We start from the raw sequence: 57,118 nt of genomic DNA, 5'->3' as shown, positions 1-57,118 counted from the left end.
CGCGGAGTCGCGCCGACGCGCGGCTGACCCGTTGTTCACGAAGGGGACCGGCCACCGGCCGGTCCCCTTCGGCAGGTCCCCGGCCCCTTCTCGGCTGGTCGCCGACGCCCGCGCCGGGTTGGCCGGAACTGACCGATGTCACCCTTCGGCGGCCCGGCTTCCCATCACCGTGGCGAACGCGTCGGGGTCGCCGTCGAAGCCGCGCACGGCCGACCGGAAGCCCCAGAGCCCCGAGCCGTCCCGGGTGAACTCCCCGACGACCGCGGCGGTCGCCCACGCCACCTCGGAGAAGTCGCTCGCGGTCAGGCTCGTGTAGCCCTCGCGGATCTCCATCGCCGTGCTCCCTATGTCGCCGAAGGTCTTGTGACCGTCGCGCTGCTGGATGGCGACACCGACCACCACCCGCCCGTACACGTCCGCCAGCCGGTTCAGCTCGATGGTCATGACCTCGTCGAAGCCGAAACCCTGACCGGTCCGGCTGTCCCGGTTCAGCGTGATGGTGCCGTCCGGTGAGCGGCTGTCGAAGTGGACCAGATAGGCGGGGGCACCGTACGGCTCGCCGGCCGGGTAGGTGGCCGCGATGATGTCGAGGTCGTTGGCCGCCGCCCCGTGCGGACTGGGGTCCCATTTGACCCGCACCTCGACCTTTTCGATGTCCTTGTTCGGAGTGCTCAAGGGACTTCCCTCCCGGCCGACGGCCCACGGACCGTTCCCATGACCTGATACACGATTCACCCGATCATGTACGCAAGCGGCCGCGGAACCAACTGCTCCGGCCGCGGGCGGCGGATTCGGGCCACCTTCCTGCCCCGACAAGGGTGTTGCGGCCACCTCGGGCACCCGCGACCCGGTGCGCGAGCGGAACGAACGGCTGGGACGCACTCCCCGGGACCGTGACGCGCGCCACGTTCCGCGCCGTACGATGGCGCGGTGCTGGTGAAGTGGATTCGCTGTTCCGTGGTGGACCGTCATGGTTTCGAGCGGGGACAGCGGAAGTGGGCGGGGCTGCTCGGCGAGCCGGGGTTCAGAGGACAGAGCGGCGGGTGGAGCCGAACGCGCCCCGACGTCGCCCATGTCTTCGCGTTCTGGGAGAACCGCGTCTTCTACGACTCCTTCATGGCCCGCGGGCACGACCGCCTGGCGGCCGGGCAGTCGGGCATGTTCCGCGATATGCGGGTCACGCTCTTCGAACGCCGCTTCGACGTGAAGACGGGGTTCGAGCCCCACTTCGCGGAGGCGGACGTCGTCAGGGTCGCGCACAGCCGGGTGCACGAGGAGCGGGCCGAGCACTTCGTGCTCATGCAGCAGCAGGTGTGGAACCCCGCCATGGCCGGATCGCCCGGCATGCTGCGCGGCGTGTTCGGCGAGGCTCCCGGCAACGAGTTCCTGGCGCTGTCCCTGTGGAAGTCGAGCGCCGAGCGCGGCAAGTACCGGGCGGCGGGGGCCGAGCGGCTGGCGGCCCGCGCGGGGACCGAGACGGACGTGATCGCGCTGACGGGAGACGTCGTGGAGCTGGAACCGTCCTGGACGGTGTGACCCGGGCCGCGCGTCCCTGCTGGGGGCCGCCTAGGCTCGGGGCATGGCACGACCGCAGCGCATTGTCCTCGTCCGGCACGGTGAGTCCGAGGGCAACGCCGACGACACGGTGTACGAGCGGGAGCCCGACCACGCGCTCCGGCTCACCCCCACGGGTCTGCGGCAGGCCCAGGAGACCGGGGAGGGGCTGCGCGAGCAGTTCGGCGAGGAACGGGTGAGCGTCTACATCTCGCCGTACCGCCGCACCCACGAGACGTTCCGGGCCTTTGACCTCGACCCGGCACGCGTCCGCGTACGGGAGGAGCCCCGCCTGCGTGAGCAGGACTGGGGCAACTGGCAGGACCGCGACGACGTGCGGCTGCAGAAGGCATACCGGGACGCCTACGGGCACTTCTTCTACCGTTTCGCCCAGGGCGAGTCCGGCGCCGACGTCTACGACCGGGTCGGAGCGTTCCTGGAGAGCCTGCACCGGAGCTTCGAGGAGCCGGACCACCCGGAGAACGTCCTGCTGGTCACCCACGGACTGACGATGCGGCTGTTCTGCACGCGCTGGTTCCACTGGTCGGTCGCGGAGTTCGAGTCGCTGTCCAACCCCGGCAACGGCGAGACGCGGACCCTGCTGCTGGGCGAGAGCGGCCGCTACACCCTCGACCGGCCCTTTCGGAGCTGGCGGACCCCTGAGCCGTACGGCCGCACCGGATAGAGTGGCAGGGCGATGACCGCTGATTCTGCTTCCGCGCGGCGCCTAGAACGCGCCCTGGCCAGCCTGCGTGGGCTGTCCGTGGGAGACGCCCTGGGCTCCCAGTTCTTCGTACCGGCCAACTATCCCCTGCTGAAACAGCGGGCCCTGCCGCCCGGGCCCTGGCAGTGGACCGATGACACCGAGATGGCCTGCTCGGTCCTGGCCGTGCTCACCGCGCACGGCCGTATCGACCAGGACGCGCTCGCCCGCTCCTTCGCCGACCACCACGACTTCGACCGGGGCTACGGCCCCGCCGTCAACCGGCTCCTCAGGCTCGTACGCGAGGGCGGCGACTGGCGGGAGCTGTCCTCGGCGCTGTTCCAGGGCCAGGGCTCCTGGGGCAACGGCTCGGCGATGCGCATCGCCCCGCTCGGCGCCTGGTACGCGGACGATCCGGAGCAGGCCACGCACCAGGCGGAGATCTCCTCGTACACCACACATCAGCACCGCGAGGCCGTCGTCGGCGCCATGGCCGTGGCCGCCGCCGCATCGCTCGCGGCCGCCCCCGGCGGGCCACCGAGCCCGGAGGGCCTCCTCGACGGCGTCATCGCGCTCGTGCCCCGCAGCGCCGTCGGGGCGGGGCTGCGCCGGGCCCGCGACATGCTGGACTACCGGGACGCCGGGACGGTCGCCGCGGTCCTCGGCAACGGCCGCCGGACCAGTGCCCACGACACCGTGCCGTTCGCCCTCTGGTCGGCCGCCAGGAGCCTCGGTGACTACGAGCAGGCGTTCTGGGTCACGGCCCAGGCGGGCGGTGACGTCGACACGACGTGCGCCATCGTCGGCGGTGTCGTCGCGTCGGGCACGGCCGGAGCGCCGCCGGCCGACTGGCTGGCACGGACGGAGGACCCCCCGGCCTGGCTGACGCCGCTCCCGCGCTGACCGCTCCGCTACCGTCCCGTCTCCCCGCAGGCCGCCCCTGAACCGGTGCCGCGGCCCTCTGTCACGGTCCTGCCACAGGATCACTCTGCGTGGTTGCGAACGCGAGTTCGGGATTACTCTTTCGGCCACGCCGTCCCTCGTTGATCTTGAGGGCGTGCGCCGAATGAGACGCCGGGACAGGCGTACGGCCCAGGGCCGCGCGTGGACCCGGTGGGGGAGGGGTCCCATGTCCGATCAGCCGTCCGAGGCGTCCAGACCGCCGGAGAAGCCGGAGGACGCCGACGTGCCCCGGCCACCGGAACCACCTGCGGCCTCCGCGGTCGCCGGCACACCGGCAGCGAACCAACCGGATCCGCCCGCGGCGCAGTCCGCCGATGCGCCGCCCGCCGATGCCGCGCGGTCCTCCGCTGTGTGGGATCCGGCCCCGGCGCAGGCGGCCTCCCGTGACCCGCGCCAACGGGCCCAGGCGGCTCGACAGGCCGGGCCTCCGGGCAGCCCCTGGCAGTACGGCACCGGGGTGCACTCCGCCGAGGACAATGATGTGACGGCCCGGATCCGGCCACCCGCACCGCCCCTGATCCGGCCCGCCGTGCTCGGCTCGGTCCTGGCCACCGCGCTCCTGAGCGCGCTCTTCCTGGGCGACGGACTCGGGGCGAACCTGCTGATCGTGGCCGTACCCGCCACGCTGGCCGCGTACTTCGCCGCGCGGTCGGCGGGCCGTCGGCTGCGGCCGTGGACAGCGACCTGGGCGGTGGGAGGCCTCGCGTTGCTCGCGGTGCCCGCGCTCCGGGACGCGGGCTGGCCCACCTTCCTCGCCGTGGTGTCCGCCTTCGCGCTCGGCTCGCTCGCGCTGCACGGCAGCCGCAGCTGGCTGGGCGTGCTGATCGGCTCGCTGGGGCTGTTCGACTCGGTCGTCCCCGGCATCATCTGGGGCGTACGGGGGATACGCGCACGGGCCGACGGTTCCCGGGCGCGCTGGGGCGCCGCCCTGCGCACCACGGTGGTGGCCCTCGTGCTGCTCGTGGTGTTCGGGGCCCTCTTCGCCAGCGCGGACGCCGCGTTCGCCGAACTGCTGGGCAGCCTCATGCCCGACGTCTCGGTCGGCGAAGGACCGTGGCGGATCTTCCTCTTCGCCCTCGGGTTGGCCGGCGCGCTCGCCGCCGCGCACGCCGCGGCCGCTCCGGTGCGCTGGGACGGGCTCACCGTACGGCCCGGCAAACCCCGGGGACGGGCCGAATGGGCCCTCCCGCTGATCGTCCTCAACCTGCTCTTCGCCGCGTTCATCACCCTCCAGCTCGTCGTGCTCTTCGGCGGCTACGACAAGGTCCGGGACGTGACCGGGCTCAACCACGCCGAATACGCCCGCCAGGGCTTCTGGCAGCTGCTGTGGGCCACGCTGCTCACCCTCCTCGTGATCGCCCTGGCCCTGCGCTGGGCGCCGCGCGGCGGCACCGGGGACCGCACCCTGGTGCGGGCGGTCCTCGGCCCCCTCTGCGTGCTCACCCTCGTCGTGGTCGCCTCCGCGCTGCGCCGCATGGACCTGTACGTCGACGAGTACGGGCTGACCAGGCTCCGGATATCCGTGGCCGCGATGGAGCTCTGGCTCGGGGTGGTGCTGATCCTGATCCTGGCGGCAGGCGTCTTCGGGGCCCGGTTCCTGCCCCGGGCCATCGCGGTGAGCGCGGCGGCCGGCGTCCTGGCCTTCGGGTTGCTCTCACCGGATGGGTTGATCGCCGAGCAGAACGTCCAGCGTTTCGAGGACAGCGAGTCGACCGCCATCGACATCGACTACGTCAAGGACCTGTCCGCCGACGCCGTACCGGCCCTGGACCGACTGCCCGAACCGGAACGCTCCTGTGCGCTGCGGATCATCCAGAACGACGTCCTCAACGCCGACACCCCCTGGTACGCGACCAGCTGGGGAGAGGCGCGGGCGAAGGAGATCCTGGAGAAGCGCCCGGTGAAGGGCGACGCGCGTGACTGCTACAGCGCGGGCAGGGAGGCGACCCGGGACGGATACGGGCCGGACGACGACGGCTACGACCCGTACTGAGCCGGCGGGCCCTCCGAGCCCACGGGTTCAGAGGGCCCGAGCCCCCGCGTTCAGAGGGCCCGCAGGGGCTCGAACCCGCCTTCGTCGGCTGATTCGCAGCTCGCACGGCGCCCCGGGGTGTTGCTGCCGTGGCTCTCGGCGTACGCTGGCTGGCGCCATGCCGTACGAACCACCCACGCACACCGTCGAGCGCTCACTTCGCGCTACCACCGGTGCCAGGACCGTCGCCGGTGTCGATGAGGTCGGACGCGGTGCGTGGGCCGGACCCGTCACCGTGTGCGCGGCGGTCACCGGTCTGCGCCGAGCGCCCGAAGGACTCACCGATTCCAAACTGCTGACCCCCCGGCGGCGCGCCGAGCTCGAACCCGTGCTGCGGAGCTGGGTCACCGCCTACGCGCTGGGCGACGCCTCGCCCGAGGAGATCGACGACCTCGGAATGACCGCCGCGCTCCGGCTCGCCGCCGTGCGCGCCCTGGAGGGGCTGCCGGTACGGCCCGACGCGGTGATCCTCGACGGCAAGCACGACTACCTGGGCGTTCCCTGGAAGGTCCGCACCGTGATCAAGGGCGATCAGTCCTGCATCGCGGTCGCCGCGGCCTCGGTGATCGCCAAGGTGCACCGTGACCGGATGATGGCCGAACTGGGCGCCGCGTCCGAGGACTGCGCCGACTTCGCCTTCGACGCCAACGCGGGGTATCCCTCGCCCGTGCACCGGGCCGCGCTGGAGGAGCGGGGGCCCACGGCCCATCACCGCCTCTCCTGGGCGTATCTGGACGCGCTGCCCCGGTGGCAGCACCTGAAGAAGGTCCGCTTTTCCGCCGAGGCGGCCGCACTCGAAAGCGGGGGCCAGCTCGGCTTCGAATTCTGATCGCGCACACGCGCCCCTCTTACCGACGCCGACGACCTCGGCGTCCGCCACAGACCACCTTCATGCCTCTGATCTCCGAGGAGCCTCAGATTCCCGAGAGCGCCCAGGGTCCCCGCGTCACTCCGGCCGCCGGCCGCACCGCGCCGACCCCTCGTCCCGTACCCGGCCCGCGTTCCGCGGCCACTCCGCGTCCCGGCCGTCCGGGTCCCGGCCCCGCGCGCCCCGCGCCCCCGGCGCAGCGCGCCCACCCCGCCCCCGCGGCACCCGCCACTCCGGCACCGGCACCGGCCGCCCCTGCGGCCTCCACCCGCCCGGAGCCGACGGAGAATCGTTCCGCGCCGCAGATCCAGCTGATCCCGGCCCCGGCGGCCGGCGCGCTCGACGCGGCCGAGGAAGCCGTCGACCTGCTGCTGGAGTCCGGTCGCGCACCGGGCGACATCCTGGTGCTCACCACCGGCGAACAGCACCCGTGGGCCGCCCACGAGCTGTCCTTCGGCGAAGCCGCCTACTGGGCCCAGCACGACGCGGGCGACGACGTCTTCTTCGCCGACGTCTCCGTGGCGGACCGGGCCGCGTCCCGGCCCGTGGTCGTCGTCGCCGTCAACGACGACGCGGACCCGGCCGTGGCGCGTACCCTGCCCGTCGCACGTGACCGCGCCGCCGTGCTGCTGATCGTCTGCGGGGACCCGCAGACGGTCAACTCCGCACTCGGCGCCGGGGTCTGAACACACCCCACCGGTGTTCCCGGCCGCCCGCACGGGCGGCCGGGAACACCACGGCCGGTCCCTCGGCCACCGCCGGGACGGACCTCCGACGGCCGATCGGCGCCCGCCCGGCAGTCGCGCAGTGCCCGCTCAGCGGGCCGCTGTGCGGCGCAGCGCCTCCGCCGCTCCGCCGCCCGACCGCGTAGGGGCGGTCCGGTGCTCGACGACGGCGTCGGCCAGGGGTTCCGGCTCGGAAAGCGAACTGGGCCGCCGCCCGCCCCTCCCCTCGCCCAGCACCTGCCAGCCTCCGCGGGTGAGCGTGATGTAGGCGCCGCAGCGGAGGCCGTGCAGGGTGCAGGCGTCCCGGAGGCCCCACATCCACGCGCCGTCCTCCTCGGTCCAGCGTTCGTCGCCGTCACGGCAGTACAGAAGCACGGCCGTACGGACCGGAGTGCGGCGTCGCAGATCGTGCGGGAGGACGCGCCGCAACTGCGCCAGCAGGGCGTTGCGGAACTCCCAGCCGTCCGCGGCGACCGCTGCCCGGCGGGCGAACGACGCGCTCGCCGTCAGCCGTTCCTCATGATCGAGGACCGCGACCACGGCGGTGGCCGGAGTCGGCCGGTGCCGGGAGTGCAGTCCGCTCACGACCTCCCGGGGGCTCCGGAGCAGGGGTATGCCCGCCGAGGCCCACTCCGCTGGTTCGAGCATTCGGGCGAGGCGGTTGACGGAGTCTGCGGAAACCGAGGACGCCGCTGTCGAAGTGGCTGTGGACGGGGCGAATCCGAAGGTCACGGTCCTCCCTTCGCTACACGCCCACGGTGCGGGCAGGGTCGAGTGAGGGCGCGCCGCGGCACAGCCCTTCCGGGCCCGATGAGGAACTGTGCGGGGGCAGTTCCAATTCTCCCTGGCCTACCGGCAGGCGGCAACGAGCAATTGCTGTGGCTGACGGGAATCAGCCGGAATGACACTGATATCCCTGCCCAAACCCGCCCGGGATGACTCCCTCCGCCACCCCTGAATCGCGAGGACCAGCAGAAACACCGCCGTCGCGGAGGGTGGATTCGCCGATTGTCAGTCCCATCGGGTTGCATGGAGGCATGGACACCCTGGAGCTCCGCACCGAAGCCGACGCCATCCTCGCTGAGCTGGTCGGTGCGCCCGGAGGGTCGGCGCGGCTGCGGGAGGACCAGTGGCAGGCGGTGGCGGCCCTGGTGGAGGAGCGTCGTCGTGCGCTGGTGGTCCAGCGCACGGGGTGGGGCAAGTCGGCGGTGTACTTCGTGGCCACCGCGCTGCTGCGGCGGCGCGGAGCCGGCCCGACGGTGATCATCTCGCCGCTGCTGGCGTTGATGCGCAACCAGGTCGAGTCGGCGGCGCGCGCGGGCATCCAGGCGCGCACCATCAACTCGGCCAACCCCGAGGAATGGGAAACGATCTACGGGGAGGTGGAGCGCGGCGAGACCGACGTTCTCCTGGTGAGCCCGGAGCGGCTCAATTCCGTGGACTTCCGTGATCAGGTGCTGCCGAAGCTCGCGGCGACGACCGGCCTGCTGGTGGTCGACGAGGCGCACTGCATTTCCGACTGGGGCCATGATTTCCGGCCCGACTACCGTCGGCTGCGCACGATGCTCGCGGAGTTGCCGGCGGGAGTGCCGGTGCTCGCCACCACCGCCACGGCCAACGCGCGGGTGACCGCGGACGTGGCCGAGCAATTGGGCACCGGGGGCGGGGACGCGTTGGTTCTGCGGGGGCCGCTGGACCGCGAGAGCCTGCGGCTGGGCGTGCTGGAGTTGCCGAACGCGGCGCACCGGCTCGCTTGGCTGGGGGAGCGGCTGGGAGATCTGCAGGGTTCGGGGATCATCTACACGCTGACGGTGGCGGCGGCGGAGGAGGTCGCCGCGTTCCTGCGGCAGCGCGGATATCCGGTGGCCTCTTACACGGGGAAGACGGAGAACGCCGACCGTTTGCAGGCGGAGGAGGATCTGCTGGCGAATCGGGTGAAGGCCCTGGTGGCGACCTCCGCGCTGGGAATGGGTTTCGACAAGCCGGACCTCGGTTTCGTGGTGCATCTGGGATCGCCCTCGTCGCCGATCGCCTATTACCAGCAGGTGGGGCGTGCGGGGCGCGGGGTGGACCACGCCGATGTCCTGTTGCTTCCGGGCAAGGAGGACGAGGCGATCTGGGCGTATTTCGCTTCGGTGGGATTCCCTCCCGAGGAGCAGGTGCGGCGCACCCTGGACGTGCTGGGGCAGGCGGGACGTCCGTTGTCGCTGCCGGCGTTGGAGCCGTTGGTGGACCTTCGGCGCTCGCGTCTGGAGACGATGCTGAAGGTCCTGGACGTGGACGGTGCGGTCAAGCGCGTGAAGGGCGGCTGGACCGCGACGGGGCAGCCGTGGGCGTACGACGCGGAGCGGTACGCGTGGGTCGCGAAGCAGCGGGCGGCGGAGCAGCAGGCGATGCGTGACTACGTGGCGACCACGGGGTGCCGCATGGAGTTCCTGCAGCGGCAGCTCGACGACGAGAAGGCGGTGCCGTGCGGCCGCTGCGACACCTGCGCCGGCCCCTGGCTCGACCCGGCCGTCTCCCCCGCGGCCCTCTCGGCGGCGACGGGCGAGCTGGACCGGCCGGGTGTCGAGGTCGAGCCCCGCAAGATGTGGCCGACCGGCCTGGCCTCGGTCGGCATGGACCTCAAGGGCCGGATCCCCGCGGGGCAGCAGGCGATGACGGGGCGTGCGCTGGGGAGGCTGTCGGACATCGGCTGGGGCAACCGCCTCCGCCCGCTCCTGTCGGCTCAGGCCGCGGACGGGCCGGTCCCGGACGACGTGCTGAACGCCGTGGTGACGGTGCTGGCGGACTGGGCCCGCTCGCCGGGCGGCTGGGCCGGCGGTGCCGCCGATGCGATGGCGCGGCCCGTGGGCATCGTCGTCGTGCCGTCACGCACCCGCCCCCGGCTGGTCACGTCCCTGGCCGAGGGAGTGGCCCGGGTCGGGAGGCTCCCGCTCCTGGGCAGCCTGGCCTACACCCCGCATGCCGACGAGCACGCCGCGCACCGCAGCAACTCCGCCCAGCGGCTGCGCGCCCTGGCCGACTCGTTCACCGTGCCCGACGAACTCGCCACCGCGCTGTCCGACGCCCGCGGGCCGGTTCTGCTCGTCGACGACTACACCGACTCCGGCTGGACCCTCGCCGTGGGCGCACGCCTGCTCCGGCAGGCCGGTGCCGATCAGGTGCTCCCGCTCGTCCTGGCCGTGGCCGGGTAGACCGGGCGGGCCGCGACGCGCTGTCCGGCCGGTGAGGTGCCGCTCGGAGGCTGTGGAACACGCGCCCCGACGCGACCCGGTGGGACCGTCCGATCCCCGACTGCGTCGGGGCATCCGCCGGAGCAGAACCGCTCACGGGCCGACATGCTGATCAACCAGGTCGTCGACCTGTTCGGCCCGGGAGCCCTCGCGACCGGGAGCGATCGCCGCGAAGCGAACCGAACTCGGCGCGGTACGAGCGGTACAACACGATATCGAGCCCCGAACGACAGGGACGACCCCTGTGGATAACGTTATCCACAGGGGTCGCGCGATGTGGCGGGCTGCGGGACCGTCAAGGCATGAACAAGCACCAGGAATCCACCGGCCGGGCCGGGGAGCAGCAGATCACCCTGCGCGGCCCCGCCGAGCTCGCCGACGCCCTCCCGTATCTCATGGGCTTCTATCCCAACGACAGCGTCGTGATGGTCGCCCTGCACGGCGGCCGGGGCCGTTTCGGCGGTCGGCTCCGCCTCGGAATTCCGCAGGCGCCCGGTGAATGGGGGCCGGTCGCCGACCAGTTGGCGGAGTGTCTGGTATCCGGGAGCGAGCGCCGCGAAGGACGGCCCGACGCGATCGTGATCTTCCTCTGCCAGGACTCCCCGGACGGGTCGGGCGGCCGACTGACCATGGAGCGGCTCAGGCCGTTCGCGCAACGCCTGCGCACGGCGTGCGGAGCACTCGACGTTCCCGTCCTCGAAGCGCTCTGTCTCTCCGACGGCCGCTACTGGTCCTACTGCTGCCCCGACACCCGATGCTGCCCCGACCAGGGAAATCCGCTGGCCATGCCCGGCACCACGGTGATGGCCGCGGCCGCCGCCTACGCGGGCGTTCACGTGCGGGGCACGTTGCGCGACATGGAGGCGCGGCTCCAGCCGTGGCGGGCCCCGGCAGCCGTGACCGCGCAGGAGGAGGCCCTGGACAGGGCGGCACCGGTGCTGATCCCGAGGCTCCTCGACGAGCGGGCCAGGGGCGAGGTCGCGACGGAGACCCTCCGGATGGCGCGCACGCTCATGGACCGCATCGAGGTGACGCAGCCCGCGCCGCCCGCGCTCTCGGACGCCGGGGACGACCAGTTGATCGGCTCCGACGAGGCCGCGGCCGTCATCCTCGGGCTCCAGGACCGGGAGACCCGGGACAAGGCCGCCGCCTGGATGGAGGGCGCGGAAGCACAAGCGGCCCTGCGGCTGTGGCGGACGCTGGCACGGCGTTGCGTGGGACCGTACGGGGAGCACGCCGCCGCTCCGCTCACCCTGGCGGGCTGGGTCTCCTGGTCCACGGGCGACGAACCCGGCGCGCGGGTCGCTCTGGCCCTGGCGCTGCGCGCCGATCCCGACTACACGTTCGCCCAGCTGTTGCATCGGGCCTGCAACGAAGGACTCGACCCGGAGGCCCTGCGCCGCTGCTTGCGCGAGGCCGCGGACGAGGGGAAGGGGAAGAGCCCGGACGCCCGGGCCGTGGAGACGGTGATGGACACCGCCGCCGACCGGGACGCCACGTTGCCGCACGTTCGCAGGGTCCGACCACGGCCCGACGGCGGCCGGGGGCAGGGGCGCGCTCACCGGCGCCCGGGCGGAGAGCGGGTGAAGGCGTCATCCGGTTCGCCCCGTCCCTGGACCTCGGCGGCCGGACGGCGGTCACGTGAGGCCCGGCGCTACGGCCGCCGAGGCAGCAGGACGCGACGATGACCCGGAAGCGAGCCGAAGAACCGGACGGGAGCCGCCGTCCGGCCCTCCGACCGGCAGGGATGCGGACTGCTGCCCCGCCTGGCTCAACTGACGGAGCGTGAGCCCCAACTGCGACCGACTGTCCTTCGCCTCGCCTCGCCTCGCCTCGCCTCGCCTCGCCCTCGCCCCTCGCTCTCGGCCGGCCTCTTCGGCCGTGGCGTGGTGCCGCACCCCGCGCCGCGAATCCGCAATCGTGGAACCCCGACCAGTCCTGCCCTTCAACCTCTGCCCGTGGTCGGCCTCACGGCTGACCGCGGGCCGTCCTCACAGGACAGCTGGACGACGTCCGCGCGAGCTTCCACGGCTGCCTCACCGACGCCGCCGCGGTGACCGCCGACCGGCTCCGCGGCGACATCGACCGTCGTTGCACCGGCAGGCCGACCCACGCCGGGAGGCTGCCGACCGCAAGGGAAGGGCCGTAGTCAGTGGCCCATGCGGCGCTTCTTGTCGAACCGGAGCAGCACCCGTACCAGACGCCACACTCCCGCTACCGCACCGAGCAGTGCACCGCCTGCCAACAGGCCTCTCCCTGCCGATCCGGAGAGGTCAAGAACCAGGACCAGAGCCCAGGCGGAGGCAGCGATCACTCCAGCCAGCACGGCGGCGGTCACCAGGGCGAAAGCGATCTCCACCGTCATTGCGTCCTTTTCCCACCGCGACTCACGCCCCATGTCCATGCTGCAAGTCTCACATCACGGTCAAGATTCTGGATGAGGTAGCTCCGCTGGGGGAGGGGGGCAGAAGCCGACCGCCGCGGCGGTGACGTGCCGCTGAGGCAGACGGACGGCGGTGCGATGATCCGTTCATGGTCACAGGCGTCGAGTGGGCTCGGATGCGGAGGGACCTGCGCTTCGGACAGGTCTTCGAGGGCACCGTGGTGAAGGCCCCCGGCCCGGTGCGATCGGGATCTTCTTGGACATCGGCCTGAGCGTCGGAGGTTTCGTCGACGTTCTGATGCTGCCGAGCGAGGGCGCGGACTGGTCGGCGGAGGGCACGGTTGCCGATTTCGAGATCTGGTGGGCAGACAGCCGCCGGCAGATCCGGCTGAAGCCGTCCGACTCTCGGTATCTGCGGTCCGATTTCACGGACTTCGCCGAACGCTTCCGTCCCCACTGGCCCGCAGACGTCGGCCAGCCCCTTCGTGACCCGGGGCCCGCCACCCCCGATGAGTTGCCGGGCCCTTGATTCGCTCCGACACGGCTCATGCACGGGCTGGGGCAGGGCAACACCGGGAAGATCGCCAGGGGGTACGCCGGGCGGCCACGGGCGATCAGCCGCGCCTCGCGGCTTCGGCCCTCAGCCGCTTCTTGTCGGGCTTGCCCGCGTCGGTCAGCGGCAGGGTGCCGGTGAAGTCGATGCGGTCGGGCTCGTACATGGCGCCACGCCCCTCCCGTACCCAGGTCCGCAGGTCGTCGCTGGTCACAGGGACATCAGAGGTGGTGACGACCGACGCATGGATGTGCTCGTATCCGCCGGTTCCCTTCACCCCGTAGACCGCGGACTGCCGTACGGCGGGGTGGGTGTTGAGGAAGTCCTCAAGTTCGGTGGTGTACACGTGGCCGCCCACGACCGCGATCATGTCCTTGATCCGGTCGACGACGGTCAGGTACCCCCGGTCGTCCAGGGAGCCGAGGTCGCCGGTGTGCACCCACCCGTCGCGCAGAACCTGGGCAGTGAGGTCGGGGTTCTTCCCATAGCCCTCGAACACCGTCTCCGAGCGTACGCAGATCTCCCCGACCCGACCGGTGGGCAGCGAGCGGCCGGTCTCGTCGCGGATCTCGACCTCGACCCCCGGCACGAGTCGCCCGGCGGTGCGCAGGACGTCGGGGTGGTCGGGATCGTGCTCGGCGGCGGGCAGCACGCTCACGGCACCGGCCTCGAACTGCCCGTACCCCTGCTGGAGAACAGGCCCGAAGAGGCGCACGGCCTCGGCGACACGCGCCGGGGAGGACGGGGTGCCGCCGTAGGTGATCTGTTGGAGGCTGGAGGTGTCGGTGCGCGCGGCGTCGGGGTGGTCCAGGACCTGGTAGAGCAGTGGGGGCAGCAGCATCATGTTCGTGATCCGCTCACGCTCGATCGTGGCGAGGACCTCGGCCGGGTCGAACGCGTAGTGCAGTACGACCGTGCCCCCGGCGGAGAGAGTGCCGTCCGCTATGAAACCGGCTGCGTGCGACAACGGGGTGCACACCAAGTCCCGCCGCCCCGTCCCGCTGAAGAGCTCCCTCGTGCGCGCGACTCCGCCCTGCATCCGTGCGAACGTACTGCGAACACCCTTGGGATGTCCGGTGGTTCCGCCCGAGTGCCGGATGAAGCACAGATCGTCGGGGCGCGCGGCGCTCTCCACGGGGGCGTCCGGCTGCTTCCCGGCGAGCGCGAGGAGGTCCTCGCCCGGGCTTCCCGCCGCGTGCTCGTCACCAGGGCCGCCCTGCTCGGGGGCCTTGCCCAGGAGCAGGACGTGCTCGACAGGGGCGACGGCGCGGATCAGTTCGGCGGCCCGGCCGGTCAGGCGCGGGTCGACGATCAGGGCGTACGTCTCCACGTCGGCCATCATCAGGGCCTGCACGTCGGACGCGAGCCGGTTGTAGAGGTGGTTGGAGTGCGCGCCCAGCAGGTTGACCGCGTACCGCACCGCGATCGTCTCGGGCAGGTTTCCGCACAGGAGGGTGACCGTCCGGCCCGGTCCCACCCCGCGCTCGCGCAGTGCTCGTGCCAATTGGTAGACCAGAGAACGGAATTCACCAGCTCGCATGCGCCGGTCCCCGCTCACCAGGACATCACGGCCGGACTCGTCGGCCAGGCCCTCCAGGATGATCTCCACATAGTTGCGGAACTGCGGCTCGGGCATCGACGTCACGCTTCCTCTTCCTCCACACCAGAAGGCGTTCGACGTGAACGCGCATCACCGAAGCAGCCTGACCCCGGTCAGGCAGTCCTGCCACGACGCGCTCCGGACACATGGCAGTCGGCCCGTGGGCGGGCAGTGCCGAGGATACGGCGCAGCCACCCGGGCTTAGCCTCGATCCACCAGTGCGATACCTGGGAGATGTGTGGCGGGAACGTAAGAGATGCCTCGTGACCTGTGATGATGGGCTTGTCAAAGGCTTCTTCGCGCACGATCGGCAAGGCATCTCTCGGGTGAAGGCATCCCATGCCGTTCCGGCGGTCTCTCCCTGGTTCGACGGAGCGAATCTGATCGTGGACGCGGGTCTGATGGCGGTGGTCCGGCTGGCGGATTGGACCCGACCACTGTGGTGCGCCGGGCCGGTACGGTGAAGACATGACGCTACCTGACAGTGGATCAGCCGGACGTGAGGCAGTGGAGGCAATCACCTATCGCGTGGCTGAGAGCGAGGGGGACAGGTCCGCCGTTATCAAGGGCGAGTTCAGCTCGGACACCGTCTTCGAAGTGGTCGGCTCCGGCAGCGGGTTCACCATTCGACCCACTCGGCTGGACCCGCCGGTTCACAAGGTCTTCCCCGACGACGAGCCCGAGGGCGATAGGGCGTCGGAGGGCAAGCGCCGGTTCATCGCGCTGGATAGCGATCGCGTGTGCGGGTATGTCGACACGGAGTATGAGCCCTGGAACCGGCGGCTGCTCATTGCCGATATCGAGGTGGCCGGGCCGTACCAGGGCCGAGGAATCGGGCGCACGCTGATGAGCCACGCCATCGACTGGGCCCGGGCATGCGATGCCGGGCACGTCTGGCTGGAGGTGACGAACATCAACGCTCCGGCCATCCGGGTCTATCAGCGGATGGGGTTCACCTTCTGTGGCCTGGACACTTCCCTCTACAGCGGAACCGAGTCCGAAGGGGAGACGGCACTGTACATGAGCCGCTTCCTCGACCAATCTGCCGGTCAATAGCCATTCCAGTGCTTGAACATGGAGACGCGGATGCCCTCTGAACTGGGATGATGGGACTTCCTAGGGTTCCATGTCCACAGAATCGGAGTGCATCCGCGAGATGCGATCTTCCCATGCCGCTGCGGCGGTGTGCGCCTCGTTCGATGACATGAATCTGGTCGCGTACGCGGGGCTGGTCCCGGTGATGCGACTGGCCGAACGGTGCGGGCTGTCCCGTCTGGCTGCGGCCGAGGTGAAGCTGAGCAGGGCGAAGAACAGCGCGGGCGCCGCAGCGGATACCAAGATCACCGGCCTTGTGGCCGGGATGGTCGCGGGTGCGGACAGCATCGACGACCTGGACGTCCTGCGCCACGGTGCGATGCCGACGCTGTTCGGCGGTATCCGCGCCCCGTCCACACTGGGCACTTCCCTTCGCGCGTTCACCCACGGTCATGCCCGCCAACTCCACGCCGTGCAGCGGAAGTTCCTCGCCGAACTGACCGCGCACGCCCCGCTGCTGCCCGGCTCGGGCGCGAAGGCGTTCATCGATGTCGACTCCACCCACAAACGCGTCTACGGCCGGACCAAGCAGGGCGCCGAGTACGGCCGGTTCAAGGGCATCCGCACCCTGCACCCCCTGATCGGCACCCTCTGCACCCCCACATCGAGGCCGGTGATCGCCGGGGTGCGGATGCGCCGCGGCAAAGCAGCCGACTCCCGGGGCGCCCCGAACTTCGTGAGCGAGGCCCTGGCCACCGCCGTCGAGAGGCCGGCTGCACCGGCATACGCATCCTGCGGGCCGACTCACAGTTCTACAACGTCGGCGTCATCGCCGCCTGCCACCGGGCCCGAGCCCACTTCTCGATCACCACCGGCATGAACCCCTCCATCAAGCGGGCTGTCCACAGCATTCCCGACGACGCCTGGCAGCAGATCAGTTACCCGACCTCGGTCCCCGACCCCGCAACCGGTGAACCCATCTCGGACGCCGAAGTCGCCGAGATACCCCAATACACCGCGTTCGCCAGCCGGAAGAAGGCGGAGCAGGTCACCGCGCGGCTGATCGTGCGCCAGGTCCGTGACCTGGCAAACCCGCCACCATCGGCGAGCAGGGCGAGCTGTTCCCCGTCTGGCGCTACCCCCCCTTCTCAAGAATCACATCAAAAACCGACCGGTGGATTCAGGCTAAGGCAACCGCCGGCGAGGTGACCGCGAGCGGCGGCGGCACGGCCGGCGAACCGGTCGGCGCCATCGCGAACAACGGCACGGACCGATCGCGATACCGACCGGTCGGGTCGGCATCTGGCCGATCGCCTCACCCGTAGACTGCGCCTTCGCTGCTCACCCGACCTCGTCGACACCGCCGCACCCGGCCAGGACTCCTGGCGCCACCTCCGTATCCCGGCAGGGCGGTCCCGAAGGCCGGCACGAGCCCTTGGCACAGGGGGTTCTTCAGGGAGGGACGCCGGTCGCCAGGAGATGTCGCACAGGCTCAGGGGACGTGCTCGTACGCCCGGGTGACAGCCGGCGGCTCAAGCAGGTGGTCCGCCCGTTCCGGCCGGTGGCGCCACGTTGATTCGTCTCCCCGCTCGCGTTTCCTCCTCGCGTGGTCGTGAGCCCTGCTGCCGCAGCTTCACCGGGACCGTGTCCCTGGGCGGCAACGGCCAGTTCGTCACGCTCGACGCGCTGCGGACGCTCGACGACGATCCCGACCGGGGCGGGCCCTGGCGCAACTCGCTGCTCGACGACTACGAACTCGCCCTGCACCTGGCCCTCGCGGGGCGCCGGGTGGCCTTCACCCGCGACACCTGGGTCGAGCAGGAGGCGCTGTGGGACGCGGGCCGCCTGCTCGACCAGCGCACCCGGTGGAGCCAGGGCACGATGCAGTGCGCCCGCCATCTCCCCACGGCGTGGCGGTCGCGCCGGCTGTCCACCCCGGCGGTCGCGGAGATCACCTACTCGCTCCTCCAGCCATGGCTCCAGCTCTTCGTCAGCGCGGTCTGTCCCGTGCTGCTGATCCTCGCCGTGGGGCAGCTGATCGACCGGGCGGGCGGTGCGGGCATCACCGGACAGGGGTGCGGTGGTGGCCGATCGCCGGTTACGTCCTGCTGGCCTTCGTCCAGTTCGGGATGTGGGGTCCGCTCTACCGGGCGAAGTGCGAACCCTCGCAGGGCCTCTGGCGCAGTGTCGGCTGGGGCTTCGCGTACACGGCGTACGTCTGGTGCTACTCGCTCGCGACCTGGCGGGCGCTGGCCCGCCACCCGCGGGGGCGTGGGGCGTGGGCCAAGACCCGCCGCAACGCGGAGGCAGCCCTGTCCTCGCCGGCCCCCGCCGCGCCGCTGGAGGACGCGAAGTCCCGCTGACCCGCCCCGCTCTCCCGACGGGGTTCGCCCGGCCGTCCGGTCCCCGCCGTCGTGGCCGCGGCCAGAACGAGGGTGAGCCCGCCGGCCAGGACGGCGAACACCAGATGCTTGGTGTTCTCGATCGCCTCCCCGTAGACCGCCGTCAGGAACTGCGCCCACGTCAGCGCCGCCGCACACAGCACCGTTGCCACGAACGCCCGGCGGCGAGGGTCGGACCTACGCCGCCCCCACGGGACCGCCGCGCACCCCAACAGAGTGACGAGCGTCAGCATCAGCCCGCCGCCGGTATCGCGTACGAGCATGCTGAACAGGGGGAGCCGATTCTCCTGCGCGCCCGGGGGCAGCGCGGCGTCCATCGGGTACGAGCCGAGGTAGTCCGGGCGGGCCGCCCCGAAGTCGTCCAGCGCGTGAAGGGCGATGCGGGCGGTCACCCCCGGGTGGGTCACGAGGAAGGACGCGATGTTCCCGTACGCCATCCGGTCCTCGTAGCGGTCCCAGCGGGGATCGCTCTGCGGAGGCTGCTCCACCCACCAGCTCCTGCCCTCGTACCGGGCGAAGTCCGCCGGAAGCCCGAGGTCGACGGCGGCGGCCCGGGGATCGTCACTGTGGGCGAGGAGGCCGACGAAGGCCATCTCGGTGGGATTGATCCTGCGGAACTGGCCGGGCTGCGCGGCGACCTCGGACACGGCCGCGCCGATGATCAGCACGGCCGCCAGCACCGCGCGGCCCGGCCACGCCACCCGGCCGCCCACCGCCCCACCGGCACCCGCGTGAGGCAGAGCACGATGACGAAGGGCACCGCCATGGTCGCCGACCGGGTCTTGGACGCGACCGCCACGACGGCGCCCGCCGTGAAGGCCGCGAGCCCCAGCAGCCGCGCGGTGGGCGTCCCGCCGAGGTGGACCGCGCCCGCGAGCGCCCACACCATGCCGGTCAGGCCCGCCGCCTCACCGTAGGGAGATGCCGCGTACCCGGCGAACGTACTGTCCCCGACCACCACGAACAGCGCCGCGCACACCAGCACCCTGCGTACGACGCCTCCCCCCAGCGCCGCCGCGAACACCGCGAACGCGCCCGCGACCAGCAGACAGAACAGCACCGCGAGCGCCCGCAGATCCAGCACACCGGGGAAACCCAGCAGGCCGCTGAGCGGCTCCGCGGCACGGAGCGGCCAGGTTCCGCTGCTGGGGTAGACCTGCGCCGGGTCGCAGCCGTCCTGGGGCGCGCGGACGTACGTGAAGTGGGCGTACGCGAGCCACTGCTCCACACCCGGCGGAACCCGCGTGACGATGTCGAGCGAGCACATCCGGCGGAACCCGTCGCCGTTGTCGGCCATCCCCACCGAGGACGGCACGAACAACCGCACCGCCATCAGAACGCCGGCGGCCGCACCGGTGCAGAGCGCGAACAGGCGGGTGAATCCAGGACTTTCAGGCACCTTCACACCGCTCATGCGGACACCCAACGGCCATAGGGGCAGCCCGTGAGTACGACACCCCGAACCGGAAAGCGGCGTGGACCCGAAAGGGTGACGCCGCGCGGGTGGCTCCTGCCCCTGCCGGTGCCCGGCTCCGATACTGACCCGATGGTCACAGGACTGCGCGCGTGGGTGCTTCCGGAGCGTCAACGGCGGTCGCAGGCCGAGCTGGCCGAGGACCTGGACCTCACGTGCGGGGACGCGCGAGCGAAGCAGTCGGCGTTCTGGACCATGCTGTTCTTCTCCGCGGTGATCGCGGCCGGCGGGGTCCTGACCGACTCCACGGCCACGGTGATCGGCGCGATGATCATCGCACCGCTGTCCACCCCGATCATGGGCATCGCCATCGGCGCCGTACAGGGCCGGCGGGGCTCGGCGGGCCGGTTCGTGCTCGCCGGGGTGCTTCTGGTGGTGGCGGTCGGCGCCGTGGGTTCACTGGCCGTACCGTCCGACTACGATCTGCTGTCGGACAGTCAGATCGCAGGCCGGACCTCGCCCGGCCTGCTGGATCTGGTGGCAGCCCTGGCGACCGGTTTCGCCGGGGCGCTCGCGCTGTCCCGCAAGGACGTCGCGGCGGTGCTGCCCGGCGTGGCCATCGCCATCTCCCTGGTGCCGCCGCTGGTCGTGGCCGGCGTCTGCGCCGGGCAGGGCGCCTGGTGGCTCGCGCTCGGCGCGCTGGTGCTCTTCGTCTCCAACCTGCTCGCGCTGGTCTTCGCCGGCATGGTGGTCTTCGCCGCGCTCGACCACGCCGAGGAACGCCCGGCCCGCGCATCGCGCCGTGCCTACGCGGCCCTCGGGCTGCTGTTCGCCGCGGTGGGCCTGGTCCTCGCGGCCAGCACCACCGCGACCGTGCTGCTCCACGTGTGGACCACCCGCGCCTCCGCCGCGGCGACCGTCTGGCTCTCCGGCACGCCCGGTGCGCAGGTCATCGACGTACAGACACGCTCCCGGACGCTGTACATCGCCGTGCGCACACCGGCCGACCTGCCACCGCTGGACCGGCTCCTGGCCGATCTCGGCGGCGAAGTGCCCGACGGGGTACCGGTCGCCGTGGTGACGACCCAGGGCCGACAACTCCAGGTCGGCAGGGTCGGGGACTGAGGTCTGGCCCGGGGGCGACGGAGCTGCTGGTGGTGCGGGTGGCGGCGGCGGGCGGGGACCCCCGCGAGCGCTCGCCGAGGCTGGCGGTGACCGTGTCGTTCACAGCGGCACCGGAAGCAACGCCGGACTGCTGGACGTCACCGCCGCCCATGATCACGCGGAAGTGTGCGAACGCTGCTCATGATCACGCGGAAGTGTGCGAACGCTGCTCATGATCACGCGGAACTGTCCGAACGGTGCCCATGATCACGCGGCAGTGCTCGCGAAACCACGGAACCCCGGCTGATCACGAGCATGCCGAAGGGAGTGTTTATCGTCAGGCAGACGACTATGATCGCGACATGCCGCCCTACGACCCGTCGACCTTCCCGCCCTTCGCCGTCACCGTCGACCTGGTCGTGCTCACAGTGCGCCGTCACGCGCTCTGCGCGCTGGTCGTCCGCCGCGGAGAGACCCCTTTCCAGGGCAGATGGGCGCTGCCTGGCGGCTTCGTCAGGATGGACGAGGACCTGGGGTCCGCGGCGGCGCGTGAACTCGTCGAGGAAACCGGCCTCTGCGCGCACGACCCGGCGAAACCCGCCGTGGGCAACGGCGCACATCTGGAGCAGTTGGCCACCTACGGAGATCCGGCGCGCGACCCCCGGATGCGGGTGGTCAGCGTCGCTCACCTCGCCCTCGCGCCCGACCTGCCCGCACCCCGGGCGGGCGGCGACGCAAACAGTGCGCGCTGGGCGCCGGTCGAGGATCTGCTGCACCCCGGCGCCGACCGGGAGGGGGAGCAGGCGGCGCCGTTGGCCTTCGACCACGCGCGGATCCTGGCAGACGGTGTGGAACGCGCCCGCTCCAAGATCGAGTACTCCTCGCTGGCCACCGCGTTCTGCCCGCCGGAGTTCACGGTCGGCGAGCTGCGCCGGGTGTACGAAGCGGTGTGGGGCGTGGTCCTCGATCCCCGTAACTTCCACCGCAAGGTCACCGGAACGCCCGGATTCCTGGTGCCTTCGGGCGGGACGACCACGCGGCAGGGCGGCCGGCCCGCGCAGCTGTTCCGGGCCGGGGCGGCGACGGTGCTCAATCCACCGATGCTGCGACCCGAGGTCTGAGCCACCGGGCGTTCCACTGCGATGGCCCCGCTGAACGCCTGTCGGCCCACCCCTGCGCCAAAAGTCTGAAATGTCGCGTTATGTTGCTGCGGTACCCCCTGCCGCCGAGCGGTCCCACCTTCCGCGAGAGACGCGAGAGAAGCGATGCTCCAGGCCATCGGACTCACCAGCACCCCCCGTCGCGACGCTCCGCCCGCCGTGAACGATCTGACCTTCGAGGCTCCCTCCGGTCGTGTCACGGCCCTGCTGGGCGCCCCCCGCTCGGGCAAGACCACGGCCCTGCGGCTGATGCTCGAACTGGACGCCGGGCGGGGCGTCGTCTACTTCCGGGGGCGGCCGCTGCACCGCATCGCCCACCCGGCGCGGGAAGTGGGCGTACTGCTCGGCGACGTACCGGGCCACCCTTCGCGGACCGCCCGGGGGCAGCTCCGTATGCTCTGCGCGGCCGCGGGCGTGCCTGCGGCCCGAGCCGACGAGGTGCTCGAGGTCGTCGGTCTCGCCGGGCTGGGGGACCAGCGCCTGGGCACGCTCTCGGTGGGGATGGACCGCCGGCTCGGCCTCGCCTCCGCGCTGCTCGGAGACCCTCACACCCTGATCCTGGACGAGCCGGCGGAGGGCCTGTCCCCGCGGGAGAACAGCTGGCTGTACGGGCTGTTGCGCGCGTACGCGGCCCAGGGCGGCACGGTCCTCTACGCCACCGGCGACCCCAAGGAGGCGGCTCGTACGGCCGACCGTGTCGTCACCATCGGCGGCGGGCGCCTCGTCGCCGACCAGGACGTCTCCGACTTCGCCCGCACCCGGCTCCGGGCCCGGGTCGCCGTCCGCACCCCGCACGCGGCCCGGCTGGCGGCCGTGGTCAGCCGGGAGGCCCGAGCCGCTCGGCGCTCCGTCGAGGTCGTCGAGGGGAGTGGCCGGTTGACGGTGTACGGCAGCAACTGCGCGGAGATCGGGGACACCGCGTACCGGCACGGCGTCCCCGTGCACCGGCTCGCCGACGAGATCGGCGACACCGGACCCGCCGACCCGGCGGAGGCGGGAAGCGGGGAACGGGACGACCCGGCCGCCGCGCTGTCCGAGTTGCCGCCCCCGATCCGGGTGCGCCCGGCCCGCGGCCCCCTGAGCCCGCTCCGGTACGAACTGCGGCGCTCCCTCGGCGTCAGGACGACGACCATGATCATGGCGGCCGTTCTGGTGGCGTCGGCCGCGGTCTCCGTCCTGCTCGCCCGCACCGACGGCACCGCGCTGCCCCGCGTGCTCGCCGCGTGGCCCGCCCTGCTGCCGCTGCCGCCCGCCGCGCTCGGCGCGGGCCTGCTCGGGGCGCTGTCCTTCGGGGACGAGTTCCGCTATCCGGCACTCGCCGCCGCTCGCGGCACCGTGCCCCGGCGGCTCGGGCTGCTGCTGGCCAAGCTCACCGTGACCGCGAGCTTCGCGCTGCTGCTCGCGGGCCTCGCCGTGGTGTGCGGAGCACAGAGCCTCCGGCTGGTGTACGGACCGGACTTGATCGAGATCCCCTCGAACGCAGTCGCGCTCGGTGCGAGTTGGGCGGGCCTGACGGTGGGCTGTGCCTGGGCGGGGCTGCTGGCCGCCGGAGTCTTCCGGGTGGCCGGGGCGGGGATCGCCGCGGTGCTGGCCGTTCCGGTACTCGTCGTTCCGCTGGTGCAGAAGCTCTTCGCGGCGCCGTCGGCCCGTTCGGTCGCCGGGCTTCCGGGCCGACTGCGCGAGCTGGCCGGGTGGCAGTTGCCGCAGCAGGCGGACCACTGGGTCCTGGCCGTCGCGCGGGTGGTGGCGCAGCCCGTCGGCACCGCACTCGCCCTGTCGTTGTCAGCCCTGATCTGCGCGTATCTGTTCACCAGCCTTCGAGGAAAGGCGCGTTGGTGATCGTCGGGGCACCGCATCGAGGCCAGGGGCTCACAACTCCCTGAGAAATAGCCGTTTTATGCTGATATGGCGTCAATTGCGGAGCGAGCGCCGATCACCCTTTCGTGTGCTTTTCACCAAAGACCTCAAGGGGTGGGCGAGCCGCGCCGACAAAGGATGCGTGAGTACCCTTGCGCACACCATGATGACCGCCGCCCGCACCGTCGATTCCGGCCTGACCGGCTCGGGCGAACTCGACCGCTATCCCTATACGGAGGCGCCGGCCGGCGAGCGTGCCGCTTCCCGGGCCTGGGGCGGTTCCGATTCCGAGCTGGGACGGGCGAGCCGACGGGGGTCGGCCAGCCGGGGTCGCGGTCTCCACGGCCAACTCGTCCAGCAGCTTGGCCAGATGATCGTTTCCGGTGACCTCGGCGCGGACCGCCCCCTCGTTCCCGAGGAGATCGGCCAGCGTTTCGAGGTGTCCCGCACCGTCGTACGCGAATCCCTGCGCGTCCTCGAAGCCAAGGGGCTGGTCAGCGCACGCCCCAATGTGGGTACGAGGGTCCGGCCGGTCAGCGACTGGAACCTGCTGGATCCCGACATCATCGAATGGCGGGCCTTCGGCCCGCAGCGTGACGACCAGCGCCGGGAGCTGGCCGAGCTCCGCTGGACCATCGAGCCGCTCGCGGCCCGCCTCGCGGCCGGGCACGGCCGGGACGACATCCAGCAGCGGCTCGGCGACATGGTGGAGATCATGGGGCACGCGACGGGGCAGGGGGACGCGATCACCTTCTCCCGCGCCGACGCGGAGTTCCACGCCCTCCTCGTCCAGGCGGCGGGCAACCGGATGCTCGAACACCTTTCCGGCATCGTCTCGGCCGCCCTCCATGTCTCCGGGGGACCGGTCACCGGCTGTGACCGCCCGGGGGAGGCCTCGGTCGCCCATCACGCGCGCATCGCCGACGCCCTGGCATCCGGCGACGCCGGAGCGGCCGAGACGGCCATGCGCCAACTGCTCGTCGTCCACCCCGACGTCGAGCGTGTGGTTCCCGCGCCGCGCGAGCACTGACCGGGGCGCGGCCGGGGTGCGTGGGCCCGGTGCCGCCGGACCGCACGGGTCCGGCGGCATAATTGTGGGGGGATGGCACCCTTGGCCCATTTCGTCGCGTATGAGGTGTGACTCGGGCCACGCGGATTGGCCGTAACACTCCTCGAAGCAGCGCGATGACTTAAGAGGTGAGCGTCGCGGAAGGAATACAGCAACCCTTGGGTTCGCTGTGCAGTTCTGAGGCCAAACCCGCGCCGTCGGCGACATCCCCAGTCGACGGTCGTCGGTTCCAGCCCTCTCCAGGGCGGGGCCGGAAGCCGTTTCCATCGTTCCGAGAGGTTGTTCGTGTCGGCCAGCACATCCCGTACGCTCCCGCCGGAGATCGCCGAGTCCGAGTCTGTGATGGCGCTCATCGAGCGGGGAAAGGCTGATGGGCAGATCGCCGGCGATGACGTGCGTCGGGCCTTCGAGGCTGACCAGATTCCGCCAACCCAGTGGAAGAACGTTCTGCGCAGCCTCAACCAGATCCTCGAGGAAGAGGGTGTGACGCTGATGGTCAGTGCCGCGGAGTCGCCGAAGCGCGCCCGCAAGAGCGTCGCAGCGAAGAGCCCGGTCAAGCGCACCGCCACCAAGACCGTCGCGGCGAAGACCACCGTGACCAGGACCGTCGCGGCCACCGCCGCCCCGGCGGCCGAGAGCGCGGACGCGGTGGCCGACCACGCCGTCGCGGCCGCTCCCGCCAAGAAGACGGCAGCCAAGAAGACGGCGGCCAAGAAGACCGCCGTGAAGAAGACGGCGGCCAAGAAGACGGCGGCCAAGAAGTCCGGCAAGCAGGACGACGAACTGCTCGACGGCGACGAGGCGGCCGAGGAAGTCAAGGCCGGCAAGGGCGAGGAAGAGGAGGGCGAGGGCGAGAACAAGGGCTTCGTCCTCTCGGATGACGACGAGGACGACGCACCTGCGCAGCAGGTCGCCGTCGCCGGCGCCACCGCCGACCCGGTCAAGGACTACCTGAAGCAGATCGGCAAGGTTCCCCTCCTCAACGCCGAGCAGGAGGTCGAGCTCGCCAAGCGCATCGAGGCCGGACTCTTCGCCGAGGACAAGCTGGCGAACGCCGACAAGCTCGCGCCGAAGCTCAAGCGCGAGCTGGAGATCATCGCCGAGGACGGCCGACGGGCCAAGAACCACCTCCTGGAGGCCAACCTCCGTCTGGTGGTCTCCCTGGCCAAGCGCTACACCGGTCGCGGCATGCTCTTCCTGGACCTGATCCAGGAGGGCAACCTCGGTCTGATCCGCGCGGTCGAGAAGTTCGACTACACCAAGGGCTACAAGTTCTCCACGTACGCCACCTGGTGGATCCGTCAGGCGATCACCCGCGCGATGGCCGACCAGGCCCGCACCATCCGTATCCCGGTGCACATGGTCGAGGTCATCAACAAGCTCGCGCGCGTGCAGCGCCAGATGCTCCAGGACCTGGGCCGCGAGCCCACCCCGGAGGAGCTGGCCAAGGAACTCGACATGACCCCCGAGAAGGTCATCGAGGTCCAGAAGTACGGTCGCGAGCCGATCTCCCTCCACACCCCGCTCGGTGAGGACGGCGACAGCGAGTTCGGTGACCTGATCGAGGACTCCGAGGCCGTCGTCCCGGCGGACGCGGTCAGCTTCACACTCCTCCAGGAGCAGCTCCACTCCGTGCTCGACACGCTCTCCGAGCGTGAGGCCGGCGTGGTCTCGATGCGCTTCGGCCTCACCGACGGTCAGCCGAAGACGCTCGACGAGATCGGCAAGGTCTACGGCGTGACGCGAGAGCGCATCCGTCAGATCGAGTCGAAGACGATGTCGAAGCTGCGTCACCCGTCGCGCTCGCAGGTGCTGCGCGACTACCTCGACTAGATCGCGGAAGATTCACCGGCCGAGGGCCCGGAACCCCCAGGGGATCCGGGCCCTCCGGCGTGTCCTCGGGTGCGGAGGGTGACCGGCTGGATCACGCTGGGTGGACCGTTACCGCCTCAGCGTCAGGAGCCTCCATGCCCCGTTCCGTCGTCCGTGCCCTGACCGGGGTGCTCGCCCTGACCGCCACCGCGGCCGTGATGCCCCTCGCCTCGCCCCCCGCGGCGGTCGCGGACAGCATCATCGTCGGCGGACAGCCCGCCCCGGTGGCGGACAGCCCCTGGGTCGTGGCGCTGTCGAGCCGGGACCGGTTCGGAGGAGCGCGCTCGGGACAGTTCTGCGGCGGCGTCGCCGTGGCGCCCACGAAGATCCTGACGGCCGCCCACTGCCTGAGTGACGAGGCACTCGGCGGACCGGCGGAGCGGGTGAGGGATCTGCTGGTCATCGCCGGCCGGGAGCGGTTGAGCGACTCCGGAGGCCGGGAGATCCCGGTCCGGTCCATCTGGGTGAACCCGGCGTACGACCCCGACTCCAACGCCGGCGACCTCGCGGTGCTGACCCTGTCCCACGCGATGCCGAAGGGCGGCGTCATCCCGACGGCCAGGGGTGAGGACACCGCCTACCGGGCCGGGACCGCGGCGGCCGTCTACGGGTGGGGCGACACGACGGGGAGCGGCGCCTACGCCTCCGTGCTGCGCTCCGCGCGGGTCCAGGTCCTGCCGGACAGCGACTGCGCGCGGGCCTACCCGGGCGGCCGGGAGGGTACGTACAAGGCCTCGGCGATGCTCTGTGCGGGCGATCCGGCGGGTGGCAGGGACGCGTGCCAGGGCGACAGCGGCGGGCCGCTGGTGGCCCGTGGGCGGCTCATCGGCCTGGTGTCCTGGGGCAGCGGCTGCGGGCGCGCGGGCAGCCCCGGGGTGTACACCCGGGTCTCCGCCGCCCTGGAATGGGCCGAGGGCCGCATCTGACCGCGCCCCGCCCTGCGACCGGGCCACGCGGCGGGCGCTGGTGCCGACACGCTTGTCCGTGCGTGATCCTCGCGGGCCGACGCGCTGTCCGTGCGCGATCCCCGCGGACGAGAACGGGCGGCTCCCCCAGTGGGGGAGCCGCCCGTCGGCCGGTCCTGGACCGGCCCCTGGCTCGTCGTGGATGCGAGGTATCAGTGTTGTTCCTCGTCGGCAGCAGCCGTCTGCACGGCGGTGAGCCGATCCGTCTCATCCTGTATTTCCGCGGCGATCTTCTTGAGTTCCGGCTCGAACTTGCGCCCGTGGTGGGCGCAGAAGAGCAGTTCACCGCCACTGATCAGGACGACGCGCAGATATGCCTGGGCGCCGCAACGGTCACAGCGGTCTGCTGCGGTCAGCGGGCTCGCGGGGGTCAGAACAGTAGTCACGTCGCCTCTTCTCTAGCTCGACGAGCTGTCGTACCAGGGTCAACATCCAACCAGGCCGAAAACGTTCCCGCTCGTGGCTTTTCTTCGAAACTTCTTCTCGGTGTGGCTGTCTGTTGCCGGTTGGCGGCGAATGTGCCGTATGCGGAGCGCTACGGTTTCGCATTGCTTGTCTAGGGGTCGGTCCCGCCGGCCGGCTTGCCGGTTTGTTCATGAGGACGTGCCCGGAGCCTAAATGGTTCATGCGTCGAAGGGAACGTGATGTGCACGTCACTCCAACGAATGATCGAACACCCATGCGAGCCCGGATGAAGCTCGACTAGCATGAGGATTCCCCGAGGGTGGCGTTACAACCGCTCTACCAGGCCTCTGTAGGCTCTCAGCGGCAACCGAAGCCCAGCCCGATACCCACGGGGGCCCCAGATGAAATTCAGCGAGGAGCGAACCGCGTGACCGCCGAAACGTCCGTGCCGTCCACCGCGATGCTGACCGGAGCAGGCGGCGACCGGGACAGCTCCAACTACACCGCGCGGCACCTTCTCGTCCTCGAAGGGCTGGAGGCGGTCCGCAAGCGCCCCGGCATGTACATCGGGTCCACCGACAGCCGTGGCCTGATGCACTGCCTCTGGGAGATCATCGACAACTCCGTCGACGAAGCCCTCGGCGGCTACTGCGATCAGATCGAGGTCATCCTCCACGACGACGCCTCCGTCGAGGTCCGGGACAACGGCCGCGGCATTCCGGTCGACGTCGAGCCCAAGACGGGCCTCTCCGGCATCGAGGTCGTCATGACCAAGCTGCACGCCGGAGGCAAGTTCGGCGGCGGCTCCTACTCGGCCTCCGGCGGTCTCCACGGCGTCGGCGCCTCGGTGGTCAACGCGCTCTCCGCCCGTCTGGACATCGAGGTCGACCGCAACAGCGCGACCCACTCCATCAGCTTCCGGCGAGGCGTCCCGGGCATCTTCACGGAGCAGGGCCCCGACAGCCCCTTCGACCCGGCCAACGGCCTCCGCAAGGGAAAGAGGGTCCCCAAGACCCGTACGGGTACCCGTACCAGGTACTGGGCCGACCGTCAGATCTTCCTCAAGGACGCCAAGCTCAATCTGGAGACGCTCTACCAGCGCGCCCGACAGACGGCCTTCCTCGTCCCCGGTCTCACGATCGTCGTCCGCGACGAGCGGGGGCTGGACGGCGAGGGCAAGACCGAGGAGACGTTCCGCTTCGACGGCGGCATCAGCGAGTTCTGCGAGTACCTGGCCCAGGACAAGGCCGTCTGCGACGTCCAGCGGTTGACCGGCACGGGCACCTTCAAGGAGACCGTCCCCGTCCTCGACGACCGCGGCCACATGACCGCCACCGAGGTCACCCGCGAGCTCGGCGTCGACATCGCCCTGCGCTGGGGCACCGGCTACGACACGACCGTACGGTCGTTCGTGAACATCATCGCCACCCCCAAGGGCGGCACCCACGTCAGCGGGTTCGAGCGCTCCCTGACCAAGACCGTGAACGAGGCGCTGCGCTCCGCCAAGATGCTGCGGGTCGCCGAGGACGACGTCGTCAAGGACGACGCCCTCGAAGGGCTCACCGCCGTCGTCACCGTACGACTCGCCGAGCCGCAGTTCGAGGGGCAGACCAAGGAGGTTCTCGGCACGTCCGCGGCCAACCGGATCGTGGCCGGCGTGGTCGCCAAGGAGCTCAAGGCCTTCCTGACCTCGACGAAGCGGGACGCCAAGGCCCAGGCCAGGGCGGTGCTGGAGAAGGCCGTCGCCGCCGCCCGCACCCGGATCGCCGCCCGTCAGCACAAGGACGCCCAGCGCCGCAAGACTGCCCTGGAGTCCTCCTCGCTGCCCGCCAAGCTCGCCGACTGCCGCAGCGACGACGTCGAGCGCAGCGAGCTGTTCATCGTCGAGGGGGACTCGGCGCTCGGCACCGCCAAGCTGGCCCGGAACAGCGAGTTCCAGGCGCTGCTGCCGATCCGCGGAAAGATCCTCAACGTACAGAAGTCGTCCGTCTCGGACATGCTGAAGAACGCCGAGTGCGGCGCGATCATCCAGGTCATAGGAGCCGGGTCCGGGCGCACCTTCGATATCGACGCCGCGCGCTACGGGAAGATCGTCCTGCTGGTGGACGCCGACGTCGACGGCGCCCACATCCGCTGCCTGCTGCTGACCCTCTTCCAGCGCTACATGCGCCCCATGGTCGAGGCGGGGCGGGTCTTCGCCGCGGTCCCGCCGCTGCACCGGATCGAGCTGGTCCAGCCCAAGAAGGGCCAGGACAAGTACGTCTACACCTACTCCGACGGCGAGCTGCGCCAGACCCTCCTGGAGTTCCAGCGCAAGAACGTCCGGATCAAGGAGTCGATCCAGCGCTACAAGGGTCTGGGCGAGATGGACGCCGATCAGCTGGCGGAGACGACGATGGACCCGCGCCACCGCACGCTGCGGCGCATCAACATCGGCGACCTGGAATCCTCCGAGCAGGTCTTCGACCTGTTGATGGGCAACGAGGTCGCGCCCCGCAAGGAATTCATCACCAGCTCCGCGGCCACCCTGGACCGCTCACGCATCGACGCCTGAACCCCGCGCCCGCGTCGGCCCCCGCTCCGGTACCACCGGAGCGGGGGCCGCGTGCTTTTCGAGGGTCCCCGGCCTCGCGGTTCGCGCAGCCGTACGGGACTTCTGTCACCTGAAGGGGTGAAGCCGGGCGAATGGCGCGCCCGGGATCCTCCCGACTTGCCCATGGTTGGCCATGCGGCCGAAAAAGGTCGGTGGATCAGGGGAGTTGTGCGGTGGAGAAAGAAGCAGGGCCGGAGGCCGCGGGAGTGCGGCTCGACGACCCGTGGGACGACGTACCGGCCCCCGACCGGAGCGGCCGGGGCGGGACGGGAGGCGTCGCGGATCTCGACGCCTCCGCCGCGGTCGGGCCGGATCCCGAGCCCGGCGCGGCCGACATCTACCTGGAGGTGCACCGCAGCGCGGCCTTCCGCGAGGTGCGCCGCCGCTACCGCTGCTTCGTGGCTCCCGCCGCCGTCGCCTTCCTCCTCTGGTATCTCGCCTATGTCGTCGCCGCGACCACCGCACCCGATTTGATGGCCCGCCCGGTCGCCGGAGCGGTCAACGTCGCGATGGTGGCGGGTCTCGGCCAGTTCCTCACCACGTTCCTGCTCACCTGGGCGTACGCACGGCACGCGCGGCTGCGCAGGGACCGGGCCGCGCTCGATCTGCGCTGGGACACCCAGGAGATGACGCGGGGCCTCGGCAGGGAGAGGGCGAGAGGCCTCGGCCAGGAGACGGCGGGAGGGCTCGGACGTTGAGAGGCGACCACCAGGCACTCGCCCTGCTGCTGTTCAGCGCGTTCATCGCCGTGACGCTCTTCATCACCACCTGGGTCGGGCGCCACCGACAGGGCTCCGCCGAGGAGTTCTACGCCGGCGGACGCCTGTTCTCGCCCATGGAGAACGGATTCGCCCTCGCCGGCGACTACATGTCGGCGGCCTCCTTCCTCGGGATCTCCGGGCTGATCGCCCTCTTCGGCTACGACGGCATGCTCTACTCGGTCGGCTTCCTCGTCGCCTGGCTGGTCGTCCTGCTCTTCGTCGCCGAACTCGTCCGCAACTGCGGCAGGTTCACCCTGGCCGACGTGGTCGCGGCGCGGATGGCGGAGCGCCCGGTGCGTACCGCCGTCGGCACCTCGTCCGTCACCGTCTCCGTGCTCTACCTGGTCGCCCAGATGGTCGGCGCGGGCAGCCTCGTGGCCCTGCTGCTCGGCGGCACGAGCGACGCGGCCCGGTCCTGGACGGTGGTCGGGGTCGGCGCGCTCATGGTGATCTACGTGTCGTTCGGCGGCATGCGCGCCACCACCTGGATCCAGATCGTCAAGGCCGTCCTGCTGATGGCCGGGGCCGTCGCGCTCACGGCGCTCGTCCTGGTCCACTTCCACGGGAACGTCAACAGCCTGCTCACCACCGCGGCCGAACGCAGCGGCCACGGCAGGGACTTCCTCGCGCCGGGCCTCCGCTACGGCGGGGACCTGACCTCGCGCCTCGACTTCATCAGCCTGGGCGTCGCCCTCGTCCTCGGCACGGCGGGGCTGCCGCACATCCTCTCGCGCTTCTACACCGTGCCCACCGCCCGCGCCGCGCGCCGCTCCGTCGTCTGGTCCATCGGCCTGATCGGCGGCTTCTACCTGATGACGATCGTGCTCGGATTCGGCGCCGCCGCCCTCGTCGGCTCCGCCGAGGTCCGCGCCTCGAACGCGGCGGGCAACACCGCGGTCCCGCTGCTGGCACTCCACCTCGGCGGCGGTGAGGGGTCCACCGGCGGAACGATTCTCTTCGCCGTGGTCGCCGCCATCGCCTTCGCCACCATCCTGGCCGTCGTCGCGGGCATCACACTCGCCTCGTCCGCGTCCGTCGCCCACGACCTCTACGCCTCGCTCCGCCGCCCCGGGCGCGGGAAGCACGGCGAGGTCGCCGTGGCGCGTGTCGCCGCCGCGGGCATCGGCGCCGTCGCCATCGGCCTCGGACTCCTCGCCCAGGACCTCAACGTCGCCTTCCTGGTGGGCCTGGCCTTCGCCGTGGCCGCCTCGGCAAACCTCCCGGCCCTGCTCTACTCGCTGTTCTGGCGCGGCTTCACCACGCGGGGCGCGGTCTGGGCGGTGTACGGCGGCCTGGTCCCGGCGGTCGTGCTTGTGCTGGTCTCACCCGTCGTCTCGGGCAGCCCCTCGGCCCTGTTCCCCGGTGTCGACTTCCAGCTCTTCCCCCTGGAGAATCCGGGACTGGTCTCCATCCCGCTCGGCTTCCTGGCCGGCTGGATCGGTACGGTCACCTCGCCGGAGCCGCCCGACGAGGCCAAGCACGCCGAGGTCGAGGTCCGGGCGCTGACGGGGGCCGGGGCGGCGTAGGGCCTGTCGTAGGGCGTGCGGGGGTACCGCGGGCGGCGGTTCAGCCCGCGGCCCAGGCGTACCGGTGTTCCGGGCGGCCCGTCTCCCCGTAGCGCAGCGTCAGCCGGACCTTGCCGGTGCGCTCCAGCAGCTTCAGATAGCGCTGGGCTGTCTGGCGGCTCATCCCCGCGCTGTCCGCGATCTCCTGCGCGGAGAGCGGGCCGTCGGCGCCGCGCAGGGCACCGCGGACGAGCTCGGCCGTGGTGGGGGAGTGGCCCTTGGGGAGGGCCGGCTCGCCCGCCGCCCACAGCGCGCCGAAGAGCCGGTCCACCTGCGCCTGCTCGGCCTCCCCGCCCCCGTCGAGCGCCTGCCGCAGGGTCGCGTACGCCGCCAGCTTCGAGCGCAGGCCCGCGTAGGTGAACGGTTTCACCAGGTACTGGAGCGCGCCGTGCCGCATCGCGTCCTGCACGGTCGCCACGTCCCGGGCGGCCGTCACCATGATCACGTCGACCTGACGGCCGAGGCGGCGCAGTTCCCGTACGACGGCGAGGCCGTTGCCGTCGGGCAGGTAGTGGTCCAGCAGGATCAGGTCCACCGGGACCTCCTCGACCGCCTCCAGCGCGGCGGCCGCCGAGTGGGCCTGCGCGGCCACACGGAAGCCGGGGACCTTGGCGACGTACGCCGCGTTGATCTGCGCCACCCGGACGTCGTCGTCCACGATCAGGACCTGGATCACGGCTGTCCTCCCGTCGTGGCCGGATGCGCGGGGGGCGGCGGACCGTCGGGGGAGTCCGGGGCGCGCTCGGCCAGGGCCTGCGGTCCGGGCTCCGCCAGCGCCTCCGGCAGGACGACCGTGAACACCGCACCGCCTCCGTCCGCCCCGGACACCGTCACGCTGCCTCCCTGACGCTCCGCGAGCCTCCTCACGAGGGCGAGCCCGAGGCCGCGCCTGCCGTGCGCCGGGACCTCCTTGGTGGACCAACCCTCCGTGAAGATCGACGCGTACTGCTCGCGGGGGACGCCGGGGCCGCTGTCGCGCACCTCCAGGATCACCGTACGGCCCTCCGCGCACATCCCGACCTCGATCCGCGCCCCGTCCGATCCGACCGCCGCGTCCGTGGCGTTGTCGACCAGGTTGCCCATGACGGTGACCAGGCCCCGGGGATCGACCACCCGGTCCGGCAACAGGGTGTCGGGGGCCAGCCGCAGGGATACGCCGCGCTCGGCGGCGACCGTCGCCTTGCCCACGAGGAGGGCGGCCAGCAGCGGGTCCTGGATCTTCTCGGTGACCTGCTCGGCCGTCGCCCGGTGTACGCCCACCACCTCCGTGACGAACTCCATCGCATCCTCGTGCATCTCCAGCTCCAGCAGTCCGAGCAGGGTGTGCAGCCGGTTGGCGTGCTCGTGGTCCTGGGCGCGCAGGGCGTCGATCAGCCCGGTGGTGGAGTCGAGCTCGCGGCCCAGGTGCTCCAGCTCGGTCCGGTCGCGCAGGGTCACCACGGCCCCGCCGTCGTCCGTGGGCATCCGGTTGGCCAGCAGCACCCGGCTGCCCCGTACCGCCAGCAGGTCGTCGCCGACCACCCGCCCGGCCAGCACGTCCGCGGTCCTGCCGTCGCCCAGCACCTCCTCCAGCGTCCGGCCCGCCGCCTCCGGGCCCACGCCCAGCAGCCGTTGCGCCTCGTCGTTCAGCAGCCGGACGCGGCCGTTCCCGTCCAGGGCGACGACTCCTTCGCGGATGCCGTGCAGCATGGCCTCGCGCTCCGTCAGCAGCGCGGAGATGTCGGAGAATGCCAGGTCGTGGGTCTGCCGTTGCAGTCGGCGGGAGATGAGATACGCGGCGAGCGCCCCGACGGCCAGGGCTCCGCCCGCGTACGCGAGCAGCCCCGGGATCGCCCCGAGGAGCCGGGCGCGGACGCTGTCGTAGGCGATGCCCACCGACACCGCGCCGACCACATCGCCGGACGGGCCGAGCAACGGCACCTTGCCCCGCGCCGAGCGGCCGAGGGTGCCGCTGTCGATCTCCATCACCTCGCGGCCGCGCAGCGCCTCGCCGGGGTCGGTGGAGACGATCGCGCCGATCCGGTGGGTGTCGGGGTGCGACCAGCGCACCCCGCGCTGGTTCATGACGACGACGTACTCGGCTCCGGTCGCCCGTCTGACCCGCTCGGCGGCCGACTGGACGGGGCCCTTGACCGACGGGTCGGTGCTGGTCAGGTCCCGCACGATCCCCGGCTGGGCGGCGGTGCTCTGGGCGATGGCGAGGGCGCGGCGCATCGCCTGGTCGTCCAGCTGGTCGCTGAGGGGCGCCAGGAACAGGCCGGTGACCAGGATCGTCACGCCGGTGATGATGGTCAGCTGCATCAGCAGGACCTGGGAGAAGACCCGCTGGGGCCAGCCGAACCGGCGCTGTCCCCTGCCGGGGGTCGGTGGGGCGTTCATCGTAGAGACGGTAAGGGCCGGGCGGCCGGGGCGGAAATTCGGCACCGTTCCGGTCCGGCCGGCCGGGCCCGCGCGGTACGCGCCCCTTGCTTCGCGGCGCTGTGTCTGTGACCGTTCCTGGAGCGTTTCCGAGGAGTTCGCCATCAACGCAATCTGCTTGCACTTCTTGCGCTAATCTTGCGCGCATGACGCGACGACTTGCTCAAGTGGCCCAGAAAGTGGGAGTCAGCGAGGCGACGGTCAGCAGGGTGCTGAACGGCAAGCCGGGCGTTTCCGACGCCACCAGGCAGGCCGTTCTCTCCGCGCTGGACGTCCTCGGCTACGAGCGGCCGACCCAGCTGCGCGGCGAACGGGCCCGGCTGGTCGGCCTGGTCCTGCCCGAGCTGCAGAACCCGATCTTCCCGGCCTTCGCCGAGGTGGTCGGCGGCGCGCTCGCCCAGCAGGGGCTGACCCCGGTGCTCTGCACCCAGACCAAGGGCGGCGTCTCCGAGGCCGACTACGTCGAGCTGCTCCTCCAGCAGCAGGTCTCCGGCGTGGTCTTCGCGGGCGGCCTCTACCACCAGGCCGACGCCCCGCACGACCACTACAAGGTGCTCGCCGACCGCAAGATCCCGGTCGTGCTGATCAACGCGGCCATCGCCCACCTCGGCTTCCCGGGTGTCTCCTGCGACGACTCCGTCGCCGTCGAGCAGGCCTGGCGGCATCTCGTCTCGCTCGGCCACGAGCGCATCGGCCTCGTCCTCGGCCCGTCCGACCACGTGCCCTCGCAGCGCAAGCTCGCCGCCGCCCGGGTGCTCGCCGAGGAGACGGGCACGACCGTGCCCGACGAGTGGGTGGCCCGCGCGATGTTCTCGCTGGAGGGCGGGCAGGCCGCCGCGATGCGGCTGCTGGACCGGGGCGTCACCGGCATCATCTGCGCGAGCGACCCGCTCGCGCTGGGCGCCGTGCGCGCCGCCCGCCGCCGCGGTCTCTCGGTGCCCGCCGACGTGTCGGTCGTCGGCTATGACGACTCGGCCTTCATGAACTGCACCGAGCCGCCCCTGACCACCGTCCGCCAGCCCATCGAGGCCATGGGGCGCGCGGCCGTGGAGCTGCTCTCGGTGCAGATCGGCGGGCGGACCGTACCCTCGGACGAGCTGCTCTTCGAGCCGGAGCTGGTGGTGCGCGGGTCCACCGCGCAGCCACCGCGCGAGAATTCCCTGTGATCCGTAGCTAATTTGCGCTGCCCGGCCCTTGGTCCGGACCTAGCGGGCCTTCTGGGGGCCGGGCAGCGGCTGTGGCGGCCTGGGGCCCGTGTACTGCCCGCTGGGGCGGATGCGGAGCGGGCGCTCTCCGTACTCCTCCAGCGCGTGGGCGATCCAGCCCGCGGTGCGGGACACCGCGAACACCGTCTCGCCCGCGTCCGCCGGCATCCCCCGGGAGACGGACAGGACGGCCAGGGCCAGGTCGATGTTGGCGTGCAGCGGAGCGTGCCGCGCCGTCGTCTCCACCACCTCGCGGGCCGCCGCCAGCGCTCCGGCGGCCTGCGGCACGTCCTCGAGCAGCGCGAACAGGGCCGTCGCCCGCGGGTCCTCGCCCCGGTACAGCCGGTGGCCCAGGCCCGGCACCCGCCGCCCGGTCCGCAGATGATCGGCGACCACGGGGACCGCGCTGCCCCGGTCCACCGCCTCCCGGAGCATCCGGTGCGCCAGCCCGCTCGCCGCGCCGTGCAGCGGCCCCTCCAGCACGCCGAGGCCCGCCGAGACCACGGCGTACGGGTGGGCCCGCGCGGAGGCGGCGACCCGGGCGGCCAGCGTTGAGGCGGCCAGGTCGTGGTCGATCAGGAGGGCCAGGGCCGCGTCCAGCACGGCGAGGGACGGGGTGTCGGCCGGCTCCGCGGTGAGCCGTGACCACAGGTCCCGCGCCAGGGAACCCTCTTCGTCCGCCGGGTCGCCGAGCGGCGGCAGAGCGCCCACCAGGGTCGGGATCAGACTGCGGGCACTGCTCAGCACCGCCTCGGGCGACAGGACGAACCGCAGTGGATCCGTGGCCGCCGCGGCGGTCACCGCCACCCGCAGCCGGTCCGTCGACCCGCTGTGCGCGGGCAGCGCGCCGACCGTCCGGCGGGCCGCCGCGAGGGTCGCGGCGGCCGCGGTGAACCGGGCTCCGGGACGCAGCTCGCCCGTCCACAGCCACTCGGCGACCTCCTCGTAGCCGTGATGACGGGCCAGCTCCGTCGCGTCGACCCCGCGGAAGTAGCAGCGGTCGCCCTCGATGAGCGTGATGCCGGTGCGGAAGGCCAGGTCGCCCCCGGCCGGGGAGGTGTCCCGGCGTCCCGAGCGCCGGGCCAGCGCCCGGACCTCGTCGGCGTCGAACGTGCTGCCCCGCCCGCCGGCGGCCCGCGCGCTGCTCAGCTGGCCCCGGCTGACGTAGGCGTACACCGTCTCCGGCTTCACGCCCAGCAGTTCGGCGGCCTCGCGGGTGGTGAGCCGGGGCGGCCCCTGCTCGTCGGGCGCTGATCGATCCGTCATGCCGACCACCGTATCCATCCTGAATCCATGAGCGAGCCCAAGAGCTCCCTCATGCATTGATTCAATCAACATTGACAGAATTCAAGTCAAGCATAGACAGTCGAATCAATGTTGTGTGCGTCGGAAGAGAAGAGAGAGCAGCCATGACCACCACTCCTGCCGTCCCCCGCGGTCTCGCCGGTGTCGTCGTCACCGCCACCGCCCTCGGCGACGTGCGCGGCCGTGAGGGCTTCTACCACTACCGGCAGTACTCGGCGATCGAGCTCGCGCGGACCCGCGGCTTCGAGGACGTCTGGTACCTCATGGTCCACGGCGAACTGCCGGACCGGACGGCCGCCGCCGACTTCGCCGCCCGCACGGCCGCCCTGCGCGCCCTCCCCGCCGAGGTGAGTGAGGCGCTGCCCGCCATCGCGCGCGCCGGCGCCGTCTCCGGCCCCCTCGCCGGACTCCGCACCGCGCTGTCCCTGCTCGGGGCCTCGGCCGGATTCCGCCCTGTGTACGACATCGGGACCGAGCGGCGGCGCCAGGACGCGCTCACCGCCTGCGCGGCCGTCCCCACGATTCTCACCGCCCTGCACCGCCTGGGCCAGGGGCTCCAGCCGGTCGAGCCCCGCGAGGACCTGCCGCACGCCGCGAACTACCTGTACATGCTGACCGGGTCGGAGCCGGAGCCCGAGCACGCCGAAGCCGTCGAGCAGTACCTCATCTCCACCGTCGACCACGGCTTCAACGCCTCCACCTTCACCGCCCGGGTCGTCGCCTCCACCGGAGCCGACCTGGCCGCCTGCCTGGTCGCGGCGGTCGGCGCGCTCTCCGGACCGCTGCACGGCGGAGCCCCCAGCCGGGCCCTGGACACCCTGGACGCCATCGGCACCCCGGACCGCATCGACGGCTGGATCCGCGAACAGGTCCTCTCGGGACGCCGCATCATGGGCTTCGGCCACCCCGTCTACCGCACCGAGGACCCGCGCTCCCGGATGCTCAAATCCCTCGCGCAGGGCTTCGGCGGACCGCTCGTCGACTTTGCGGTGGAGGTGGAACGCCAGGTCGAGGCCATCCTCGCCGAGCTGAAGCCGGGCCGGGAACTGCACACCAACGTGGAGTTCTACGCCGGAGTGGTCATGGAGCTGTGCGGGCTGCCGCGTGCGATGTTCACCCCCACCTTCTGCGCGGCACGGGTGATCGGCTGGAGCGCCAATATCCTGGAGCAGGCGGAGGACTCGAAGATCATCCGCCCGGCGGCCCGCTACGTCGGCGCACCCCCGCCGCAGCCGGTCCCGGCACCCTGACGACGCCCCGAGGAAGGCCCCCGTTGACCCCGCCCCGTATCCCGCAGATCCCGGTCGTCGTCCTGGCGGGCTTCCTCGGCTCCGGAAAGACCACGCTCCTGAACCATCTCCTCCGCAACCGCGAGGGAACCCGGATCGGCGTGATCGTCAACGACTTCGGGGCCATCGAGATCGACGCCATGACCGTCTCGGGGCAGGTCGGCTCGACCGTCTCGCTGGGCAACGGCTGTCTGTGCTGCGCCGTCGACGCGAGCGAACTCGACACCTTCCTGGAGACCCTGACCCGGCCGTCCGCCCGACTGGACGTGATCGTCGTCGAGGCGAGCGGACTGGCCGAACCCCAGGAGCTCGTCCGTATGCTGCTGGCCAGCGACAACCCGCACATCCTGTACGGGGGCCTCGTCGAGGTCGTCGACGCGGCGGAGTTCGACGGCACCCGTCAGCGGCATCCGGAGCTCGACCGCCATCTCGCCGTCGCCGACCTCGTCGTCCTGAACAAGACCGACCGGGTGGGGGAGGCCGAGCGGGAGCGGCTGCGTGCGACGGTCGCGGAGCTGAGCGGCCCCGCCGCCGTGATCTCCGCGGTGCACGGCCGGATCGACCCCGAGCTCCTCTTCGACCCGGCCCTGCGACCGGACCACGAGGACACGGTCCGTCAGCTCACCTTCGAGGACCTGCTGCGGGAGGAGGCGCCCGATGGGCACGAGGGGCACGACGGCCACCTCCACGCCTCGTACGAGAGCGTCGACTTCACCTCGGACATCCCCATGGACCCGCGTCGCTTCATGGAGTTCCTCGACTCCCGGCCCGACGGGCTCTACCGGATCAAGGGGTTCGCGGACTTCGGCGCGGGGGACCGGGACAACACCTACGCGCTGCACGCGGTGGGCCGCTTCCTGCGCTTCGTCCCCCGCCCGTGGGCGCGCGGCGAACAGCGGCTCAGCCAACTCGTCATGATCGGCGCGGGCATCGACGCCGAAGCGCTGCTGGCCGGACTCACCGCCTGCCGCGCGGACGAGCGCGCCCTCGGCGAGTCCGCCGACGCCGACGCCGCTGCCGTCGAACGCGGCATGTGGGGCGTGCTGCGGTACGTCCAACAGGAGGCGGACCCCGCGGACGTACGGGAAGCGGCCGCGGAGGCGTAACACCCCCGGGCCGCTCCCCGTCGTACGAAAGGGGCGCCTACAGCGGCGGTCCCGCGATCACGTCCACCGACTCCAGCAGCGGTGTGCCCGAGCCGTCCCGCCTCGGGTCCGGCTCCGGCAGCTTCGCCGGGGTGCCGTTCTTCTGCGCGGCCCGGGCCGGCGTGGGGCCCGCCCAGGCGAAGACCAGGACGTCCTCGCCCTTCAGGAACCGCTGGCAGCGCACTCCGCCGGTCGCCCGGCCCTTGCGCGGATACTGGTCGAACGGGGTGAGCTTGGACGTCAGCACCGAGTCGTCCAGCGTGCCGTGCGAGCCGGCCACCGTGAACACGATCGCCTCGGCCGCCGGGTCCACCGCCGTGAACGACAGCACCTCGGCCCCGGCCGCCAGCTTGACGCCCGCCATCCCGCCGGCGGGCCTGCCCTGCGGCCGTACCTGGGCCGCCGGGTAGCGGAGCAACTGGGCGTCGGAGGTGATGAACACCAGGTCCTCCTCGCCCGTGCGCAGCTCGGTCGCGCCCACGATGCGGTCACCGTCCTTGAGGGAGATGACCTCCAACTCGTCCTTGTTGGGCGGGTAGTCCGGCACGACGCGTTTCACCACGCCCTGAAGGGTGCCGATCGCGAGGCCCGGCGAGGACTCCTCCAGGGTCGTCAGGCAGATCAACTCCTCGTCCGCCTCCAGGCTGAGGAACTCGGAGATCTGCGCCCCGCCCGAGAGATTCGGCTCCGCGTGCGTGTTGGGCAGCTGCGGCAGATCGATCACCGAGAGCCGCAGCATCCGGCCGGTGGAGGTCACCGCCCCGACGTCGCCGCGCGCCGTCGCCGCCACCGCCGACACGATCACGTCGTGCTTGGTCCGCCGGGCGTCCTCGGAGATCTCGACCGGCTCCGCGTTGGCCGTACGGGCCAGCAGGCCCGTCGAGGAGAGCAGCACCCGGCACGGGTCGTCCGCCACCTCCAGCGGCACGGACGCGATCTGGGCTCCGGCCGACTCCAGCAGCACCGTGCGCCGGTCCGTGCCGAACTTCTTCGCCACGGCGGCCAGCTCCGAGGAGACCAGCTTGCGCAGCTCCGCGTCCGACTCCAGGATCGCGGTCAGCGCGTCGATCTCGCCGGTGAGCCGGTCCCGCTCGCTCTCCAGCTCGATCCGGTCGAAACGGGTGAGCCGGCGCAGCGGGGTGTCCAGGATGTACTGCGTCTGGATCTCGCTCAGCGAGAAGTGCGCCATCAGGCGCTCCTTCGCCTGCGAGGAGTTGTCGCTGTCCCGGATGATCCGGATGACCTCGTCGATGTCGAGCAGGGCGACGATCAGGCCCTCGACCAGGTGCAGCCGGTCGCGGCGCTTGGTGCGGCGGAACTCGCTGCGTCGGCGCACCACCTCGAAGCGGTGGTCCAGATAGACCTCCAGCAGCTCTTTGAGGCCCAGGGTGAGCGGCTGGCCGTCGACCAGCGCCACGTTGTTGATGCCGAAGGACTCCTCCATCGGCGTCAGCTTGTAGAGCTGCTCCAGCACCGCTTCCGGCACGAAGCCGTTCTTCACCTCGATGACCAGACGCAGTCCGTGTGCCCGGTCGGTGAGGTCCTTGACGTCGGCGATGCCCTGGAGCTTCTTCGCCGAGACCAGGTCCTTGATCTTGGCGATCACCTTCTCCGGGCCGACGGTGAAGGGCAGTTCGGTGACGACGAGGCCCTTGCGGCGGGCCGTCACGTTCTCCACGGCGACGGTGGCGCGGATCTTGAACGTGCCGCGGCCCGCCGTGTAGGCGTCCTTGATGCCGCCCAGCCCGACGATGCGGCCGCCGGTGGGCAGGTCGGGGCCCGGGACGAAGCGCATCAGCGTCTCGATGTCGGCGCCCGGGTGCTTGATCAGGTGCCGCGCGGCGGCGATGACCTCGCCCAGGTTGTGCGGGGGCATGTTGGTGGCCATGCCCACGGCGATCCCGGAGACGCCGTTGACCAGGAGGTTGGGATAGGCGGCGGGGAGGACGACCGGCTCGCGCTCCTGGCCGTCGTAGTTGGACTGGAAATCGACGGTGTCCTCGTCGATCGCCTCCGTCATCAACGACGTGGCGTCGGCCATCCGGCACTCGGTGTACCGCATGGCGGCCGGCGGGTCGTCGTTGCCGAGCGAGCCGAAGTTGCCGTGGCCGTCGACCAGGGGGAGGCGCATCGAGAACGGCTGCGCCATGCGCACCAGGGCGTCGTAGATCGAGGCGTCGCCGTGCGGGTGCAGCTTGCCCATCACCTCGCCGACGACGCGGGCGCACTTCACATAGCCGCGGTCGGGGCGCAGCCCCATCTCGTTCATCTGGGACACGATGCGGCGGTGCACCGGCTTCATGCCGTCGCGGGCGTCGGGCAGGGCCCTGGAGTAGATCACCGAGTACGCGTACTCGAGGAAGGAGCCCTGCATTTCGTCGACGACGTCGATGTCGAGGATCTTCTCCTCGAAGTCGTCCGGCGGCGGCGGGGTCTTCGTGCTACGGCGGGCCATCGCGGCTGCGACTCCTTCACAGATTCTGTTCGGACAACCTGAGCTTGTTCGGTACAACACGAGCTACTGACGCGGTCCATTGTGGACCGCCGGACTGACAACGCCGACCTCGACCCGTCCGAAGCGGGTCGAGGGGCCCGCCCGGAGAGCGTCCGCGACACCATCGACGGAAACATCCGAGGAACGGGAACTTCGCCAGGTGCCGGTGCGCTTGCTTAGAGTGGCAGGTCTGGCAGGAAGTCCAGTATCGCGATCGAAGGGACGTACATGCCCATGGGTCACACGGCCACCGCACAGGCCGGCTCCGGCGGCTTGACAGCGACCGAGCACCGCCTGGCCAACGGCCTGCGTGTGGTGCTCTCCGAGGACCATCTGACCCCGGTCGCCGCGGTCTGCCTCTGGTACGACGTCGGCTCGCGCCACGAGGTCAAGGGACGCACCGGTCTGGCTCACCTTTTCGAGCACCTGATGTTCCAGGGTTCGGGCCAGGTCAAGGGGAACGGCCACTTCGAGCTCGTCCAGGGGGCCGGCGGCTCGCTCAACGGGACGACCAGCTTCGAGCGGACCAACTACTTCGAGACCATGCCCACCCACCAGGTGGAGCTGGCGCTCTGGCTGGAAGCCGACCGGATGGGCTCCCTCCTCGCCGCGCTCGACGAGGAGTCCATGGAGAACCAGCGCGACGTCGTCAAGAACGAACGCCGCCAGCGTTACGACAACGTGCCCTACGGCACCGCGTTCGAGAAGCTGACCGCCCTCTCCTACCCCGAGGGCCACCCGTACCACCACACCCCGATCGGCTCCATGGCCGACCTGGACGCGGCCACGCTGGAGGACGCCCGCGCGTTCTTCCGTACGTACTACGCGCCCAACAACGCGGTGATCTCGGTGGTCGGCGACATCGACCCCGAGCAGACCCTCGCCTGGATCGAGAAGTACTTCGGCTCCATCCCCTCCCACGACGGCAAGCGGCCGCCGCGCGACGGGACGCTCCCCGGCATCATCGGGGAGCAGCTGCGCGAAGTGGTCCACGAGGAGGTGCCGGCCCGCGCCCTGATGGCCGCCTACCGCCTCCCCCACGACGGAACCCGCGCCTGCGACGCCGCCGACCTGGCGCTCACCGTGCTGGGCGGCGGCGAGTCCTCCCGGCTGCACAACCGCCTGGTCCGCCGCGACCGTACGGCGGTGGCGGCCGGTTTCGGGCTGCTGCGGCTCGCCGGCGCGCCCTCGCTGGGCTGGCTGGACGTGAAGACGTCCGGCGGTGTCGAGGTGGAGACGATCGAGGCCGCGGTCGACGAGGAGCTGGCCCGGTTCGCCGCCGAGGGGCCCACCCCCGAGGAAATGGAGCGGGCCCAGGCGCAGTTGGAGCGCGAGTGGCTGGACCGGCTCGGCACGGTCGCCGGCCGCGCCGACGAACTGTGCCGTTACGCGGTCCTGTTCGGCGACCCGCAGCTCGCCCTGAGCGCCGTCGGCCGCGTCCTGGACGTCACCGCGGAGGAGGTGCGCGCGGCGGCCGAGGCGGCCCTGCGCCCCGACAACCGGGCGGTGCTGGTGTACGAGCCCATCGAGCCGGCCGACGAGGCCGACGGGTCCGACGAGGCCGCGACAGGCACCGAGGGCACCGACGCGCACGAGGGGGCGGACAAGTGAGCGACGCCGCCGTGACTGGAGTAGCCATGGAGTACCACCCGCAGCCCACGCCCGGCACGGCCCGCCCCTGGGCCTTCCCGGCGCCCGAGCGCGGCGCCCTGCCCAACGGGCTGACCGTGCTGCGCTGCCACCGACCCGGCCAGCAGGTCGTCGCGGTGGAGATCTTCCTGGACGCGCCGCTGGAGGCAGAGCCCGAGGGCCTGGACGGCGTGGCCACGATCATGTCGCGGGCGCTCTCCGAGGGCACCGACAAGCACAGCGCCGAGGAGTACGCCGCCGAGCTGGAGCGCTGCGGCGCCACGCTCGACGCGCACGCCGACCACCCCGGCGTCCGGGTCTCCCTGGAGGTCCCGGTCTCCCGGCTGGCCAAGGCCCTCGGGCTGGTCGCCGAGGCGCTGCGGGCCCCGGCCTTCGACGGGAGCGAGATCGAGCGCCTCGTCGGCAACCGCCTCGACGAGATCCCGCACGAGCAGGCCAACCCGTCCCGGCGCGCCGCCAAGCAGCTCTCCAAGGAGCTGTTCCCGGCCGCCGCCCGGATGTCCCGCCCGCGCCTGGGCACCGAGGAGACGGTCCGGCGGATCGACGAGAGCGCCGTGCGCGCCTTCTTCGACGCCCACGTCCGCCCCTCCACCGCGACGGCCGTGATCGTCGGCGACCTGACCGGCATCGACCTGGACGCGCTGCTGGCGGAGACCCTCGGCGACTGGTCGGGCAACGCGGGCCAGGCTCGCCCGGTACCGCCCATCACCGCGAACGACACCGGCCGCGTGGTCATCGTGGACCGGCCCGGCGCGGTCCAGACCCAGCTGCTGATCGGCCGGATCGGCGCCGACCGGCACGAGCGCGTGTGGCCCGCCCAGGTGCTCGGCACGTACTGCCTGGGCGGCACCCTCACCTCCCGGCTGGACCGGGTGCTGCGCGAGGAGAAGGGCTACACCTACGGGGTGCGGGCCTTCGCCCAGGTGCTGCGCTCCAGCGGCCCCGACTCGGGCGGCGCGGCCATGCTCGCGATCAGCGGCTCGGTGGACACGGAGTCCACCGGACCGGCGCTGGACGACCTCTGGAAGGTCCTGCGGACGCTGGCCGCCGAGGGGCTGACCGACGCCGAACGCGAGACGGCCGTACAGAACCTGGTGGGCGTCGCCCCGCTGAAGTTCGAGACCGCCGCCTCCGTCGCGAGCACGCTGGCCGACCAGGTCGAGCAGCACCTCCCCGACGACTACCAGGCCCACCTCTACGCCCGGCTCGCCGAGACGGGCACCGTGGAGGCGACCGCCGCCGTGGTCAGCGCCTTCCCGGTCGACCGGCTGGTCACGGTCCTCGTGGGGGACGCCGCGCAGATCGAGGAGCCCGTGAAGGCCCTCGGCATCGGAGAGGTGTCCGTCGTCACCGGCTGACGTACCTGCGGCGCATCGCCGTGAACAGGACCCCGACGGACGCACGTTCGTCGGGGTTCTCCCTTTTTATCCGATTAGTCCATGACGTCCCTTTTGGGGGAGAGGTTGCCTGTCTGCCCTGTGGGATGTGCGACAAATCCCCTGGTCCGTTTGGCGATGGGAAGTCGCCCCGCCTAGCGTCGGCTCGGCTGTCCGTCACCCGTATGCCGCAGCCGCGGCGCCGGGCAGTCATCGCCGAGTCCCCGTCAGGCGCGAGCCTGGGGAGCCGGGGACCCACGCAGTCCCTGGGGTGAATCGGAGGCCCGTGCCGCGAACCGGCGCGGGGATCCGTAGGAGACCTTCCTGCTCCGAACCCGTCAGCTAACCCGGTAGGCGAGAAGGAAGGAAAGGACCAGCCCCTCCATGGCGTTCACCCGTGCCACCGGGAAGCACCGTGCCCCGAGCCGTCTCACGCGCCGGAGCGCCCAGGCCGCCGGCATCGCGGCTCTGGCCACCACCGGAGTCCTCGGCTCGCTCGCCTCCCCGGCCCTCGCCGCGGACACCGAGCCCGCCAAGGTCGCCGACACCGGCCTCGCCCAGGCCGTCGCCCTCGACGCCACCCTCGCCGAGCAGATAGACGCGCAGGCCCACGCCCAGAAGCAGCAGGCCGACGCGATCGCGAAGGCGAAGGCCGCCGCGGAGGCCCGCGAGAAGGCCGCCAAGGCCAAGGCGAAGGCGGAGGCCGAACGCAAGGCCGAGGCCCGCGCCAAGGAGGTCCGCGAGGAGAAGGCCCGTGCCGCCCGCGCCGCCGAGCGCGCCCGCCTGAACGCCTTCCACCTCCCGGTCGCCGGCTCCCACGTCACCACCGGCTACAACACCGGCGGTGCGCTCTGGTCCTCCGGCAGCCACTCCGGCGTGGACTTCCAGGCAGCCTCCGGCAGCTCCGTCGTCGCCGTCGGCGCCGGCACGGTCGTCGAGGCCGGCTGGGGCGGCGCGTACGGCAACAACATCGTGCTCCGGATGACGGACGGCACGTACACCCAGTACGGCCACCTCTCCTCGATCGGTGTCTCCGTAGGCCAGAGCGTCTCCTCCGGCCAGCAGATCGGCCTCTCCGGCTCCACCGGCAACTCCACCGGCCCGCACCTGCACTTCGAGGCCCGCACCAGCCCCGACTACGGCTCCGACATGGACCCCGTCGGCTACCTCCGCTCCCACGGTCTGAACGTCTGACCCGCACCGCGCGACCCCGCCCGAAGGCCCCGGCACACGTCGGGGCCTTCGGCGATCCTGGCCCGCGGATATCCATGGATTTTGGTCTGCCATCGGAAATTCCGAAGGATTGCAATAGAGTCACGGAACAGACGTCGGGCGGCCGCGTTTCGCGGGGATCAAGGCGGAGGTTCGGACATGCGCATTCCCGCGCATTCGGTATGCACGGCAATCCGTGACGACATCGTCTCCGGTGTCCACGAGCGAGGCGGCCGACTCACCGAGGAGTTGCTGGCACGCCGCTACGGGGTCTCCCGCGTCCCGGTCCGCGAGGCCCTGCGCACGCTGGAGTCCGAGGGCTTCGTCGTCACCCGCAGGCACGCCGGCGCCTGCGTCGCCGAGCCCACCGCGCAGGAGGCGGCCGATCTCCTGGAGGTGCGGACGCTCCTGGAGCCGCTGGGCGCGGCCCGCGCGGCCCAGCGTCGCACGGAAGCCCACCTGAAGGTGCTCCGGGGCCTGGTCAGGCTGGGTCAGGAGCGGGCCCGCAGGGGCGAGGGCGAGGATCTGCGCTCGCTGGGCGGCTGGTTCCACGAGACCCTCGCCCAGGCGTCCGGCAGCCCCGGACTCATCGCGCTGCTCACCCAGCTCCGCCACAAGATCGCCTGGATGTACGCGGTCGAGCAGTCGGCCCGTCCGGTCGACTCCTGGGCCGAGCGCGGCGCGATCGTGGACGCCGTGGCGCGCGGCGACGCGGAGCGGGCGAGGGCGCTGACCGCCCAGCACGCGGAACGCGCCATCGGGGCCCACCGGCTGCGCCGCCCGTACCCGCCGGGGCGGCGCACCGCGCCCGTTCCCCGCGTGAGCACTTCGCAACATGACGTAAACACTGCGGGCGTCCGCCATTAACAGAAGAGCCGTAGACACGGAGAAGTAATTGCGGGGCATTGTTTGTGCTGCCCGCATTGTCGATGCGCGGCTCTTTCCCGAAAACGAAAGAGCCGTGATCCCTCGAAGGGTTCACGGCTCTCGTACCTGTCGAATCCGGACGGGCCGGTTCGCGTCGGGTCAGACGGTCTCGGGGAGTTCTTCCAGGCCCTCGGCGACCAGCTTCGCGAGCCGGTCCAGAGCGGCCTCGGCGTCGTCCGCGTCGGACGCGAGCACGATCTCCTCGCCGCCCTGCGCGCCCAGACCGAGCACGGCGAGCATGGAGGCGGCGTTCACCGGGTTGCCGTCGGACTTGGCGATCGTCACGGGGACGCCGGAAGCCGTGGCGGCACGGACGAAGATGGAAGCGGGGCGGGCGTGCAGGCCCTCGGCCCAACCGACGTTTACGCGGCGCTCAGCCATGGTTCTGCCCTTCACATATCAACGGTTGTCTAGACCAGTCTCTCATGCAGTGCGTGGTGCTGTGCCCGGCCTCCTGTCCGGTCCTGTACTCCAGCGGCCCGGGTCCGGGCCCCCCTCGGACTGCCCCGGCACCGATCCCTCCGCGACCGGGATCCCCGCCGTAGGCTTTGCCCATGGAGCCCACGCCGGAGCAGAGTCCGCACCACGCGTACCCCGACCACTGGGAGGCGGACGTGGTGCTCCGCGACGGGGGCACCGCGCGCATCAGACCGATCACCACGGACGACGCCGAGCGACTGGTCAGCTTCTACGAGCAGGTGTCCGACGAGTCGAAGTACTACCGGTTCTTCGCCCCGTATCCGCGCCTATCCGACCGGGACGTGCACCGCTTCACCCATCACGACTACGTCGACCGGGTGGGGCTGGCCGTCACGATCGGCGGCGAGTTCATCGGAACGGTCCGCTACGACCGCATCAACGACCAGGGCCGCCCCGCCTCCGCCCCCGCGGACGAGGCCGAGGTCGCCTTCCTCGTCCAGGACGCCCACCAGGGCCGGGGCGTCGCCTCGGCCCTGCTCGAACACATCGCCGCGGTCGCCCGCGAGCGCGGCATCCGGCGCTTCGCCGCCGAGGTGCTCCCCGCCAACAACAAGATGATCAAGGTGTTCCGGGACGGCGGCTACACCCAGCGCCGCAGCTTCGAGGACGGCTCCGTCCACCTCACCCTCGACCTCGAACCCACCGAGAAGTCCCTCGCCGTCCAGCGCGGCCGCGAACAGCGCGCCGAGGCCCGCTCGGTGCAGCGCCTGCTCGCCCCCGGCTCCGTCGCGGTCATCGGCACCGGGCGCACCCCCGGCGGAGTGGGCCGCACCGTCCTGCGCAACCTCCTCTCCTCCGGCTACACCGGCCGCACGTACGCGGTGAACCGCGCCTTCGACGAGGGCATGACCACCCTCGACGGCGTCCCCGCCCACCGCTCGCTCGGCGAGATCGACGAGCAGGTCGACCTCGCGGTCATCGCCGTCCCCGCCCACCGGGTCCCCGAGGCCGTCGCCGACTGCGGGGAACACGGCGTCCAGGGGCTGGTCGTCCTCTCCGCCGGATACGCCGAGCGGGGCGCCGAGGGCCGCGAACTCCAGCGCGAGCTGGTCCGCCAGGCCCGCTCGTACGGCATGCGGATCATCGGCCCGAACGCCTTCGGCATCATCAACACCGCAGAGTCCGTCCGGCTGAACGCCTCGCTCGCCCCCGAGTCGCCCGCCCGCGGCCGGATCGGCCTGTTCACCCAGTCCGGCGCGATCGGCATCGCCCTGCTCTCCGGCCTCCACCGGCGCGGCGCTGGCCTGTCCTCCTTCATCTCGGCGGGCAACCGGGCCGACGTCTCCGGCAACGACTTCCTCCAGTACTCCTTCGAGGACCCGGACACCGACGTCGCCCTGCTCTACCTCGAATCGCTCGGCAACCCCCGCAAGTTCACCCGCCTCGCCCGCCGCACCGCCGCCGTGAAGCCCGTGGTCGTGGTCAAGGGGGCCCGGCACAGCGGCTCCACCCCGCCCGGCCACGCCGTCCCGGTCAGCCGCATCCCCGACGCCACGGTCTCCGCGCTGATGCGCCAGGCCGGCGTCATCCGGGTCGACACCGTGACCGAGATGGTCGACGCCGGACTCCTGCTGGCGGGCCAGCCGCTCCCGGCCGGCCCCCGGGTCGCCATCCTCGGCAACTCCGAGTCCCTCGGCCTCCTGACGTACGACGCCTGCCTCGCCGAGGGGCTGCGCCCGCGCCCGCCGATCGACCTCACCACCGCGGCCTCCCCGCAGGACTTCCGGGACGCGCTGGCCGAGGCGCTGGCGGACGGGACCTGCGACGCCGTGATCGTCACCGCCATCCCGTGGGTGGGGGAGAACGGGGAGGCCGAGACCGGTGACGGCCAAGTGCTCGCCGCCGCCCTGCACAAGGCCGTGGCCGGGGGCTCGGCCAAGCCGGTGGCCGTCGTCCACGTCGAGATCGGCGGCCTCGCCGAGGCGCTGGCCGCCGCGTCCAGCACGGCCGCGCCACGCCCCCGCACGGTGACGCCCGCCGCAGACCGGACCAGGGCGGCCGCCACCGCCTCGACCACCCCGCCCTCGACCACCCCGGCCCCGAGCACGAGCCCGGCCCCAGGCGCCGACCCGGCCACCCCGCAGGCGAGCCCCGCCCCGGAAACCGCCACGAGCCCCGGCCGCATCCCCGCCTACCCCGCCGCCGAACGCGCCGTGCGGGCCCTCGCCGAGGCCGTGAAGTACGCCCAGTGGCGGCGCCAGGCGGCCGTGCCGGGCAAGATTCCCGAGTTCCTCGACGACACCATCGACGAGCCCGGGGCCGCCGCCCTGATCGAGGCCCAGCTCGCCACCGCCCCCGACCCGCGCGGCCGCCCGCTCACCCACGACGAGGCCCGCGAACTGCTCGGCCGCTACGGCATCGCCGTCCGCCCCACCCTGCCCGCCCCGGACCCCGAGGCGGCCGTCGCCGCGGCGGCCCGGCTCGGCTACCCGGTCGCCCTCAAGACCACCGCGCCCCACCTGCGCCACCGCGCCGACCTCGGCGGGGTCCGCCTCGACGTCGCCGACGAGGAGGCGCTGCGCCGGGCGTACGGAGAGCTCACCGATCTCCTCGGCAAGCCCGCGGAACTGCTCCCCGTCGTCCAGGCGATGGCCCCGCGCGGCGTGGACACCGTCGTCCGCGCCTCCATCGACGCCGCCGCCGGGGCCGTCCTCTCCTTCGGCCTCGCGGGCGCGCCCTCCGAACTGCTCGGCGACACCGCGCACCGGCTGGTCCCCGCCACCGACCGCGACGCCGCCGAGCTGATCCGGTCCATCAGGGCCGCCCCGGTGCTCTTCGGCTGGCGCGGTTCGGCCCCGGTCGACACGGCCGCGCTCGAGGAGCTGCTGCTGCGGCTGTCCCGGCTGGTCGACGACCACCCCGAGGTGGTCTCCGTAGCCCTCGAACCGGTCGTCGTCGCCCCGCAGGGGCTGACCGTGCTCGGCGCGAGCGTCCGGCTCGCCCCGCCCCCCGCCCGGAGCGACCTCGGCCCCCGCCGCCTTCCGAACTACTGAGACCCGGTGGCCACCGGGGCGTCCCCGGCAGCCACCGGTCCGCCGTAGGATGGTGCTCATGGCAAAGACCGGTACGACGACCCAGGGGCTGCGCGCGGCGATCGAGCGCAGCGGCTACTACCCGGCCCTCGTGGCCGAGGCGGTGGAGGCCGCCGTCGGCGGGGAACCGGTCGCTTCGTACCTGGTGCACCAGGAGACCACGTTCGACTCCAACGAGGTGCGCCGCCATGTCACGGTCCTCGTCCTGACCGAGCACCGGTTCATCGTCAGCCACACCGACGAGCAGGCCGCCGACACCAGCTCCCCGACGCCGTACGCCACCACCTCCACCGAGTCGGTGAAGCTGGAGCGGATCTCCTCCGTCGTGGTCAGCCGCGTCGTGGCCAACCCGGAGAAGTACGTCCCGGGCACCCTGCCCCGCGAGGTCGTCCTGACCATCGGCTGGGGCGCGGTCTCCCGGATCGACCTGGAGCCCGCCGCCTGCGGCGACGCCAACTGCGAGGCCGACCACGGCTACACCGGCAGCTCCACCGCCGACGACCTGAGCCTGCGGGTCAGCGAGGCCGGCGACGGCCCCGACGCCGTGCGCCAGACCCTGGCCTTCGCCCAGTCGCTCTCCGAGGCCACGGCCGCCACCGCGGCGACCGGCCGCTGATGGCCCAGCCCGCCTGGCAGGACCCCGTCCTGCTGCCCCTCGACACCGCGCCCGTGCCCGAGTACGGCAGCGGCTCGCTCGCGGACCTGCTGCCGACGCTCGCCGCCGGACAGGAAGTGCCCGGCTTCACGGCCGCGATCCCCGAGCTGACCCCGGCCGACCGCAACTGCGTCTTCCTGATCGACGGCCTGGGCTGGGAGCAGATCAAGGCCCACCCGGACGAGGCCCCCTTCCTGCACTCCCTCCTCCCCACGTCGCGCGGCGGCACCGGCCGCCCGCTCACCGCGGGCTTCCCCTCCACCACCGCCACCTCGCTCGCCTCGGTCGGTACGGGGCTGCCGCCCGGCGAGCACGGGCTTCCCGGCTACACCGCGCGCAACCCGGAGACCGGCGAGCTGATGAACCAGCTCCGCTGGAAGCCGTGGACCGCGCCGAAGGTCTGGCAGCCGTACCCCACGGTCTTCCAACGCGCCGACGCCGCGGGCGTGCACACCGCGCAGGTCTCCGCGCCGACGTTCGAGCAGACCCCTCTCACCAAGGTCGCGCTCAGCGGCGGCTCCTTCCTCGGCCGGCTCTCCGGCGAGGACCGGATGGACGTCGCCGCCCAGCGCCTGGCCGCGGGCGACCGCTCGCTCGTCTACACGTACTACAGCGAGGTCGACGGCAAGGGCCACCGCTTCGGCACCGACTCCGACGCCTGGCGCGGTCAGCTGATGTACGTCGACGGGCTCGCCCGACGCCTCGCCGAGCAGCTCCCGCCGCGCTCCGCGCTCTACATCACCGCCGACCACGGCATGATCGACATCCCGTTCGACGAGCAGTCCCGGATCGACTTCGACGAGGACTGGGAGCTGCGCGCCGGCGTCGCCCTCCTCGGCGGCGAGGGACGCGCCCGGCACGTCTACGCGGTGCCGGGCGCCCAGGCCGACGTCCTGACCGTCTGGCGCGAGGTCCTCGGCGAGCAGTTCTGGGTCGCGAGCCGGGACGAGGCCATCGCGGCCGGCTGGTTCGGTCCCACGATCGACGAGCGGGTGTACGGCCGGATCGGCGACGTGGTCGCCGCCGCCCACGACGACGTGATCATCACGGCCTCCGTCAACGAGCCGCACGAGTCGGCGATGGCGGGCGTACACGGCTCCCTGACGCCCGTGGAACAGCTCGTCCCCCTCCTCGAAGTACGCTCGTAACCCCTCCCGCCGTGCCCATCCCCCCGAAAGGTGCTCGACCTCTCATGCCCGAGCTGGTGTTCTTCTCCGGAACCATGGACTGCGGAAAGAGCACGCTGGCCCTGCAGATCGGTCACAACCGCTCGGCGCGCGGGCTCCAGGGCGTGATCTTCACCCGGGACGACCGCGCGGGGGAGGGCAAGCTCTCCTCCCGGCTCGGCCTGGTGACGGACGCCGTCGAGGCCGAGGAGGGCATGGACCTGTACGCGCACATCGTCGACCGGGTCAGCCGGGGCGGCCGGGTCGACTACGTGATCGTGGACGAGGCGCAGTTCCTCGCCCCGGACCAGATCGACCAACTGGCACGTGTCGTCGACGACCTGGGGCTCGACGTCTTCGCCTTCGGCATCACCACGGACTTCCGCACCAAGCTGTTCCCGGGCTCCCAGCGGCTGATCGAGCTGGCCGACCGGATAGAGGCCCTCCAGGTCGAGGCGCTCTGCTGGTGCGGCGCCCGCGCCACGCACAACGCCCGCACGGTGGACGGCGAGATGGTCGTCGAAGGCGCCCAGGTCGTCGTCGGCGACGTCAACCGGCAGGCGGGCGAGGTCGGTTACGAGGTGTTGTGCCGCCGCCACCACTGCCGCCGCATGACGAGCCGTACCGTTCACGCCGGCGCGCTCTCGCCGGACGTCCTGCCGGTGTCCTCGGACTGAGTTGTTCGGTCCGCCGTCCCCGGGCTTCAGCCGACAGCCACCTCTCCTACGCCGAGAGGTCATCGTGATCGGCAAGGCTTCCCCCGTCCGATCCCACACAGGGGTCGCACGACGAAGGAAGTACAACCGATGGATCGCAGATCGTTCATGGCCACCACCGGCCGCGCCTCACTCCTGGCGGGCGGCGCCCTCACCGGCGGCGCCGCCCTGACGGCCCCGCCGGCCGCCGCAGCCGCCCCGGAGCACGGGAGGCACGGCCACGGCAGCGGGGGCCGGACGGTGCGGTTCAACATCATCAGCGACATCCAGGGCGACCTGGCCGACTTCGGCAAGGCCCTCGACGACCTGCACCGGATCAATCCCCGCAGCGCCGGGCTGGGAATCGCCGGCGATATCACCCCCCGCGGCTACGACTTCGAGTACGCGGACGTCCGCCGCACCCTCGGACGGCACCGGCACCCCGAGAACCTCGCGTGGGCCATCGGCAACCACGAGTTCTACGTCCCCAAGTACAGCGACCCCGACACGCTCGCCCAGGACACCTGGCCCAACGGCACCACGGAGGGCTCGCTCTTCCGCAGCTTCTACAACTTCGCGGGGCGGAACAAGGTCTACTCGGAGGCGTCGTTCGGCGGCGTTCCCGTCCTGACTCTCGGGACCGAACGCTACGCGCACTACCACGACGCGAAGTTGTGGGACGAGGTGTGGATCAGCGACGCGCAGTTCGCCTGGCTGGACGACCGGCTCGCCCACTGGGCCCGACGGCGCAGGCCCGTCATGGTGATGACGCACCATCCCCTGCCCAACACCGTGTCCGGCACCCGCAACAAGCTCTATCTGGGCGACTACCTCCAGCCCGACCGGCTCCTGTCGATCCTCGGTCGCCACAAGGACGTGTTCCTCTTCTCCGGCCACACCCACTGGGATCTCAACCTGTCGGACTGGGTGGTCCGCAGAGTCGTTCCCGGCACCGGAAATCTCGAGGGCTTCACCGTCGTGAACACCGCGGCGGTCCAGACGGGCTGGACGGACGACGGCAAGGGAGGGGAAGTCGCGGTGGGCGGCACCTTCAACCAGGGTCTCCAGGTCGAGGTGGGCCCCCGTACGGTGGTCATCAAGGCGCGCGACTTCTCCACGGGCACCTGGCTCAAGCAGCTCACGGTTCCGCTGCACACCGCGGCCTGAGACGCGGGGTGGGGCGGGGCAGAGGCGGACCGCCGACGTTCAACGGCCGGACGCGCCGCCACCGGCGGCGGACCGGATGACCGTGAACACGGCGCCCTCCGGGTCCGCGACCGTCGCCAGCCGACCGCTCGACCCCTCGCGCGGCGGCTGAAGGACGCGGCCGCCCAGCTCCACCACCCGGGCCGCGGCCCGGTCGGTGTCGGCGACCTCGAAGTACGTCATCCAGTGCGGCCCCCGGTCGCGCGGCAGCGCGTGGCCGACGCCGTGCAGCGCCGCCACCGGAACGTCGTCCAGGTGCAGGGTCTGGTAGTCGAAGTCGGCCGAGACGACCGCCTCCGTCTCGTAGCCGAAGACCGACTGGTAGAACTTGGCGACCATCGAGGTCTCCCGGGTCACCAGCTCGTTCCAGACCGGGGTGCCGGGCACGCCCGCCGTCATCGTGCCGATGTGCTCCGAGCCCTGCCAGATCCCGAAGACCGCCCCGCTCGGGTCCGAGGCGATGGCGAGCCGCCCCGCCTCGCCCGCGTCCAGCGGTCCCACCGCGACCGTCCCGCCGCAGGAGCGGACGACCTCCGCGGTGGCGTCGGCGTCGTCCGTCGCGAGGTAGGTGGTCCAGGCGATCGGGAGATGGCGGTCGGGCGGCAGCTGCCCGATGCCCGCGACCTCCTGCCCGTGCAGCAGCCCGCGGACGTAGGGGCCCAGTTGGTCGGGGCCCGGCAGGAACTCCCAGTCGAACAGGGCCCCGTAGAACTCCTGGGTCGTGGTCAGACCGTGCACGATCAGACTCACCCAGCAAGGTGTTCCGGGCGTGCGCCGGGCGGGGGCCTCGGTCATCGTCTTCTCTCCTCGGACCGTATGGGTGGCCGTGCGGGGGATGGGACAGGTACGCCCTCCCGGGTCGGGAAGCGGCCCGCGTGCCCCGTGCAGATGCTTGCACTCCCCGGCGCGTCAGACATACCGGCCGCGCCGCGTCGTCCGGGTTCTCGACGAAGGACGGCCGGATTCCCGCCGGCCGTCCCTTCCGATGCTGTTACGGGTACCGGTGCCGCTGCGCGAGGATGGCACCCATGAAGCCCATCATCACCGCATCCGCATGCGCGAGCGAGTCGGCCGGATCGCGACCGCCGGTACTCCTGGACGTCCGCTGGCGGCTCGGCGGCCCGCACGGCCGCCCCGACTACGAGGCCGGTCACCTGCCCGGCGCGGTCTTCGTCGACCTCGATACGGAACTGGCGGGACCTGCGGGCGACGGTGGCCGCCACCCCCTCCCCGACCCGGAGGCCTTCGGGGCCGTGATGCGCCGCGCCGGGGTCGGTCAGGACACCCCTGTCGTGGTGTACGACGGCGGCTTGGGCTGGGCCGCGGCGCGAGCCTGGTGGCTGCTGCGCTGGACGGGGCACGGGGACGTACGGGTCCTGGACGGCGGCCTCGCCGCCTGGACGGGCGACCTCTCCACCGACGTCCCGCGCCCTCCCGAGGGCGATTTCCGGCCGAAGCCGGGGGCGCTGCCCACCCTGGACGCGGAGAGCGCGGCGGCCTTCGCCCGCTCGGGTCTGCTGCTGGACGCCCGCGCGGCGGAGCGCTACCGGGGCGATGTGGAGCCGATCGACCGCGTCGGGGGCCACATTCCCGGTGCCGTCTCCGCGCCGACCACGTCGAACGTCGACGAGGACGGGCGCTACCTTCCGGCCGAGCGGCTCGCCGAGCGGTTCGCCCGCCTGGGGGCGGAGGCGAGCCCCGAAGGCGTGGGCGTCTACTGCGGATCCGGGGTCTCCGGCGCGCACGAGGTGCTGGCCCTGGAGATCGCGGGCTTCACCGGCGTCCTGTACCCCGGCTCCTGGTCCGCATGGTCCTCGGATCCCTCCCGGCCGGTCGCCACGGGGCCCGAGCCCCAGTAGTCCTGCGGCCCAGACCGTGCGGGACGGCCGGGGACGGGGAGACGGCAAGGCAGCGGGGTGCGGACCCGCCCCCCGACCGCCCCCCCCGCCCCCCGGGGGGGCTCCCCGGGCGGCCAGCGGAGTGCGCCCGGGGGCGGACCCCATCGAGTCCCCCCGCCGCCCCGCGGCCCGCCGGCCCCGGCGGC

General features: G+C 71.9%; 46 protein-coding genes, 1 pseudogene and 1 riboswitch. Of the genes and pseudogenes, 34 read left to right on the top strand and 13 right to left on the bottom strand.

Features of this window, described 5'->3' with window-relative positions; translation table 11 throughout:
• Positions 1-138: 138 nt before the first annotated feature.
• The gene (locus ACIRJT_RS34595) at positions 139-675 is read right to left on the bottom strand and encodes a TerD family protein (RefSeq protein WP_403917375.1); all 537 of its coding nucleotides are present in this window, start codon (positions 673-675) and stop codon (positions 139-141) included.
• Between the two features lie 255 nt (positions 676-930).
• Here ACIRJT_RS34595 and ACIRJT_RS34590 point away from each other — a divergent pair, with 255 nt between their 5' ends.
• The 6 genes from ACIRJT_RS34590 (at position 931) to ACIRJT_RS34565 (ending at position 6,806) form a co-directional block, all read left to right on the top strand.
• Complete coding sequence (locus ACIRJT_RS34590; RefSeq protein ID WP_381321750.1) at positions 931-1,536, top strand: YdbC family protein; 606 nt, start codon at positions 931-933, stop codon at positions 1,534-1,536.
• Positions 1,537-1,579: 43 nt separating this feature from the next.
• Entirely contained in the window at positions 1,580-2,239 is a 660-nt protein-coding gene (locus ACIRJT_RS34585) for a histidine phosphatase family protein (RefSeq protein ID WP_403917372.1), read from the top strand.
• Positions 2,240-2,251: 12 nt separating this feature from the next.
• A complete protein-coding gene (locus ACIRJT_RS34580) occupies positions 2,252-3,160 on the top strand; it encodes an ADP-ribosylglycohydrolase family protein (protein ID WP_403917369.1) in 909 nt (302 codons plus the stop codon).
• Positions 3,161-3,386: 226 nt separating this feature from the next.
• Positions 3,387-5,213: a DUF4153 domain-containing protein gene (locus tag ACIRJT_RS34575; RefSeq protein ID WP_403917367.1), complete on the top strand. Its 1,827-nt coding sequence runs from the start codon at positions 3,387-3,389 to the stop codon at positions 5,211-5,213.
• 157 nt (positions 5,214-5,370) lie between these two features.
• The gene (locus ACIRJT_RS34570; RefSeq protein ID WP_403917364.1) at positions 5,371-6,081 is read left to right on the top strand and encodes a ribonuclease HII; all 711 of its coding nucleotides are present in this window, start codon (positions 5,371-5,373) and stop codon (positions 6,079-6,081) included.
• 62 nt (positions 6,082-6,143) lie between these two features.
• Complete coding sequence (locus ACIRJT_RS34565; protein ID WP_403917361.1) at positions 6,144-6,806, top strand: hypothetical protein; 663 nt, start codon at positions 6,144-6,146, stop codon at positions 6,804-6,806.
• Between the two features lie 129 nt (positions 6,807-6,935).
• On the opposite strand, the gene ACIRJT_RS34560 is transcribed toward ACIRJT_RS34565, so the two are convergent.
• Positions 6,936-7,577, bottom strand: coding sequence for a hypothetical protein (locus tag ACIRJT_RS34560; RefSeq protein ID WP_403917358.1), 642 nt, complete (start codon positions 7,575-7,577; stop codon positions 6,936-6,938).
• Between the two features lie 305 nt (positions 7,578-7,882).
• Here ACIRJT_RS34560 and ACIRJT_RS34555 point away from each other — a divergent pair, with 305 nt between their 5' ends.
• Positions 7,883-10,042, top strand: a complete 2,160-nt coding sequence (locus ACIRJT_RS34555; protein WP_403917355.1) for a RecQ family ATP-dependent DNA helicase — start codon at positions 7,883-7,885, stop codon at positions 10,040-10,042.
• A gap of 341 nt (positions 10,043-10,383) precedes the next feature.
• Positions 10,384-11,769, top strand: coding sequence for a DUF4192 domain-containing protein (locus tag ACIRJT_RS34550; RefSeq protein ID WP_403917352.1), 1,386 nt, complete (start codon positions 10,384-10,386; stop codon positions 11,767-11,769).
• 461 nt (positions 11,770-12,230) lie between these two features.
• Here the strand turns inward: ACIRJT_RS34550 and ACIRJT_RS34545 are convergent, their stop codons facing one another.
• Positions 12,231-12,485 (bottom strand): DUF6332 family protein, encoded by a 255-nt coding sequence (locus tag ACIRJT_RS34545; protein WP_403917349.1) that lies wholly within the window; start codon positions 12,483-12,485, stop codon positions 12,231-12,233.
• A 235-nt stretch (positions 12,486-12,720) separates the two neighbouring features.
• Between ACIRJT_RS34545 and ACIRJT_RS34540 the strand changes: the two genes are divergently transcribed.
• Positions 12,721-12,993 carry a hypothetical protein gene (locus ACIRJT_RS34540; RefSeq protein ID WP_403917346.1) on the top strand — a complete coding sequence of 91 codons (273 nt, stop codon included), beginning with the start codon at positions 12,721-12,723 and terminating at the stop codon, positions 12,991-12,993.
• Positions 12,994-13,078: 85 nt separating this feature from the next.
• Here ACIRJT_RS34540 and ACIRJT_RS34535 read toward each other — a convergent pair whose 3' ends face one another.
• Positions 13,079-14,653: an AMP-binding protein gene (locus ACIRJT_RS34535; RefSeq protein WP_403917499.1), complete on the bottom strand. Its 1,575-nt coding sequence runs from the start codon at positions 14,651-14,653 to the stop codon at positions 13,079-13,081.
• Positions 14,654-15,085: 432 nt separating this feature from the next.
• Here ACIRJT_RS34535 and ACIRJT_RS34530 point away from each other — a divergent pair, with 432 nt between their 5' ends.
• The 3 genes and pseudogenes from ACIRJT_RS34530 to ACIRJT_RS34520 form a co-directional block, all read left to right on the top strand.
• A complete protein-coding gene (locus ACIRJT_RS34530) occupies positions 15,086-15,673 on the top strand; it encodes a GNAT family N-acetyltransferase (RefSeq protein WP_403917343.1) in 588 nt (195 codons plus the stop codon).
• Between the two features lie 100 nt (positions 15,674-15,773).
• Entirely contained in the window at positions 15,774-16,532 is a 759-nt protein-coding gene (locus ACIRJT_RS34525) for a transposase (RefSeq protein WP_403917340.1), read from the top strand.
• Positions 16,533-17,296: 764 nt separating this feature from the next.
• Positions 17,297-17,659: pseudogene (locus ACIRJT_RS34520) on the top strand (glycosyltransferase); the annotation flags it as partial.
• A gap of 217 nt (positions 17,660-17,876) precedes the next feature.
• On the opposite strand, the gene ACIRJT_RS34515 reads toward ACIRJT_RS34520, so the two are convergent.
• On the bottom strand, positions 17,877-18,755 hold the full coding sequence (locus tag ACIRJT_RS34515; protein ID WP_403917337.1) for a hypothetical protein: 879 nt from the start codon (positions 18,753-18,755) through the stop codon (positions 17,877-17,879).
• Positions 18,716-19,453: a hypothetical protein gene (locus tag ACIRJT_RS34510; protein WP_403917334.1), complete on the bottom strand. Its 738-nt coding sequence runs from the start codon at positions 19,451-19,453 to the stop codon at positions 18,716-18,718. The genes ACIRJT_RS34515 and ACIRJT_RS34510 overlap by 40 nt, the downstream gene beginning before the upstream one ends.
• A 147-nt stretch (positions 19,454-19,600) precedes the next feature.
• On the opposite strand from ACIRJT_RS34510, the gene ACIRJT_RS34505 reads away from it, so the two are divergent.
• The 6 genes from ACIRJT_RS34505 to ACIRJT_RS34480 all read left to right on the top strand — a co-directional run bounded on the left by ACIRJT_RS34505 (position 19,601) and on the right by ACIRJT_RS34480 (position 27,456).
• Positions 19,601-20,593 (top strand): DUF389 domain-containing protein, encoded by a 993-nt coding sequence (locus ACIRJT_RS34505; RefSeq protein WP_403917331.1) that lies wholly within the window; start codon positions 19,601-19,603, stop codon positions 20,591-20,593.
• A gap of 341 nt (positions 20,594-20,934) precedes the next feature.
• Complete coding sequence (locus ACIRJT_RS34500) at positions 20,935-21,693, top strand: NUDIX domain-containing protein (RefSeq protein ID WP_403917328.1); 759 nt, start codon at positions 20,935-20,937, stop codon at positions 21,691-21,693.
• A 144-nt stretch (positions 21,694-21,837) separates the two neighbouring features.
• Positions 21,838-23,571 (top strand): ATP-binding cassette domain-containing protein, encoded by a 1,734-nt coding sequence (locus ACIRJT_RS34495; protein WP_403917325.1) that lies wholly within the window; start codon positions 21,838-21,840, stop codon positions 23,569-23,571.
• A gap of 181 nt (positions 23,572-23,752) precedes the next feature.
• The gene (locus ACIRJT_RS34490; protein ID WP_403917497.1) at positions 23,753-24,619 is read left to right on the top strand and encodes a FadR/GntR family transcriptional regulator; all 867 of its coding nucleotides are present in this window, start codon (positions 23,753-23,755) and stop codon (positions 24,617-24,619) included.
• Between the two features lie 324 nt (positions 24,620-24,943).
• Complete coding sequence (locus tag ACIRJT_RS34485) at positions 24,944-26,491, top strand: RNA polymerase sigma factor (RefSeq protein ID WP_403917322.1); 1,548 nt, start codon at positions 24,944-24,946, stop codon at positions 26,489-26,491.
• A 134-nt stretch (positions 26,492-26,625) separates the two neighbouring features.
• Positions 26,626-27,456 carry a S1 family peptidase gene (locus tag ACIRJT_RS34480; RefSeq protein ID WP_403917318.1) on the top strand — a complete coding sequence of 277 codons (831 nt, stop codon included), beginning with the start codon at positions 26,626-26,628 and terminating at the stop codon, positions 27,454-27,456.
• Positions 27,457-27,647: 191 nt separating this feature from the next.
• Here ACIRJT_RS34480 and ACIRJT_RS34475 read toward each other — a convergent pair whose 3' ends face one another.
• Positions 27,648-27,881: a hypothetical protein gene (locus ACIRJT_RS34475; RefSeq protein ID WP_018957087.1), complete on the bottom strand. Its 234-nt coding sequence runs from the start codon at positions 27,879-27,881 to the stop codon at positions 27,648-27,650.
• Between the two features lie 446 nt (positions 27,882-28,327).
• Here ACIRJT_RS34475 and ACIRJT_RS34470 point away from each other — a divergent pair, with 446 nt between their 5' ends.
• From ACIRJT_RS34470 to ACIRJT_RS34460, 3 genes are all read left to right on the top strand, one after another.
• Positions 28,328-30,454: a type IIA DNA topoisomerase subunit B gene (locus ACIRJT_RS34470; protein WP_403917315.1), complete on the top strand. Its 2,127-nt coding sequence runs from the start codon at positions 28,328-28,330 to the stop codon at positions 30,452-30,454.
• 245 nt (positions 30,455-30,699) lie between these two features.
• Entirely contained in the window at positions 30,700-31,191 is a 492-nt protein-coding gene (locus ACIRJT_RS34465; protein WP_403917494.1) for a DUF485 domain-containing protein, read from the top strand.
• Positions 31,188-32,780, top strand: coding sequence for a cation acetate symporter (locus ACIRJT_RS34460; protein WP_403917312.1), 1,593 nt, complete (start codon positions 31,188-31,190; stop codon positions 32,778-32,780). Before ACIRJT_RS34465 ends, ACIRJT_RS34460 begins: the two co-directional genes overlap by 4 nt.
• Positions 32,781-32,820: 40 nt before the next feature.
• Here ACIRJT_RS34460 and ACIRJT_RS34455 read toward each other — a convergent pair whose 3' ends face one another.
• The gene (locus ACIRJT_RS34455) at positions 32,821-33,495 is read right to left on the bottom strand and encodes a response regulator (protein ID WP_403917309.1); all 675 of its coding nucleotides are present in this window, start codon (positions 33,493-33,495) and stop codon (positions 32,821-32,823) included.
• Positions 33,492-35,198, bottom strand: a complete 1,707-nt coding sequence (locus ACIRJT_RS34450; RefSeq protein WP_403917306.1) for an ATP-binding protein — start codon at positions 35,196-35,198, stop codon at positions 33,492-33,494. Before ACIRJT_RS34450 ends, ACIRJT_RS34455 begins: the two co-directional genes overlap by 4 nt.
• A 185-nt stretch (positions 35,199-35,383) precedes the next feature.
• Here ACIRJT_RS34450 and ACIRJT_RS34445 point away from each other — a divergent pair, with 185 nt between their 5' ends.
• Positions 35,384-36,403, top strand: coding sequence for a LacI family DNA-binding transcriptional regulator (locus ACIRJT_RS34445; RefSeq protein WP_403917304.1), 1,020 nt, complete (start codon positions 35,384-35,386; stop codon positions 36,401-36,403).
• 39 nt (positions 36,404-36,442) lie between these two features.
• On the opposite strand, the gene ACIRJT_RS34440 is transcribed toward ACIRJT_RS34445, so the two are convergent.
• Positions 36,443-37,708, bottom strand: a complete 1,266-nt coding sequence (locus ACIRJT_RS34440; RefSeq protein WP_403917301.1) for a citrate synthase — start codon at positions 37,706-37,708, stop codon at positions 36,443-36,445.
• A 143-nt stretch (positions 37,709-37,851) separates the two neighbouring features.
• Here ACIRJT_RS34440 and ACIRJT_RS34435 point away from each other — a divergent pair, with 143 nt between their 5' ends.
• Both ACIRJT_RS34435 and ACIRJT_RS34430 read left to right on the top strand, forming a co-directional pair.
• Positions 37,852-38,997: a citrate synthase/methylcitrate synthase gene (locus ACIRJT_RS34435; RefSeq protein ID WP_403917298.1), complete on the top strand. Its 1,146-nt coding sequence runs from the start codon at positions 37,852-37,854 to the stop codon at positions 38,995-38,997.
• Positions 38,998-39,020: 23 nt separating this feature from the next.
• A complete protein-coding gene (locus ACIRJT_RS34430; RefSeq protein ID WP_403917295.1) occupies positions 39,021-40,142 on the top strand; it encodes a CobW family GTP-binding protein in 1,122 nt (373 codons plus the stop codon).
• Positions 40,143-40,179: 37 nt separating this feature from the next.
• Here ACIRJT_RS34430 and ACIRJT_RS34425 read toward each other — a convergent pair whose 3' ends face one another.
• Entirely contained in the window at positions 40,180-42,636 is a 2,457-nt protein-coding gene (locus tag ACIRJT_RS34425) for a DNA topoisomerase (ATP-hydrolyzing) subunit A (protein ID WP_403917292.1), read from the bottom strand.
• A gap of 267 nt (positions 42,637-42,903) precedes the next feature.
• Between ACIRJT_RS34425 and ACIRJT_RS34420 the strand changes: the two genes are divergently transcribed.
• From ACIRJT_RS34420 to ACIRJT_RS34405, 4 genes are all read left to right on the top strand, one after another.
• Entirely contained in the window at positions 42,904-44,286 is a 1,383-nt protein-coding gene (locus ACIRJT_RS34420) for a M16 family metallopeptidase (RefSeq protein WP_403917289.1), read from the top strand.
• A 26-nt stretch (positions 44,287-44,312) separates the two neighbouring features.
• The gene (locus ACIRJT_RS34415; RefSeq protein ID WP_403917286.1) at positions 44,313-45,683 is read left to right on the top strand and encodes a M16 family metallopeptidase; all 1,371 of its coding nucleotides are present in this window, start codon (positions 44,313-44,315) and stop codon (positions 45,681-45,683) included.
• A 222-nt stretch (positions 45,684-45,905) separates the two neighbouring features.
• Positions 45,906-46,072, top strand: a riboswitch (cyclic di-AMP (ydaO/yuaA leader).
• Positions 46,073-46,085: 13 nt separating this feature from the next.
• A complete protein-coding gene (locus tag ACIRJT_RS34410; protein WP_403917283.1) occupies positions 46,086-46,895 on the top strand; it encodes a M23 family metallopeptidase in 810 nt (269 codons plus the stop codon).
• A gap of 177 nt (positions 46,896-47,072) precedes the next feature.
• Positions 47,073-47,780 (top strand): GntR family transcriptional regulator, encoded by a 708-nt coding sequence (locus tag ACIRJT_RS34405; protein ID WP_403917280.1) that lies wholly within the window; start codon positions 47,073-47,075, stop codon positions 47,778-47,780.
• A gap of 159 nt (positions 47,781-47,939) precedes the next feature.
• Here the strand turns inward: ACIRJT_RS34405 and ACIRJT_RS34400 are convergent, their stop codons facing one another.
• Positions 47,940-48,221, bottom strand: coding sequence for an HPr family phosphocarrier protein (locus ACIRJT_RS34400; RefSeq protein WP_018957072.1), 282 nt, complete (start codon positions 48,219-48,221; stop codon positions 47,940-47,942).
• A 173-nt stretch (positions 48,222-48,394) separates the two neighbouring features.
• Between ACIRJT_RS34400 and ACIRJT_RS34395 the strand changes: the two genes are divergently transcribed.
• From ACIRJT_RS34395 to ACIRJT_RS34375, 5 genes are all read left to right on the top strand, one after another.
• On the top strand, positions 48,395-51,313 hold the full coding sequence (locus ACIRJT_RS34395) for a GNAT family N-acetyltransferase (RefSeq protein WP_403917277.1): 2,919 nt from the start codon (positions 48,395-48,397) through the stop codon (positions 51,311-51,313).
• 58 nt (positions 51,314-51,371) lie between these two features.
• Positions 51,372-51,968 (top strand): DUF5998 family protein, encoded by a 597-nt coding sequence (locus tag ACIRJT_RS34390; protein ID WP_030577251.1) that lies wholly within the window; start codon positions 51,372-51,374, stop codon positions 51,966-51,968.
• Complete coding sequence (locus ACIRJT_RS34385) at positions 51,968-53,155, top strand: alkaline phosphatase family protein (RefSeq protein ID WP_371626321.1); 1,188 nt, start codon at positions 51,968-51,970, stop codon at positions 53,153-53,155. The genes ACIRJT_RS34390 and ACIRJT_RS34385 overlap by 1 nt, the downstream gene beginning before the upstream one ends.
• Before the next feature lie 44 nt (positions 53,156-53,199).
• A complete protein-coding gene (locus ACIRJT_RS34380; RefSeq protein WP_403917272.1) occupies positions 53,200-53,850 on the top strand; it encodes a thymidine kinase in 651 nt (216 codons plus the stop codon).
• Between the two features lie 129 nt (positions 53,851-53,979).
• On the top strand, positions 53,980-55,035 hold the full coding sequence (locus ACIRJT_RS34375) for a metallophosphoesterase family protein (protein WP_403917269.1): 1,056 nt from the start codon (positions 53,980-53,982) through the stop codon (positions 55,033-55,035).
• Between the two features lie 39 nt (positions 55,036-55,074).
• Here the strand turns inward: ACIRJT_RS34375 and ACIRJT_RS34370 are convergent, their stop codons facing one another.
• Positions 55,075-55,869: a VOC family protein gene (locus ACIRJT_RS34370; protein WP_403917266.1), complete on the bottom strand. Its 795-nt coding sequence runs from the start codon at positions 55,867-55,869 to the stop codon at positions 55,075-55,077.
• 233 nt (positions 55,870-56,102) lie between these two features.
• Between ACIRJT_RS34370 and ACIRJT_RS34365 the strand changes: the two genes are divergently transcribed.
• Complete coding sequence (locus ACIRJT_RS34365) at positions 56,103-56,933, top strand: sulfurtransferase (protein ID WP_403917263.1); 831 nt, start codon at positions 56,103-56,105, stop codon at positions 56,931-56,933.
• Positions 56,934-57,118 lie beyond the last annotated feature (185 nt).

Source organism: Streptomyces sp. NPDC102283, assembly GCF_044766265.1.
Classification (GTDB): domain Bacteria; phylum Actinomycetota; class Actinomycetes; order Streptomycetales; family Streptomycetaceae; genus Streptomyces.
Note: the sequence above shows the minus strand (reverse complement) of the source record. Positions and strands in the feature narration are given on the sequence as shown.

Bases quoted from the DNA above. Each gene is read 5' to 3' on its own strand.
- ACIRJT_RS34530 (WP_403917343.1), top strand. From the start codon at position 15,086: ATGACGCTACCTGACAGTGGATCAGCCGGACGTGAGGCAGTGGAGGCA.
- ACIRJT_RS34545 (WP_403917349.1), bottom strand. From the start codon at position 12,485: ATGGACATGGGGCGTGAGTCGCGGTGGGAAAAGGACGCAATGACGGTG.
- ACIRJT_RS34570 (WP_403917364.1), top strand. From the start codon at position 5,371: ATGCCGTACGAACCACCCACGCACACCGTCGAGCGCTCACTTCGCGCT.
- ACIRJT_RS34450 (WP_403917306.1), bottom strand. From the start codon at position 35,198: ATGAACGCCCCACCGACCCCCGGCAGGGGACAGCGCCGGTTCGGCTGG.
- ACIRJT_RS34565 (WP_403917361.1), top strand. From the start codon at position 6,144: ATGCCTCTGATCTCCGAGGAGCCTCAGATTCCCGAGAGCGCCCAGGGT.
- ACIRJT_RS34380 (WP_403917272.1), top strand. From the start codon at position 53,200: ATGCCCGAGCTGGTGTTCTTCTCCGGAACCATGGACTGCGGAAAGAGC.
- ACIRJT_RS34495 (WP_403917325.1), top strand. From the start codon at position 21,838: ATGCTCCAGGCCATCGGACTCACCAGCACCCCCCGTCGCGACGCTCCG.
- ACIRJT_RS34555 (WP_403917355.1), top strand. From the start codon at position 7,883: ATGGACACCCTGGAGCTCCGCACCGAAGCCGACGCCATCCTCGCTGAG.
- ACIRJT_RS34575 (WP_403917367.1), top strand. From the start codon at position 3,387: ATGTCCGATCAGCCGTCCGAGGCGTCCAGACCGCCGGAGAAGCCGGAG.
- ACIRJT_RS34490 (WP_403917497.1), top strand. From the start codon at position 23,753: ATGATGACCGCCGCCCGCACCGTCGATTCCGGCCTGACCGGCTCGGGC.
- ACIRJT_RS34390 (WP_030577251.1), top strand. From the start codon at position 51,372: ATGGCAAAGACCGGTACGACGACCCAGGGGCTGCGCGCGGCGATCGAG.
- ACIRJT_RS34385 (WP_371626321.1), top strand. From the start codon at position 51,968: ATGGCCCAGCCCGCCTGGCAGGACCCCGTCCTGCTGCCCCTCGACACC.
- ACIRJT_RS34480 (WP_403917318.1), top strand. From the start codon at position 26,626: ATGCCCCGTTCCGTCGTCCGTGCCCTGACCGGGGTGCTCGCCCTGACC.
- ACIRJT_RS34580 (WP_403917369.1), top strand. From the start codon at position 2,252: ATGACCGCTGATTCTGCTTCCGCGCGGCGCCTAGAACGCGCCCTGGCC.
- ACIRJT_RS34375 (WP_403917269.1), top strand. From the start codon at position 53,980: ATGGATCGCAGATCGTTCATGGCCACCACCGGCCGCGCCTCACTCCTG.
- ACIRJT_RS34365 (WP_403917263.1), top strand. From the start codon at position 56,103: ATGAAGCCCATCATCACCGCATCCGCATGCGCGAGCGAGTCGGCCGGA.
- ACIRJT_RS34410 (WP_403917283.1), top strand. From the start codon at position 46,086: ATGGCGTTCACCCGTGCCACCGGGAAGCACCGTGCCCCGAGCCGTCTC.
- ACIRJT_RS34370 (WP_403917266.1), bottom strand. From the start codon at position 55,869: ATGACCGAGGCCCCCGCCCGGCGCACGCCCGGAACACCTTGCTGGGTG.
- ACIRJT_RS34500 (WP_403917328.1), top strand. From the start codon at position 20,935: ATGCCGCCCTACGACCCGTCGACCTTCCCGCCCTTCGCCGTCACCGTC.
- ACIRJT_RS34505 (WP_403917331.1), top strand. From the start codon at position 19,601: ATGGTCACAGGACTGCGCGCGTGGGTGCTTCCGGAGCGTCAACGGCGG.
- ACIRJT_RS34395 (WP_403917277.1), top strand. From the start codon at position 48,395: ATGGAGCCCACGCCGGAGCAGAGTCCGCACCACGCGTACCCCGACCAC.
- ACIRJT_RS34420 (WP_403917289.1), top strand. From the start codon at position 42,904: ATGCCCATGGGTCACACGGCCACCGCACAGGCCGGCTCCGGCGGCTTG.
- ACIRJT_RS34585 (WP_403917372.1), top strand. From the start codon at position 1,580: ATGGCACGACCGCAGCGCATTGTCCTCGTCCGGCACGGTGAGTCCGAG.
- ACIRJT_RS34535 (WP_403917499.1), bottom strand. From the start codon at position 14,653: ATGCCCGAGCCGCAGTTCCGCAACTATGTGGAGATCATCCTGGAGGGC.
- ACIRJT_RS34400 (WP_018957072.1), bottom strand. From the start codon at position 48,221: ATGGCTGAGCGCCGCGTAAACGTCGGTTGGGCCGAGGGCCTGCACGCC.
- ACIRJT_RS34440 (WP_403917301.1), bottom strand. From the start codon at position 37,708: ATGACGGATCGATCAGCGCCCGACGAGCAGGGGCCGCCCCGGCTCACC.
- ACIRJT_RS34405 (WP_403917280.1), top strand. From the start codon at position 47,073: ATGCGCATTCCCGCGCATTCGGTATGCACGGCAATCCGTGACGACATC.
- ACIRJT_RS34525 (WP_403917340.1), top strand. From the start codon at position 15,774: ATGCGATCTTCCCATGCCGCTGCGGCGGTGTGCGCCTCGTTCGATGAC.
- ACIRJT_RS34415 (WP_403917286.1), top strand. From the start codon at position 44,313: ATGGAGTACCACCCGCAGCCCACGCCCGGCACGGCCCGCCCCTGGGCC.
- ACIRJT_RS34445 (WP_403917304.1), top strand. From the start codon at position 35,384: ATGACGCGACGACTTGCTCAAGTGGCCCAGAAAGTGGGAGTCAGCGAG.
- ACIRJT_RS34435 (WP_403917298.1), top strand. From the start codon at position 37,852: ATGACCACCACTCCTGCCGTCCCCCGCGGTCTCGCCGGTGTCGTCGTC.
- ACIRJT_RS34425 (WP_403917292.1), bottom strand. From the start codon at position 42,636: ATGGCCCGCCGTAGCACGAAGACCCCGCCGCCGCCGGACGACTTCGAG.
- ACIRJT_RS34550 (WP_403917352.1), top strand. From the start codon at position 10,384: ATGAACAAGCACCAGGAATCCACCGGCCGGGCCGGGGAGCAGCAGATC.